This window comes from Dermacoccus sp. NHGro5, from assembly GCF_017565385.1.
Taxonomy (GTDB): Bacteria; Actinomycetota; Actinomycetes; order Actinomycetales; family Dermatophilaceae; genus Dermacoccus; species Dermacoccus nishinomiyaensis.
In genome coordinates, this window is the sequence record NZ_JAGEKQ010000002.1 from 1 (window position 1) to 57,671 (window position 57,671).

General features: G+C 69.1%; 42 protein-coding genes, 2 tRNA genes, 1 pseudogene and 1 riboswitch (1 of these 46 running past the window's edge). Of the genes and pseudogenes, 15 read left to right on the forward strand and 30 right to left on the reverse strand.

Annotated features, from left to right (window positions below):
- Positions 1 to 56 precede the first annotated feature (56 nt).
- The 9 genes from J4Z35_RS00730 to J4Z35_RS00770 all read right to left on the reverse strand — a co-directional run bounded on the left by J4Z35_RS00730 (position 57) and on the right by J4Z35_RS00770 (position 11,937).
- Positions 57 to 308 (reverse strand): hypothetical protein, encoded by a 252-nt coding sequence (locus J4Z35_RS00730; RefSeq protein WP_208065274.1) that lies wholly within the window; start codon positions 306 to 308, stop codon positions 57 to 59.
- Positions 295 to 4,260 carry an AAA domain-containing protein gene (locus J4Z35_RS00735; protein WP_208065275.1) on the reverse strand — a complete coding sequence of 1,322 codons (3,966 nt, stop codon included), beginning with the start codon at positions 4,258 to 4,260 and terminating at the stop codon, positions 295 to 297. Before J4Z35_RS00735 ends, J4Z35_RS00730 begins: the two co-directional genes overlap by 14 nt.
- A gap of 51 nt (positions 4,261 to 4,311) precedes the next feature.
- Entirely contained in the window at positions 4,312 to 5,952 is a 1,641-nt protein-coding gene (locus tag J4Z35_RS00740; RefSeq protein ID WP_208065276.1) for a VWA domain-containing protein, read from the reverse strand.
- Positions 5,953 to 6,139: 187 nt separating this feature from the next.
- Entirely contained in the window at positions 6,140 to 6,682 is a 543-nt protein-coding gene (locus J4Z35_RS00745; RefSeq protein WP_040014758.1) for an isochorismatase family protein, read from the reverse strand.
- Positions 6,679 to 8,241, reverse strand: coding sequence for a cytosine permease (locus tag J4Z35_RS00750; protein WP_006945822.1), 1,563 nt, complete (start codon positions 8,239 to 8,241; stop codon positions 6,679 to 6,681). Before J4Z35_RS00750 ends, J4Z35_RS00745 begins: the two co-directional genes overlap by 4 nt.
- Positions 8,242 to 8,475: 234 nt before the next feature.
- Complete coding sequence (locus J4Z35_RS00755) at positions 8,476 to 9,111, reverse strand: endonuclease (RefSeq protein ID WP_208065277.1); 636 nt, start codon at positions 9,109 to 9,111, stop codon at positions 8,476 to 8,478.
- Positions 9,104 to 10,030 carry an ADP/ATP-dependent (S)-NAD(P)H-hydrate dehydratase gene (locus J4Z35_RS00760; RefSeq protein ID WP_208065278.1) on the reverse strand — a complete coding sequence of 309 codons (927 nt, stop codon included), beginning with the start codon at positions 10,028 to 10,030 and terminating at the stop codon, positions 9,104 to 9,106. Before J4Z35_RS00760 ends, J4Z35_RS00755 begins: the two co-directional genes overlap by 8 nt.
- Positions 10,027 to 10,848 (reverse strand): histidine phosphatase family protein, encoded by an 822-nt coding sequence (locus tag J4Z35_RS00765; protein WP_347813531.1) that lies wholly within the window; start codon positions 10,846 to 10,848, stop codon positions 10,027 to 10,029. The genes J4Z35_RS00760 and J4Z35_RS00765 overlap by 4 nt, the downstream gene beginning before the upstream one ends.
- Before the next feature lie 66 nt (positions 10,849 to 10,914).
- The gene (locus tag J4Z35_RS00770) at positions 10,915 to 11,937 is read right to left on the reverse strand and encodes a glutathione S-transferase C-terminal domain-containing protein (protein WP_208065279.1); all 1,023 of its coding nucleotides are present in this window, start codon (positions 11,935 to 11,937) and stop codon (positions 10,915 to 10,917) included.
- A 269-nt stretch (positions 11,938 to 12,206) separates the two neighbouring features.
- Here J4Z35_RS00770 and J4Z35_RS00775 point away from each other — a divergent pair, with 269 nt between their 5' ends.
- Entirely contained in the window at positions 12,207 to 12,848 is a 642-nt protein-coding gene (locus J4Z35_RS00775; RefSeq protein ID WP_208065280.1) for a DsbA family protein, read from the forward strand.
- Positions 12,849 to 13,006: 158 nt separating this feature from the next.
- Here the strand turns inward: J4Z35_RS00775 and J4Z35_RS00780 are convergent.
- Together J4Z35_RS00780 and J4Z35_RS00785 are read right to left on the reverse strand one after the other, a co-directional pair.
- A tRNA-Ser gene (locus J4Z35_RS00780) sits at positions 13,007 to 13,101 on the reverse strand.
- Between the two features lie 956 nt (positions 13,102 to 14,057).
- Entirely contained in the window at positions 14,058 to 14,897 is an 840-nt protein-coding gene (locus tag J4Z35_RS00785) for a hypothetical protein (RefSeq protein WP_208065281.1), read from the reverse strand.
- A 132-nt stretch (positions 14,898 to 15,029) separates the two neighbouring features.
- On the opposite strand from J4Z35_RS00785, the gene J4Z35_RS00790 reads away from it, so the two are divergent.
- Complete coding sequence (locus J4Z35_RS00790; RefSeq protein ID WP_208065282.1) at positions 15,030 to 15,695, forward strand: recombinase family protein; 666 nt, start codon at positions 15,030 to 15,032, stop codon at positions 15,693 to 15,695.
- 822 nt (positions 15,696 to 16,517) lie between these two features.
- Here J4Z35_RS00790 and J4Z35_RS00795 read toward each other — a convergent pair.
- The 4 genes from J4Z35_RS00795 to J4Z35_RS00810 form a co-directional block, all read right to left on the reverse strand.
- Positions 16,518 to 16,985 carry an Rrf2 family transcriptional regulator gene (locus J4Z35_RS00795; RefSeq protein WP_208065283.1) on the reverse strand — a complete coding sequence of 156 codons (468 nt, stop codon included), beginning with the start codon at positions 16,983 to 16,985 and terminating at the stop codon, positions 16,518 to 16,520.
- Positions 16,986 to 17,051: 66 nt separating this feature from the next.
- On the reverse strand, positions 17,052 to 17,975 hold the full coding sequence (locus J4Z35_RS00800) for a hypothetical protein (protein ID WP_208065284.1): 924 nt from the start codon (positions 17,973 to 17,975) through the stop codon (positions 17,052 to 17,054).
- Position 17,976: 1 nt separating this feature from the next.
- Complete coding sequence (locus tag J4Z35_RS00805; RefSeq protein ID WP_243754749.1) at positions 17,977 to 22,749, reverse strand: type ISP restriction/modification enzyme; 4,773 nt, start codon at positions 22,747 to 22,749, stop codon at positions 17,977 to 17,979.
- A 134-nt stretch (positions 22,750 to 22,883) separates the two neighbouring features.
- Positions 22,884 to 22,959, reverse strand: a tRNA-Arg gene (locus tag J4Z35_RS00810).
- Between the two features lie 85 nt (positions 22,960 to 23,044).
- Between J4Z35_RS00810 and J4Z35_RS00815 the strand changes: the two genes are divergently transcribed.
- Positions 23,045 to 24,214 (forward strand): magnesium and cobalt transport protein CorA, encoded by a 1,170-nt coding sequence (locus tag J4Z35_RS00815; protein WP_074045644.1) that lies wholly within the window; start codon positions 23,045 to 23,047, stop codon positions 24,212 to 24,214.
- Positions 24,215 to 24,309: 95 nt separating this feature from the next.
- On the opposite strand, the gene ald is transcribed toward J4Z35_RS00815, so the two are convergent.
- The gene (gene ald, locus J4Z35_RS00820) at positions 24,310 to 25,428 is read right to left on the reverse strand and encodes an alanine dehydrogenase (protein ID WP_040014149.1); all 1,119 of its coding nucleotides are present in this window, start codon (positions 25,426 to 25,428) and stop codon (positions 24,310 to 24,312) included.
- 320 nt (positions 25,429 to 25,748) lie between these two features.
- On the opposite strand from ald, the pseudogene J4Z35_RS14305 reads away from it, so the two are divergent.
- Together J4Z35_RS14305 and J4Z35_RS00830 are read left to right on the forward strand one after the other, a co-directional pair.
- Positions 25,749 to 25,856 (forward strand): annotated as a pseudogene (locus J4Z35_RS14305) (ABC transporter ATP-binding protein); the annotation flags it as partial.
- Positions 25,857 to 25,947: 91 nt separating this feature from the next.
- On the forward strand, positions 25,948 to 27,189 hold the full coding sequence (locus tag J4Z35_RS00830; protein WP_208065285.1) for an MFS transporter: 1,242 nt from the start codon (positions 25,948 to 25,950) through the stop codon (positions 27,187 to 27,189).
- A 30-nt stretch (positions 27,190 to 27,219) separates the two neighbouring features.
- On the opposite strand, the gene J4Z35_RS00835 is transcribed toward J4Z35_RS00830, so the two are convergent.
- The 6 genes from J4Z35_RS00835 to pdxH form a co-directional block, all read right to left on the reverse strand.
- Positions 27,220 to 27,795 carry a hypothetical protein gene (locus J4Z35_RS00835; RefSeq protein ID WP_208065286.1) on the reverse strand — a complete coding sequence of 192 codons (576 nt, stop codon included), beginning with the start codon at positions 27,793 to 27,795 and terminating at the stop codon, positions 27,220 to 27,222.
- A 632-nt stretch (positions 27,796 to 28,427) separates the two neighbouring features.
- Complete coding sequence (locus J4Z35_RS00840; RefSeq protein WP_208065287.1) at positions 28,428 to 28,958, reverse strand: hypothetical protein; 531 nt, start codon at positions 28,956 to 28,958, stop codon at positions 28,428 to 28,430.
- Positions 28,959 to 29,106: 148 nt separating this feature from the next.
- Positions 29,107 to 30,117: a C40 family peptidase gene (locus J4Z35_RS14660; RefSeq protein WP_279537355.1), complete on the reverse strand. Its 1,011-nt coding sequence runs from the start codon at positions 30,115 to 30,117 to the stop codon at positions 29,107 to 29,109.
- A gap of 3 nt (positions 30,118 to 30,120) precedes the next feature.
- A riboswitch (cyclic di-AMP (ydaO/yuaA leader) is annotated at positions 30,121 to 30,333 on the reverse strand.
- A gap of 185 nt (positions 30,334 to 30,518) precedes the next feature.
- Positions 30,519 to 31,226, reverse strand: a complete 708-nt coding sequence (locus tag J4Z35_RS00850) for a metal-dependent transcriptional regulator (RefSeq protein WP_208065288.1) — start codon at positions 31,224 to 31,226, stop codon at positions 30,519 to 30,521.
- A 408-nt stretch (positions 31,227 to 31,634) separates the two neighbouring features.
- A complete protein-coding gene (locus J4Z35_RS00855) occupies positions 31,635 to 33,236 on the reverse strand; it encodes a serine hydrolase domain-containing protein (RefSeq protein ID WP_208065289.1) in 1,602 nt (533 codons plus the stop codon).
- Positions 33,237 to 33,483: 247 nt separating this feature from the next.
- Positions 33,484 to 34,161 (reverse strand): pyridoxamine 5'-phosphate oxidase, encoded by a 678-nt coding sequence (gene pdxH, locus J4Z35_RS00860; protein WP_038571517.1) that lies wholly within the window; start codon positions 34,159 to 34,161, stop codon positions 33,484 to 33,486.
- Between the two features lie 521 nt (positions 34,162 to 34,682).
- On the opposite strand from pdxH, the gene serC reads away from it, so the two are divergent.
- Positions 34,683 to 35,837 carry a phosphoserine transaminase gene (gene serC, locus J4Z35_RS00865; protein ID WP_006944995.1) on the forward strand — a complete coding sequence of 385 codons (1,155 nt, stop codon included), beginning with the start codon at positions 34,683 to 34,685 and terminating at the stop codon, positions 35,835 to 35,837.
- A gap of 102 nt (positions 35,838 to 35,939) precedes the next feature.
- On the forward strand, positions 35,940 to 38,453 hold the full coding sequence (gene pepN, locus J4Z35_RS00870; protein WP_243754750.1) for an aminopeptidase N: 2,514 nt from the start codon (positions 35,940 to 35,942) through the stop codon (positions 38,451 to 38,453).
- Between the two features lie 107 nt (positions 38,454 to 38,560).
- On the opposite strand, the gene J4Z35_RS00875 is transcribed toward pepN, so the two are convergent.
- Together J4Z35_RS00875 and J4Z35_RS00880 are read right to left on the reverse strand one after the other, a co-directional pair.
- Entirely contained in the window at positions 38,561 to 39,802 is a 1,242-nt protein-coding gene (locus J4Z35_RS00875; protein ID WP_208065292.1) for an MFS transporter, read from the reverse strand.
- A 94-nt stretch (positions 39,803 to 39,896) separates the two neighbouring features.
- Positions 39,897 to 40,574, reverse strand: coding sequence for a hypothetical protein (locus tag J4Z35_RS00880; RefSeq protein ID WP_208065293.1), 678 nt, complete (start codon positions 40,572 to 40,574; stop codon positions 39,897 to 39,899).
- 110 nt (positions 40,575 to 40,684) lie between these two features.
- Between J4Z35_RS00880 and J4Z35_RS00885 the strand changes: the two genes are divergently transcribed.
- The 4 genes from J4Z35_RS00885 to J4Z35_RS00900 all read left to right on the forward strand — a co-directional run bounded on the left by J4Z35_RS00885 (position 40,685) and on the right by J4Z35_RS00900 (position 46,692).
- Positions 40,685 to 41,389, forward strand: coding sequence for a response regulator transcription factor (locus J4Z35_RS00885; RefSeq protein ID WP_040014574.1), 705 nt, complete (start codon positions 40,685 to 40,687; stop codon positions 41,387 to 41,389).
- Between the two features lie 134 nt (positions 41,390 to 41,523).
- Positions 41,524 to 42,960, forward strand: coding sequence for a HAMP domain-containing sensor histidine kinase (locus J4Z35_RS00890; protein WP_144707550.1), 1,437 nt, complete (start codon positions 41,524 to 41,526; stop codon positions 42,958 to 42,960).
- Positions 42,961 to 43,054: 94 nt separating this feature from the next.
- Positions 43,055 to 44,506: a trypsin-like peptidase domain-containing protein gene (locus tag J4Z35_RS00895; protein WP_208065294.1), complete on the forward strand. Its 1,452-nt coding sequence runs from the start codon at positions 43,055 to 43,057 to the stop codon at positions 44,504 to 44,506.
- Positions 44,507 to 44,577: 71 nt separating this feature from the next.
- The gene (locus tag J4Z35_RS00900; RefSeq protein ID WP_208065295.1) at positions 44,578 to 46,692 is read left to right on the forward strand and encodes an AAA family ATPase; all 2,115 of its coding nucleotides are present in this window, start codon (positions 44,578 to 44,580) and stop codon (positions 46,690 to 46,692) included.
- Between the two features lie 12 nt (positions 46,693 to 46,704).
- On the opposite strand, the gene J4Z35_RS00905 is transcribed toward J4Z35_RS00900, so the two are convergent.
- Positions 46,705 to 49,248 (reverse strand): FtsX-like permease family protein, encoded by a 2,544-nt coding sequence (locus J4Z35_RS00905; RefSeq protein WP_083603958.1) that lies wholly within the window; start codon positions 49,246 to 49,248, stop codon positions 46,705 to 46,707.
- A 1-nt stretch (position 49,249) separates the two neighbouring features.
- Positions 49,250 to 49,996: an ABC transporter ATP-binding protein gene (locus J4Z35_RS00910; protein ID WP_083803167.1), complete on the reverse strand. Its 747-nt coding sequence runs from the start codon at positions 49,994 to 49,996 to the stop codon at positions 49,250 to 49,252.
- Between the two features lie 181 nt (positions 49,997 to 50,177).
- Here J4Z35_RS00910 and J4Z35_RS00915 point away from each other — a divergent pair, with 181 nt between their 5' ends.
- Complete coding sequence (locus J4Z35_RS00915; RefSeq protein ID WP_006943722.1) at positions 50,178 to 50,474, forward strand: WXG100 family type VII secretion target; 297 nt, start codon at positions 50,178 to 50,180, stop codon at positions 50,472 to 50,474.
- A 53-nt stretch (positions 50,475 to 50,527) separates the two neighbouring features.
- Here J4Z35_RS00915 and J4Z35_RS00920 read toward each other — a convergent pair whose 3' ends face one another.
- The 4 genes from J4Z35_RS00920 to J4Z35_RS00935 all read right to left on the reverse strand — a co-directional run bounded on the left by J4Z35_RS00920 (position 50,528) and on the right by J4Z35_RS00935 (position 55,914).
- On the reverse strand, positions 50,528 to 52,672 hold the full coding sequence (locus J4Z35_RS00920) for an NADPH-dependent 2,4-dienoyl-CoA reductase (protein ID WP_006943702.1): 2,145 nt from the start codon (positions 52,670 to 52,672) through the stop codon (positions 50,528 to 50,530).
- Complete coding sequence (locus tag J4Z35_RS00925) at positions 52,669 to 53,400, reverse strand: PadR family transcriptional regulator (protein ID WP_074040797.1); 732 nt, start codon at positions 53,398 to 53,400, stop codon at positions 52,669 to 52,671. The genes J4Z35_RS00920 and J4Z35_RS00925 overlap by 4 nt, the downstream gene beginning before the upstream one ends.
- 285 nt (positions 53,401 to 53,685) lie before the next feature.
- Positions 53,686 to 55,323 carry a chaperonin GroEL gene (gene groL / locus J4Z35_RS00930; RefSeq protein WP_006943711.1) on the reverse strand — a complete coding sequence of 546 codons (1,638 nt, stop codon included), beginning with the start codon at positions 55,321 to 55,323 and terminating at the stop codon, positions 53,686 to 53,688.
- Between the two features lie 312 nt (positions 55,324 to 55,635).
- Positions 55,636 to 55,914: a DUF3263 domain-containing protein gene (locus tag J4Z35_RS00935; protein WP_144707555.1), complete on the reverse strand. Its 279-nt coding sequence runs from the start codon at positions 55,912 to 55,914 to the stop codon at positions 55,636 to 55,638.
- 80 nt (positions 55,915 to 55,994) lie between these two features.
- Between J4Z35_RS00935 and J4Z35_RS00940 the strand changes: the two genes are divergently transcribed.
- The 3 genes from J4Z35_RS00940 to modA form a co-directional block, all read left to right on the forward strand.
- Positions 55,995 to 56,669: a uracil-DNA glycosylase gene (locus J4Z35_RS00940; protein WP_131941587.1), complete on the forward strand. Its 675-nt coding sequence runs from the start codon at positions 55,995 to 55,997 to the stop codon at positions 56,667 to 56,669.
- Positions 56,666 to 57,541: an SGNH/GDSL hydrolase family protein gene (locus tag J4Z35_RS00945; RefSeq protein WP_144707556.1), complete on the forward strand. Its 876-nt coding sequence runs from the start codon at positions 56,666 to 56,668 to the stop codon at positions 57,539 to 57,541. The genes J4Z35_RS00940 and J4Z35_RS00945 overlap by 4 nt, the downstream gene beginning before the upstream one ends.
- A 66-nt stretch (positions 57,542 to 57,607) precedes the next feature.
- A protein-coding gene (gene modA / locus J4Z35_RS00950; protein WP_208065296.1) for a molybdate ABC transporter substrate-binding protein crosses the window boundary here: on the forward strand, positions 57,608 to 57,671 show its start. 737 nt of this gene lie beyond the right edge of the window; only the first 64 of its 801 coding nucleotides appear in the window; the start codon lies at positions 57,608 to 57,610; its stop codon lies beyond the right edge, outside the window.

Here is a 57,671-nt window from a genome sequence, read left to right on the forward strand (position 1 = left end):
CCATGGTGTTCACGCCCTTCGTCATGTCCGCTCCGCCATTCCCCCGGAGCCCAGGCTCAACCCCAGTGCGGCGGACGCTGATCGAGGTACCACTGATCCTGAGCGCTGCGCGGCCCCGGCGCGTCGTCGTCACGGCTCCACCAGCGCAACCAGTCGGCGTCAGGCGTGGCCGACGCGGGCGCCGCGGCGCCGTCAGCGGCGACCTCACCGTCGCGGCTCGTGGCAACCCGCGTCTGCCCGTCCACCGTGCGCGTCGCAGGCGCCGACGCCCGGCGCGGACGACGACGACGGGGCTCAGAATCGCTCATCGTTCTCCTCCGCGAGGAGGCGACCCACGAGCGCGACGATGCGGGAGCTATCGCGGGCCGGATCGCGGAACAGGTCGACGGTCCACACGCGATCATGGTGCCAGCCGAGCCGCTCCAGCGCCTCGGGGCGCAGCCGATCACGTTCGCGGACACTGCCCATCGCGGCGTAGGCATCACCGTCGCTCTCGACCGCGAGCAGCATGCGGCCAGGCTCCCTCGGATGCTCGACGGCCAGGTCGACACGCATCCGCGAGTGTCCGTACCCGGTGTGCACGACGAGGCCCTCGGCGCGCAGGCGCCGCGCGAGGTCCTCGACGACGTACGGCACGGGCACGATGACGGCGTCCGCGCCGACGCGGCGCAGCGCCACCGACCCCGACGACGACGTGCGGCGCCGTCGCCCGGCGACGACGGTGACGAGTTCGTCACCGTCGAGCTCCGGCTCGCCCGCGCCGGTGTCGAGGCGCTCATCGCACTCGGCGACGTAGAGCAGGAAGTCGCGCAGGAGCACCGCGCCGCGTGAGCGCAGCGCGGCCGGGTCGACCTCGTCGCCGGTGAACGCGGAGACGACGTCCATGCGTCGGCGCGCGCGGGAGATGGCGACGTTGAGGCGACGCTCACCGCCGACGTGGTTGAGCGCCCCGAACCGGCGCACGAGAGCGCCCGTGGGGTACGGCGCGATGCCGAGGGAGAGGATGACGGCGTCGCGCTCGTCGCCCTGGACGCGTTCGAGGTTCTTGACGAAGAACGGCGCCTCCGGGTGGGCGGCGAGGAACGCGGCGAGCTCGCTGTCGACACGTGCCTGCGCGGTGACGGCGCGTTCGAGGCGGCGAGCATGCGTGAGGCCGAGGGTGATGACGCCCAGCGACTCGTGCGGGCGCTGCGCGGCGTGCTGGCGCACGAGGTCGAGGACGGCCTCGACCTCGGCCTTGCCCTGATCCGGCGCCGCCTCGTCGGGGTACGGTTCGCGCACCTCGACGCGGTGAAGGCGCAGCACGTTCTCGACGTCGGCGCGCGGGAAGGTGATGAGTTCACCCTCGTAGACCGCTTCGTTTGAGAAGGCGATGAGACGCTCGTCGAGAGAGCGGTAGTGCCAGCGCAGGTGGCGCACGGGCAGCAGGCCGGCGAGCACGTCGAGCACGGATTCGCCCGTGTGCGCGGTGTCCTCCCCCGCCGAGGTGCGCTGGAAGAAGCTCGTCGGCGCGAGCTGCTGTGTGTCACCGGCGACGACGACCTGCACGCCACGCGAGATCGCCGAGATCGCCTCGGCGGGCGGGATCTGGCTCGCCTCGTCGAAGATGACGACGTCGAACCAGCGCCCCGGCGGCAGCGTCTGCGCGACGACGAGCGGGCTCATCGCCCAGCACGGCGCGAGCGCCGTCATGAGATCCGGCGCACCGGCGAAGGCCTGACGCAGCGCGTCGGCGCTGCCCGCGTGGTGACCGAAGACGAGAGCCGCCTCCATCGCCTCGACCTGCTCGGGCAGGTGCTGCGCGACGGCGTCGATGCGCCGGTAGGCGCGCTGACGCACGCGGTGTGGTGTCTCGTCGAGATGACGGCGATCAGCTGCTGCGTAGCGCTGCGCGGCGGCGCGCAGGTCGTTGCCGCGGTGCTCCTCGTACGCCGGATCCTGACGGCGCACGCGCTCGAGCACGCTCGTCCACCAGATGAACTCCCACTCGGCGGGCACGGCGTCCTCGTTCACGCCCCGCGCCGCGAAGTCGTCGACGACCGGTCCGAGGCCGAGAGCGCGCAGGCGGTCGATCTGCGAGCCGGAGCGCGCCGCGACCTCGATACGGTCGGCGTCGGCGGCGAGGGTCTGGAGGCGTGCGGCGAGCTCGTCGAGGTCGAGCGTCACGAGGTTCGTCGCACCGCGCGTGCCCTCGAGACGCTGCCCGAGCCAGTCGAGTTCGTCGGTCAGGCGCGTGTGCGCGGCGCGCACCTGCTCCGTCATCGGCGGCACGCAGGGGCGCCCCTGCCCGCCGAACTCACGCCAGCGCGCCTGCTCGTCGGCGGCGCGCTGCAGCATGGCGTGCAGATCCTCGGGCGGACGCCCGGGACGCAGCGTCGCGCGGGCCTCCTTGAGCAGCCGGCGACGCTCCATCGCGCCCACCTGGTGCTCGGCGCCCTTGCGCTCGGTACGCGGCGCGCTCGCGACGACGCCCGCGTCGAGGTCGAGCGCGAACACGTCGGAGGTGAACACGCCGAGGGTCTTCGTCACGTGGCTCATGAGGTCGAGCACGTCCGAGGCCTGCGTCATCGTCGTCGGCACGGGCAACCCGGCCGCGTCCGCGAGGGCCGCGAGCGACGCACGGTGGCGGGCCAGTTCGCCGCCGGCCTCATCGGCCGAGCCGTCGTCGCCCGAGCCTCCGCCAACCGAGCCGTCGTCAACCGAGCCGTCATCGCCGGCCAGTCGCAGCACGAGGTCTCGAGCGCGTTCGCTGTGCTCGCTACCGCGCACGCGCGCGCCGAACCAGGCGTCGGGTTCGCCCTCGCCCTTCCACGCGCGATCCTGCGCGAGTCCGAGCAGCGTGCGTCCGGTCTCGTCGCGCGCCTCGGTGTCGAGACGGTTGAGCGGCTCGCCCTCGAGACGCACGCGTGAGCGCGGCGGGTGCGGCAGGGCGTTGAGTTCGGCGATGCGGCTCTGCGCGTCGTGCGCGCTGACGCCGAACGGGTCGCGCACGCGGTGCAGGGCGCGCACGTGCTCGATCAGGGTGACGCGCTCGGATTCGAGTTCGTCGATGACGCGCGGGTCCGGCCCGTCCGCGCTCGGACCGTCGCCGTGCGGTGAGCGCAGGGCGTCACCGACGTGCGGGGCACCCGCTGCGGGCGCGGTGACGAGGCGTCGCGCGAGGGTGTCGACGAGGTCGGCGGGCGTGCCGGAACCGGCGTGCGCGTCGAGCATGAGGTCGCCGAGGCCAAGCGCCGACAACCGTCCGATGACGGCGTCGATCGCGGCGCGCTTCTCCGCGACGAACAGCGCGCTCTTGCCGTGCGCGGTCAGCGTGGCGACGAGATTTGCGATCGTCTGGCTCTTGCCGGTGCCGGGTGGGCCCATGAGGACGAGGTGCTGGCCACCCATGACGGCGTCGATCGCCGCCTGCTGCGCCGAGTCGGCGTCGAGGACGAGGAACTCCTCGCGCGGATCGGCGTCGAGCCCAGCGGCGGGCGCCTCGGCGCCGACGTCGAAGATCGACGCCTCGTCACCGGCCATCGCGGCGACGACGGGATGCGTGTGCAGGCGCGGCGCCTGCTCTGCGACGTCGCGCACCATCGAAAGCTTCGCGTAGCTGAACGTCGAGACGACGAGGCGCTCGTCGATGCGGAACCCCGGGATCGACGCGCCCGCGCGGCGCATCATCGCGTACGTCGGGGCCGGGTCGAACCCGTGCGGGCCGGCCGACGACGCCGTCACGTACTCGTGGTCGATGTTGATGCCGCGTGAGGCGAAGTAGGTGGACAGCGCCGAGTTGAGTTCGACGGTGCGCGAGACCTCGAGGACGAGATCGTCACCGCCGCGGCCACCGAAGTGGATGTCGCACTGGCGCAACAGGATCGGCGCGGCCGGCACCGCGTCACCGCTCATCTGCCACGTCGCGCGGCCGAGGGCGAGGAAATAGCTGAGGATGCCGCGCTCCTCGAGCAGTTCGCGTGACAGGTCACGGATCGCGAGCGCCTTCTCGTACGCTTCGGCGTACGCGTGCTCCGAACGCACGATCTGCGACAGCAGCACGCTACGTCCCGACAGCAGCTTCGCGACGCCCGCCGGGTGCGCCGTCGTGAGGTCGAGCTCGACGGAGTCGTCGGTGCGCTGCCACAGCAGCGAGTTGCGCCCGCCGAGGTCGACGAGGTGACGCTGCCACACCGCGGCGGCGTCACGCACGGCCTGACGACGGTCCTCGTCCGCCGCGTTCATCGTCTCGTGCGCAGCGTTCACGTGTTCGTTCGTCACCACGGCAGGTTATCGGTGAAACCTGGCGTTCGTCGCCAGGCTCCCCGGCGCTCAGTAGTCGGAGCGGCGCAGGAACGCGTCGACGAACACTCCGGAGATCTGCTCGGGTGTCTTCGTCTGGTAGCTGAGGCCGTCGGTGGCCTTCGCGATGCGCTTGAGCGCGTCGGGGTCGGTACCCGTGCCGAGCGAGATCGTCACGATCTTGACGGGCTTGTCGGCCGAGTACTGCGACTTGAGGCGCGCGAGGAGCTGATCGAGCGAGAGGCCGCCGTTGGGGTCGTCGTTCGTGCCGTCGGTGAGGACGACGACGGAGTTGACGTAGTTCGGGTCGTAGGTGTCGGTGACGCTCTTGTACGCCGCCGCGATCGTGTCGTACAGCGCCGTGTCGCCGTTCTTCGCTGCGAGGCCCGGCAGCGTGTGCGCCTTCGCGATGAGGCCGTTTCGGTAGGTGTCGTCGAGGATCGGCTGCTCACCGTTCGTCAGCGGCAGGTAGTCGACGTGGTTCTTCTGCAGGTCGGAGCTGAACGCCCAGGCCCCGAGGCGCGTGGTCTTCGGCAGCACGTCGAGCGCCGCGGTGGCGGTGCTCTCCATCAACTCGATGCGGCTCTGGCCGCCGTCGATCTTCGTCTGCATCGACCCGGAGACGTCGATGAGGACGAGCATCCGCGCGTCCTTCTTGAGGTTCGTCCAGGCCGTGTCGGCGCTGACGGTCGTCGCCTGCGACGCAGGCGCCATCATCGGCAGCGAGGCCGGTAGGACGCTGCCGCCCGCCGGAGCGTCACTGCCGCCGTTGCGGAAGCCCTGCTCGCTGCGGTAGGTCTTCTCCGCGGGGCTGAGCAACTGCTGCTTCAGCGCATCGAGGGCAGCGCTGTCGGCCTGGGTGCCGCGCACCGGCGTCACCCACTGATACTCGAGTTGTTTCGCGCCGCCCGTCGGCACCATCGGCGTCAGCGGCTTGTCGGGGTGGGCCTTGTTGAACGCGAGCATCTGCTGCTCGCTCACCGGGTAGATGCGCGCGCGGTCGGCGCCCTGCAGCGCGTTGCCGTCCATCGTCGCGGCCGTCGTCAGCGACCGCGACAGGCGCAGCACCGCGCGCATGAGGTCGGAGCGCGCGTCGTTGGCGTTGGCCTGCTGATCTGCGGCGATGACGGCGAGCAGGCTCTCCGTCGCGACATCGGTGTCGATGAAACTGACGGGCAGCTTGTTGTCGAGCACGCTCAACCAGCTGTTCGGCTTCTTCGCCGCGCTGCGCAGGCTCGCGGGCACGCCCATGACGACGGGGCTCGTCGCGATCGTGTCGCCCGTCGTCACCCAGCCGCTGCCGAGCTTCTTCTCGATGAGCTGCGTCCACGCGGGCGAGTCGCTGATCCACACCTGCGGTTCGCTCGGCGAACTCGTGATGATCGACTGGTACGTGTCGCCCGGGTTCTGCGAGCTGACGCTGTACGACGCGCATACGTCACCGCGTGCCTCGACCTGATCCGCGGCGTGACGAACGGCGTCGGCGATCGCCGCGGGAGCCGCGACCTGCACGACCGACTGCGCCGAGCAGTTCGTACGCCCCTCGCCGTGCGCGGCGACCACCTTCGTCGCCCCCGCCCCCGTGACGGCGACGACGCCGGCCAGCCCGGCGAGCGCCATCACCCGACGACGGGTGGGGACGCTGGGCGTGGGCGTGTGATGTTCGGCCATGACCCCCCAATGTACCGGGGAGGTGGTGGCCGAGGCTGCCATCTTCAGCAGTTCGACGCCTGCTGGGCGCGCGTCGTTGCCTGCGAGCTCGAATCCCGCCGCGCGGGGCTGCTGCTCCCATCCGTCGAGCAGTACGCACCCTGTTGACGACACGACGTCAGGTCGAGACGCGTCGTCAGCACACGCTTCAGTGCACCGTGATCTGCGGCGCGAACAGTCGCATGACGTCGAGGGCGCGCTCGTGGTTCGTGACGTCCGAGCCGGCGCAGGCCGAGGCGACGACGTGGACGCGCGCCCCGGCGTCAGCGGCAGCGAGTGCTGTCGCGACGACGCAGCAGTCGGTGGAGACACCCGCGAGCACGAGCGTCGGGGTGTCGCCTGTGAGTCCGCGCACCTGCTCGCCCCACTTGCCGAACGTCGGTTCGTCGACATGGTGGGCGCCCGCCGCGATGTCGGCGATCTCGGGCACGAGGGCGTACATCTCGTCCTCGCCCGGGCGGGCCGCGAACGGCCACGCGGCGTAGTAATCCGCCCACGATCCTCGCGGCGGCAGCTGCGGCACGAAGCGCGTGACGATCGTGCGGCCGGTGTACCGCTCAGCCAATGCATGCATCGGCGTGAGCGCGGCGGAGAACATCGGCGAACCCCACTCGCTCGAGGACGAGGCGAACACGACCTGCGGGTCGATGATGACGAGCCACGCGTCGTCGGTAAGCACATCGGCAATCATGACGTCACCTTCCCGCGCCGGTCGTCCGAGCCCACAACGCCGCGTCGGGCGTCATCGTCGAGTTCCTGACGACGCACCCGCCCACGTCGCAGCAGCAGCGTCGCGACGAACGACAGCACGAGCGCGAGAAGCACGCCGATGTTGGAGTAGGCCCAGTCGCCGCTCCAACCGTCCGTCGTCTCGTGGCCGAGGCCGAGCGGGTCGAGCAGGTAGCCCTGCCAGTTGTTCCACGACGCGTCCGCGGCGAAGCTGTTGACGACGAGCCCCCACCCGATGACGGAGGCGACCGCGAGGACGGCCAGTGACGTCCAGTCGAACGCGCCGTAGCGCCCGCGGGCGTCGAACAGCGCAGCCTCGTCGTAGTCGCGGCGCCGCAGCGCGATGTCGGCGATCATGATGCCCGCCCACGACGCGAGGGGCACGCCGAGGGTGATGAGGAACGACTGGAACGGGCCGAGGAAGTCCTGCGCGAAGAACACGACCCAGATCGTGCCGAGCGTCAGGATCGCGCCGTCGACGAGCGCCGCCGCCGGTCGCGGGATGCGCACGCCGAGGCTGAGCAGCGTCAGGCCCGAGGAGTAGATGCCGAGAACCGCGCCCGACACGAGTGCGAGTACGGCCGCGACGAGGAACGGGATGAGGAACCACGTCGGCAGGATCGTCGCGAGCGTGCCGACGGGGTCGGCGGCGATGCCTTCCTCGAGCTTCGGATTCGATGCGGCGAGCAGCAGACCGTACGTCAGCAGCAGGACGGGCGCGACGGCGCCGCCGAACGTGTTCCAGAAGACGATCGCGCCGCCCGAGGCGTCACGGCGCTGGTAGCGCGACCAGTCGGCGGCGATGTTGATCCAGCCGAGGCCGAACCCCGTCATCACCATGACGAGCGCGCCCGTCACCGCCTGCCATGAACCGGCGGGGACGGCCGTCACCGCGCTCCAGTGCACCTCGTCGAGGGTGAGGGCGACGTAGGCGAGGGTGGCGAGCCCCGTCAGCCAGGTGAGGACGGACTGCAGCTTCATGATGATGTGGTAGCCCGCGACGGAGGCGAGCACGATCATCGCGGCGACGACGACGGCGGCGACTATCTTCGTGGCCGTGCCACCGCCCCAGCCGAGCCGGTCGAAGATCGTGGATGTCGCGAGCACCGCCATGATCGACAGGAACGTCTCCCACCCGATCGACGTCAGCCACGAGATGACGCCCGGCACCTTCTGGCCGCGGACACCGAACGCAGCGCGCGACAGCACCATCGTCGGCGCGCTGCCCCGCTTGCCGGCGACGGCGATGAGTCCGCACAGCAGGAACGACAGGGCGACGCCGACGACGCACACCGCGAGCGCCTGCGCGAAAGAGATGCCGAAGCCGAGGACGAACGAGGCGGTCGCCATGCCGAAGACGCTGACGTTGGCCGCGAACCATGGCCGGAACAGGTCGCGCGGGCGCGCCGTACGCTCCGATTCGTCGATGATCTCGATGCCCGTGGTCTCGACGGAGAGGCGACGGGATGCGGCCGCAGTGGCGGCCTGCCGCGACGCTGCGGCGTCAGCTGGTGTGCTCATGCGCTCATCGTGGCAGGCGGACGACGCACGTGGGGCGTTTCGACCAGCCCTTTTGGTCACCATGACATGACGGGTGCTCGGCCTGGCGCTCGCGCGGCGGGTCGACGGGATGGTCTGGTCGCAAGGCCGCCGACGCTGCGACTGCTGACGGGCGAGGACGATCGTGGTTGTGGCGGGCGCTTGCGCGACCTCGCTGAGGCGATCGAAAGCGACGAGTCGGCCGAGCCCGCGCCCTCAGCCGAGCTCGTCGAGCACACCCGGCTGTCGAGCGACGACGACGAGTGCCGCGGCGAGAGCGGCGCGCTCGTCAGGTGCGACGAGGTCGGCCAGGGCTGCGGCGTCAATGGGTAACCCCGCCAGCCGGGCGCCCTTGACCGTCAGCGTGTCGGCGAAGGGTTCTCTTAGGTGCCACGTCGACTGCACCTCGCGCACGACGATGCCCGCGCCCGTCGGGCCGATGCCGTCGAACTCCTGCAGCAGCTTCACGATCCGTTTCGGGTCGGCGCCCGCTTCGTCGCGCAGACGCCGCAGGTCGTCGTCCCATCGCTCGCGGATCGTCTCGGCGTTCTTGCCGAGACGCGTCGACGTCGAGAAGTCGTAGCGCCGATAGCCGCCGCGGCCGAGGGCGTCGACGCGTTGCTGCCACGACGTCGCACGGGTGCCCGACGGTGTCGTGCAACCGATCGCGAACAGCTCGCGCGCGCTCGCAAGGGCCGCCTCGGCGCGGATGCGAGCCGACAGCAACTGTGCGACGACGAGCAGCTGCCACAGCGCCGCGGGTTCGTCGACGAGTCTCACACCGGCGCGTTCGGCGAACGTCTCACCGTGCGCGGCAACGAGTTTCGCGGCCAGGGCCCGGGCGTCAGTCACCGCGCAGGGTGGCGAGCGCCATCGGCAGGCGGGGCGGGATCTCACCGGCGAGGAAGCCGACGCGCCCGTGTTCGGCCGCGAGCACATCCCCGGCCGCAGCATGAACGTGCTTGCCCCACACGAGGCCCTGCGCGAGCCCAGCGCCGCGGCTGAGCAAGCCCGCGACGGCGCCGGCCATGACGTCGCCACTGCCCGAGGTGCCGAGCCCCGTGTCGCCGGTCGTCATCTGCCACACGGCGCCGTCGGAGACCACCCAGTTCGCGCAGCCGACGGCCGCGTCGTAGCGCGCGGCGGCGTCCGCGGTCGCGTCGAGCACGTCGTCGTCGCCCAACTCGTCGGCCTCGACGAGGTAGGCGAGCTCACCCTGGTTGGGCGTGAGGGCGAGACGTCCGCGCAGCGCGTCGAGGCGCGTCTTGCTCATCTGCGTGAGCACCGTCGCGCCGAAGGCGTCGAGGACGAGGGGCACGTCGTCGCCGAGCGCGTCGATCGTCTCGGCGAGCAGCCGTTCGGCGCCCTCGGGCGAGCTGATGCCCGGTCCGAGCAGGACGGCGTCGGAACGGCCGAGGTCGTGCTCGAGCACCGCCCCCGCGCCGTCACCGGTGACGGCGCCGGCGTCGTCATCGGGCAGGTCGATCGTGCCGCTTTCGGGCACGGCGACGGCGACGTGCGGCGCGATGGACGCTGCGACGGCGAGCGTCAGACGCCCGGATCCGACGCGCAGTGCCGCCTGCCCGGCCAGCATCGCCGCGCCAGGCGTCGATCGATCGCCGCCGATGACGAGGCACTGGCCGCGGCTGTACTTCGTGCCGGTCGGCTCGGGCAGCGGCCAGCTGCGCAGCAGATTGGGCGTCACCGTCGTCGGCGACGTGGCGTCACCGCCGCGTGCGACATCGGGGATCTCGGGGCGCTCGATGCTCATGCGGGCGTCTCATTCTCGCCGGCGTTCGACGCGCTGTCGTCGGACTCGCGCTTCTCGTCGCGCTGCGCCGAACCATGTGCGTCGATGTCGTCGGCCGCGCCCGGTTGATCGGTGACGGCGATGCCCGAGCCGCGCAGGTGTTCGTCGAGGTTGTAGTCGAGCAGGCGCCAGCCGGTCGGCGATTGGTCGTCGCTGACGAGGCGGCAGATCGCTGCGTTGCCCAGTCCGTTCGTGCGGGCACGCTCCATGACGGCGTCCTCGTCCATGCCCTCGGCGACGTAGCAGAACATGAGGTTGACGACGTCGTGCGCCGTGACGAGCACCGTCTTGCCCGCGGCGCGCAGGCGCAGATCGGCCATGACGGCGCGGACGCGGCCGGCGACGTCGGCCCAGGATTCGCCGCCGGAGGGGCGGTAGTAGAACTTGCCAATCCATTCGCGGCGCTTCGCCTCCTCGGGGTAGGCGTCGCGGATGCCGCGCCCGGTGAGCATGTCGGTGACACCCATGTCGCGGTCGCGCAGACGCTCGTCGACGAGGACGGGCAGTTCGAGCGACGCCTCGTTGAGCGCGATCTGGCCCGTCTGACGCGCGCGTCGATACGGGCTCGTCCACGTAACGTCCGGCTGATCGTCGGCGGGCTGTTTCGCGAGCCACGTGCCGACGGCGGCGGCTTGTCGGCGGCCGAGTTCGCTCAGTTCGATGTCGGGGTCGCGCGCGGGCACGTCGATGCGCTCGAGGTCATCGCGCAGCGCCGCCTCCGCTGCGACGTTGCCCTCCGACTGGCCATGACGCACGAGAACGAGAGTTACCTGATCCACACCGTTGACGCTATGCCCTGCCACCGACAACACGCCACTCCCCCGCGCCACCCGTCGGCACGCTCGTCAGTGCACGAGACCGTCGGTCCCGACGAGGGGGTTGGCGCTCGTCGGGACGCGTTCGGCCTCCGGGATCGCGCCGGGCGCAGTGCCGCCACCGAACGGGGTGCCGCCGAGACGCGCTCGATCGTGCGGTTCGGCCCAGACGCTCAGGTCGGGACCGTCGGGGATGATGCCCTTGGGGTTGAGGTCGCGGTGCACGAGGTAGTAGTGCTGCTTGATCTGGGTGAAGTCGATCGTGTCGCCGAATCCGGGCGTCGTGAACAGGTCGCGCGCGTAACCCCACAGGTTCGGCATCTCGGTGAGCTTGCGGCGATTGCACTTGAAGTGACCGTGGTAGACGGCGTCGAATCGCGCGAGCGTCGTGAACAGGCGCACGTCGGATTCGGTGATCGCGTCGCCGACGAGGTAGCGGCGCGTGGCGAGACGCTCCTCGAGCCAGTCGAGGGCGGTGAACAGCCGCTCATAGGCGGCGTCATAGGCCTGCTGATCCCCCGCGAAGCCGCAACGGTAGACGCCGTTGTTCACCTCGGTGTAGACGCGCTGGTTGACGGCTTCCATCTCCTCGCGCAGTTCCTGCGGCCACAGGTCGGGGGCGCCGGCGCGGTGGTGGCGCGTCCACTGCGTCGCGAAGTCCTCGGTGATCTGTGCGAAGTCGTTGGTCACGACCTCGCCGCTGCGCTCGTCGACGATCGCCGGCACCGTGATGCCCCTCGGATAGCCGGGTAAGCGCGCCTCATAGGCGTCCTTGAGGCGCGGGATGCGCAGGACGGGGTCGAGCCCGCCGGGGTCGAGGTCGAACCTCCACGAGTTCTCGTCGTGCGTCGGGCCGCACAACCCCATCGAGATGGCGTCCTCGAGCCCGAGCAGGCGCCGGACGATGATGGCGCGGTTCGCCCACGGGCACGCGCGCGCGGCGACGAGACGGTAGCGCCGCGGCTCCACGGGCCACCGCGCGTCGGGATCGTCGAGGATGCGGTCTTCGATGTACTGCGTGTCGCGGGTGTACGCCTTGCCCTCGCCAGCCATGTCGATCTCCCAGGTCGTCAAATCTCGAACCGCCGTCAGCCCGGGCGGTCACGGCGCCGAGTGGCGCGACGCCTCGTTCAGTATGCGCCGGGGCACGGAGGTGCGGGCGTCACGCCAGGCACGCCGGGGCGCGTCGTGGCGTTCACACGCGCGTCGAGGTCGCACCCGGCCTCGACGCGCAGGCGGGGCGATCCTCATACCTCTGCTCGCGTGAACGCGACGCGTCGTGACGCTCGGCTGACGATGACAGGCCTTGCTACCGTCGTGTCATGGAGCGCATCGAATTCTTCTATGACCCGTGTTGCCCGTTCTGCTGGATCACGAGCCGGTTCCTTCTCGAGGTGAGCGCGGAGCGTGACGTCGATGTCACGTGGCGTCCGTTCAGCTTGGCGATGAAGAACAACGAGCTCGCCGGCGACGATGATGCCGTCAACGAGCACGGCGAGATGCACCGTTCCTCGCATCGCGTGTTGCGCGTCATCACGAAGGCGGCGGAGCAGCACGGCGCGAGTGTCATCGACCTGTACTCGGCCTTCGGACGTCGTTTCCACCTCGATCACGAGGAGTACGACGACGCGATGATCGCCGACGTTCTCGCCGCCGCCGGGCTGCCGGCGGAGCTCGCGAAGGCGGCTGACGACACGGCGCTCGACGAGGGTCTGCAGGCGTCGATCGACTCCGCTGTCGAGGCGGTCGGTGATGACACGGGCGTGCCGACGATCGTCTTCGTCTCCGATGACGGTCAGCGCCGCGGCTTCTACGGCCCGGTGCTGCAGGAGCTGCCGAGCAAGGACGACGCGCTGCGCCTGTGGGATTCGCTCGTCGGCCTCGTCAGCGTCCCTGCGTTCTACGAACTCAAGCGCACGCGCCCGGAGGGCCTGCCCGACACGGCCAGCACGAATGGCCTGTGACGCCCTGAGCCCTGCGGCCCGCCCCACTTGCGCGTCACGTCGCGCGAGTGGGGTGTCCGCGCACCACTCCGTCCCCACGTGCGCGACTCGTCGCACAAGTGGGCGAGCTCAGCGTGGACGATCAAGTGCGTTGCCATGAAAGCGAGCGAGGTGGGGCCTGGTGCTCCCGGGCAGATTCGAACTGCCGACACCCGCTTTAGGAGAACTTGGTCGTCGGCTTCGAAGTAGATGAGACCCGCGCCCCGCTTACAGCATTAGCGTTGCAGTGCAACGCTTTTCGTGCGCTTGATGCCGCGCCCCCCGCACGATGGATCGCCCAACAGCGATGCTAGGAAGCCTCTGATGTGTACTTTTTGTGTACTGGAGTTGCCCGCTGCACCCCCGTCGCAGCTCGCCGCCCGGCCCGAGGGTCGGGCGAATCCCGTAGACACAACACGCCACGACCGTCCCGCCCGTATCGCAGGTCAGGGCCGGTCCTCGCACGCAGAGGACCCTTCGGCGCCGACGCCGCTCGACAAGTCGTACGCGCACGAAGACAATCCGCAGCCCGTCGCCTCGGTCCCGCACCCTTAAAGACTGAATAGGTTTACCCGCGGGTTCAAGACCCGCACCACTACCAACAACGACGAGACGGAATCCTGAGGCTAGGCTCCATGCCTCCTGCACGCCCAGGAGGCATGACCTCTACCGCGGCCCACTCGCACGGCCAGGAGGATCAGGGCCCCCTGCGATTCCAAGCGTCGCAAGCGGAGGCGTCCGCGATCCAGGCTCTTTGCTGCGTGAGGCGTTGAGAGACGCTCACGAGTAGGCGAGCCCGGACCAGAGGCGGTCTAAACGGTCGCCGAGGCGCATGGACGGCCGCCCGCGGCGTCGAACCCCGCAGCCGGAGGTTCGAAACCGTTACTTCCACGGGACCCGGCCCACGAGCTGGAGTGGGCGCGCCCGCCTGAAGCAGCGAGCGAGCGAGGGGAACCGCGGGCAGGCGCGCTAAGGCCAGCCGCTTGACACACGGGGAGCCAGCCAGATATCGTAGAAGGTGTAGCAGCAGCTACAGAGGTGGGCTCTAGGCCTGGCGACTCAAAATCGCACACTTCGCGGAACGATGGGAGTTCCAGGTTCGACTCCTGGCAAAATCGAAAGATTTTGTAGCTTAACGGTAAAGCCCCCGCTTTCTTTAGAAGGGCCGGTGCATACGCACCGGCCCTTCGCCTATATGATGCTTTCAGCCCGCAGGTACGCTTCGATCTCCACGCGTGAGATCGACATGGCACCGTAGTGAATTCGAGCAAAGCCTGTAGCTCTGCGAATCTTTTGCTCAAGGTTTCCCTTTGGCTGCGTTTCAAGCCAATCAGCCACTGCGGTCGAGATCCACCACGACCTCGGAAGTGCCGACTGCAGCAAGTGGTTCGCCTCTTCGGCCAGCCTCTTTGCGATCGCCAGTGTTGCGATCAGTTCAAAAACAGTTAGATTCAGCTTCTGTCCAGACTGGTACCGCCCGATCGGCTCGCCCGTAATGCTTTTCCATTGTTGCTCATCAACGGAGCTGAGGCTCGCACACTTGTTTGCAAGCTGTCCCGAACTAAACCCCCCTTGATGAATCAGGGAGTTGCGAATCAAGCGCAAGTAGTGGAACAAGGAGAGGTTTGTCGGCGAGAACGCACTCGCTGCATGCGCCTCAAGCTCCTCGTGCATGGTGGAACTATTGAGTGCATCTAGCTTGGCAGCTGAAATAAGAGATTGATCCTTAAGTAGGCTACACAGGTCCATCATGTAACCCTCGTGCAGGGAGAGAATGTATGGGATGGCGAGAGATCCGACGTGACTCTCAGCCGATTCTAGGATTAGACGCGCATCATCCGCGCGCAGGTTGAGTCGTTCAATGTGTCTTACGTTAGGAAACAACTCCGCAATCCTGTGCGTGGAGCCACTAGTTAACTGAAGGACATTAGCGGAGAGCTTCGATCCAGCCAAGAGGGCCATCACAGCATCGTTTACTGCGATCCGCTGAGCATCATACTGGCGATAGCGCGGAAATAACACAAGAGACATCCGGAGTTCTCCGTTCGGTGCTCAAAACCACGGTCCGGGCAACCACCCCTGAGTACCTGCCCAGCAAATCGAAGCGCGACCCCTACTGCCCAGCGGAACAGTGCTTTTCAAGAGCCGTCGCACAGGTAGCATATGACACAAACGATTGATTCTGGCGCGACAGAAACTCGACGACCGGCGGGGGCGGGTTCCTGCGGGACGCCGGGGGACACAAACCCCCGCAAAACTGACAGTGCCGGAACCCCCGTTTTTGTCGGGTACGCGCGGCTGTCCACCGCTGAGCAGCTCATCGATCGCCAGATCGATGCTCTACGCGACGCAGGGTGCCAGCGCATCTTCATCGATCATGGGGTCACCGGGGTGCGGATGGACCGCCCCGAGCTGCAAGCCGCTCTCGCGTGGATGCGCCCGGGTGATGTCCTCGCGATCATGAGCCTAGATCGGCTCGGCCGCAACGTCCGAGGCGTCCTCAAACTCGTCGACGACCTCGAGCGGCACGGGATGGGTCTCCGCGTCTTGCAGCTAGGCCTCGACACATCCACGCCGAGTGGAAGGCTGGTGCTGACGGTCCTGCTGGCTGTGGCGCAACTCGAGCGTGACCATCTGTCCGAGCGCACGCGCGACGGGCTCGCCGCCGCGCGGCGGCGCGGTCGGGTCGGCGGACGCCCTCGCGCGCTCTCCGAGAATCAGATCCGTGCTGTTCGCGCGATGCGTAGCGATGGCGCGTCGATTGCGGAATGCGCCGAGGCGTTCGAGGTCTCCACGCGCACCATCACCCGCGTTACTGCCCCACGATGAGACCGTCCGCCAGCCTGGGGCAACCCGAACGCTGTGCACTGGTGACCAACTGACGCAGCTGGCCACCAGTGCGAGAGGGTCATTCGCCACGATGTGAGCGCCTGCAGTCGGGGCACCGGCATCCGTCACGCCACCCCCGCCAAGTCCCGTGCTCGACGGACTCAGACCTCCCGCACATCAGCGCAGCGTCGACAGCGCCCGCGAAGCGAGGATCTTCAAGGCGCCGCTTCGCCAGACCCTGAGACGTCACCCCGGCGACCGCCAGCGCCTCTGAGAACGGCACGCCCGCCGCGAAGACAGCCAGGAGCCGAGGGGCCCGCGTGTCCCAGTAGGCCGATCGCGTGCGGGCGCGACGCTGCCGCGAATCGTCGACATGGGCCTGCCTGCAGGAAGCGCACGTGCATCCGCCGCAGTAGCGGGAGGCCGTTCCATGGCGTGCCGTGCGATAGCCGCGGGCACCGGCCGCCACTGCGACGTTGTGTAATTCCTTGCACGTCCAGGGCCCGGGGCCCACGTGACCCCGGGCAATCCAGAAGGCGAAGGTCATGGGCGTGATGCCGACGCAGCGGGCGGCGCTACGCTGAGAGTGATGGACGGTCGCAGTGCACGGGACGTCAGAGGTGAGCGGGAACACGAGGGGTCCTTACCGTAGTAGGTCGCAGCGCCCGTTGGTGCTGCGACCTACTAGCGCGGCGGATCCGCTACTTCCACTCCCAGGCGCTCCGCGTGATCGACGAAAGCCGTTGGCGTCGAAAGCAATTCAGGAGGGCTCGCGCCCCCTCCCCGCCACAAATCAATGGATAGATGCCATCCATTGAGAGATCACAGGCGATCAAATCGGCGGGTAAAAGCCTCGACGATGTCCGGGCGCCCGCCCAACCGAGGGTCCCGCAGCGACAGGGAAAGGGAAGCGATCGTGTGCCTTCGCAGCGCCCGCCGGGCGTGATCAAGGGAATCGTCGAGGGCGCGGTCGATGAAGCAACTCGTGACGAGGTCGGTGTGGTGATACAGGCCGGGGGCGGGGGCCGCATCGAGCTTCAGGCCAAGGGCCCTCGCGATGGTGAGGAGACTTTGGCCGCCGGAGAGGTCTGCTAGTACGTACCCGCCGCCGTGGCCGCGGGACGACTCCACGATCTCGGCGCGTACTAACGCGGCAAGAATCTTGTGTAGATAGGACTCCGAAATCCCTGCGTAGCGGGCCAGCTGCGCGGCCGTCGCCGGGCGCCCACCCCGCCAGTAGAGTGCGACGCAAACGTGCGCGGCCTCGCTGATGCTTTTGGGGAGGCTCACACGCTGAGGATACGACTCAGGGTGAGGCCTCGCTTGATCGCATAGGCGCTCAGTGGCGCGCCAGTTCTAGCTAGCTGGGGCCGCCCCTTCAGTGGCAGCCAAGAGCTGGGCCCGGAGGGCATGTAAGAGGTCGCCGTTTTGGGTGCGCCAGCACTCCCACCCTGGATAGCTGCCGTGCCCGACGCTCATCGTCGCCGCGGCCGACAATGATGACGCGTGCCGCCCATCCGGCAAACGGAGGCGTCCATCGCGTTCGACCGTCAGCGTAAACGTCTGCCCGCTCTGTGGTCGGTGCCAGGCGAGTGTTTCACCCTCATGCAGCAACCCGGCGTTGAGCAGATCAGCAAGCGTCGCGGGGAAGGAACGCTTTGCTGAGCCACCGTCGTTTCCGGTCTCGGTGGTCCCGACCGATGTAGCGGTGGGTGGGCCAAGCTCCCCGCGACGATCGACGTCGAGGAACTTCTGACCGTCGGCGTCCTGATACATACCGACGCTCAATACGACCAAGGGCACCCCGGCGCCGCGCAGGAACCCGATCGCGGCCTCGGTGCGGCGGTGGAAGGACGCCGCCGCCAGGACGATATGGGGATTAGGTGAGATCGGCACGGGCTGTTCGGTGCCGGTGAACTCCTGCCAGTCCGCCCAGAACTGCTGGGCACCGTTCGTGTACAGCGTCGCAACCTCCTGCAGGTTGCTCTCACGCGCCCACCCCGCGTACTCCAACGCCTGGGACAACAGCTGCCGATCGACGTCACGCTTGACCTCGATGACGACGATCCGACCCGTCTCGTCGAGAGCGAGGATGTCGGGGATACCTCCGTGCGGAAGGTGCGCTTGACGCGCCACGCGAAACAGCGTGCGGCCGAGCATCTCCTCGAGGTTGTCCCACAACAGGTCTTCAACCTCGCGCTCGTACAACCCGTCACCCGCGGCGTACTGCGCGAACGGCACCAAGCCCTGGCCCTCCTGCTCGATACGGAACAGCGCCATCTCACTGCACCTCCCGGATCGCCAGGGACGGGAGGGCGTCGACGATCGTCATCGTCTCAAGACTGACGGTGACGATGCGGGCGAGCAGGTCGATGATGTAGCGCGAGTCACCGACTTCCTTCGACCAGTCGTTCGGGTCGTTGACGATGCCTGAGGCCTTATCCGTTTTGATGTAGTAACGGTCGATGATCCACTCGATCGCCGACCGTGAGCCCAGCATGTAGCGGTACGCCTCCTGCGGGATGCCCGAGAGAGTGATATGGCCGTTGTAGTGGATCGTCGTGCGGTCTTGGCGCTCACCCGCGGCTTTCTGTTCGGGCGACGACTTGCCGAAGCGCATCTTCTTGTCACCCACCGCGTAGAACGCGTACGGATCCTGACCGTCGGCGGGCTGCGCCCCGATGCCCTCGAGCGGGTACGGCTCGACGCTCTCGTATCCGAGGTGCAGTTCTGACAGCTTACGACCCGCAGCGATAAACGGCTGCGCGTCCTCGACGAGTGGGATGCGCGGCAGCATCTTCTTCAAGTCCGCCGCGTATGTCTCGCGGTAGTCGGGCGAGTGCAGCAATCCGTAGACGTAGAAGAAGATGTCGTCCTTCATGATCGACGGTCCGTACGCCGCCTGGAACTTTGCCAACGCTTCATCGGTGATGTTGTCGAGGCGGCGGTCGCGGCCACCCCCGTACTCGGTCTGCGAGGCCTCGATATCCAGCATTGCGGGATCTCTGTGGATAGAGCGCCACCTTCCGAAGCACCGCACGGCGGCCGTTCCTGCCAGGCCAGCATCGAACGCGCTACTCACTGCAAGAGCTAGAAATGGGGGCGCCATTGATCCAGGCATGGGAACCACGAACGCAGGCGACTGCCCCACGGAGAACAACTCCGCAACGAGACCAGGCCTATCCGTCCACCGCAGATCTTCAAGGAATCGGACCTTCTGGAAGGGCCTGTATACAGCTACCGTGGAGGTTGTCTCCGTATCACGCAGACTTTCACCGCGGAGGAGCCGCGCTTCTAGTCCCGAAGACCATTTGATCTCGGTGGGGTCGTCTGTGCGAGCTCCCCCCTGAGCCCTGGTAAAGGCTCGCGTCGCCCTCATGGTGTTTTGCTTCAACGCGGTGTCTCCGAAGTTGTAGACCCACGCGTCACGATTCGTCTTCAGACCAGGGCCTGAGACGGCGAAGATGCCACCATCCAGCGGCAGGTAACGTACGAAGTCCTCTCGACGCTGACTGACCCAATCGCCATGTTCGCTTGGGGTGATCGTCGCCGTCTCGAGCCGAGTGATGTCCACTGCCTCGCTAACCTTGCCGAGTTTCTGCTCGCGGGTGAGGTAGTCGCCGATGTCGGTGTAATGGATCGTCGCGGGACCTGACTTGGCAGGGTCCTTGACGAGGACGGTGATGGCGACGGTTGCGCGGGAGCCAGCATCGAAGATCTTCCCTCCTTCCTTGCGTGACTGCTCACCCGCAGTCCGCTGGTTGCCACGCAGGTTGTAGACGTAGATGTCGCTGAACTCATCGGTGAGGCTCTTGCGCATCCCGTCGGCGGTGTTCGAGTCAAGCCAGCCGCCGTTCGTCACGTACGCGATGATGCCGCGGTCCTTGATCCGCAAGCTCGCCCATTTGATGGCACGGATGTAGGAGTCGTACAGCGAGTTCTTGAGGGTTGCGCTCGACTTGGCCGCGTAGGTGTCGCGGATCGCGGCGTCGAGGTCGGGGTACTTCTCGTTGGCGTTGTTGTCGTTCGCCGAGTCCTGCCCCGACGAGTACGGCGGGTTACCGACGATCACCTGAATGTCGAGCTTCTTGAGCTTCTCCAGGCGCTCATTGTTCTGCACGAACACCTCGGTGTCGAGACGGTCGTCATTCTCCCACGACTGGAACGTGTCGGTGAGGATCAGCCCCTCGAACGGCTCGTAATCCGTCGGCTGCTCCAACGACCCACGCAGATCCTGATACGTCGTCTCGATGTTGACCGCGGCGATGTAGTACGCCAGCAACAGGATCTCGTTGGCGTGCAACTCGCTGGCGTACTTGCGCGCCAGATCATGCGGCTCGATGAGGCCCAGCTGCAGCAGCCGCACGATGAACGTGCCCGTGCCGACGAACCCGTCAAGGATGTGCACGCCCTCATCACTCAGCGTCTGTCCGAAGTGTTCGCGCAGCACGGCGTCGGCCGAGCGCAGGATGAAGTCGACGATCTCGACGGGGGTGTAGACGATGCCGAGCTTGTCGACGGTGCGCTTGAACGCGGTGGCGAAGAACTTGTCGTACAACTCGACGATGATCCGCTGGCGCCCCTCGGCGTTGTCGATGCCCTCCACGCGTGAACGCACCGACTGATAGAAGCCCTCCAGTGATGAGTTCTCCGTGTCGAGGGAGTGCTCGTCGAGCAAGGCGAGCATCTTCTCCATCGCTTGGGCGACGGGGTTGTGCTCGGCGAAGTCATACCCGCCGAACAGGGCCTGGAACACGGGACGGGTGATGAGGTGCTGGGCGAGCATCTCGACGGCGTCCTCACGGCTGATGCCTTCGTTGAGGTTGCCGCGCAACCCGTCGAGGAACCGCTCGAACTCGGCCGTCACCGCAGTGTCGGGGCCAGTGAGGATGCCTTTGATGCGGGCGATGTGCTGCTCGGCGATCTTCGCGACGTCGGCCGCCCAGGACTCCCAGTAACGGCGTTCGCCGACCTTCTGCACGATCTTCGCGTAGATCGCGTCCGGCCACTCACCCCAGATGAGGTCGAGTTCGCCCTGTGTCGTCTCCTCGTCGGGCGTGTGGACGTTGCCGTCACGGTCGATGCCGGCGATGCCGATCTTCTTCGTCGGCTTCTTCTTGTTCAGTTCGATCTGGTTGACGGTCGAGGTGAATCGGTCGTCGTGGGCACGCAGCGCGCGCAGGACCTGCCAGACGGTGGCGTACTTCTTGTTGTCGTTCAGCGCCTGCTCGGGCGGCGTGCCGGCGGGCACCGCGACGGGCAGGATGATGTAGCCGTACTCCTTGCCCGGTGCCTTGCGCATCACACGGCCGACGGACTGCACGACGTCCACCTCGGACGAGCGCGGCGTGAGGAAGAGCACCGCGTCGAGGTTCGGAACGTCCACGCCCTCGCTCAGGCATCGGGCGTTCGTCAGGATGCGGCACGTGTTGTCGGCCGGCTCGGCCTTGAGCCAGTCGAGACGCTCGTTGCGAGCCAGCGCATTGAACGAGCCGTCGACGTGCTTGATCTCGATGCGCAGCGAGGTCGACTGGTCCGAGGTGTCGTCATCAGGCAGATCCACGGCAGCAACGTGCTTGTTGACGACATCAGGGAAGGCCTGAGCGATCGCCTTGGACGTCTTGATGTCCTTCGCGAACGCCACCGCGCGCTTCATCGGCGCGAGGCTCTCCCCCTCGACCGTGTCGAAGTGCTTCGCCAGGCCCTGCCAGCACCCGACCATCCGCGCGGCGTCCCCGAGCTGAATCTCGCCGTCTTGGGCGAGCTCTGCCTGGAAGTTCTTCGTCACGTACTCCTCATCGACGGCGAGGATGAGGACGCGGTAGTCGGTCAGCAGGTTCTTCTCGACGGCCTCACCGAACCCGAGACGGTGCAGCTCGGGCCCGAACTTCGTCTCATCGTCCATCGACGCGAGCTCCGCTGCGCCGTCGAGGGCCTTCTTCTTCGAGTCTTCACCGAAGATGCGCGGCGTGGCCGTCATATAGAGGCGCTTCATGCCCTGGATGACGTCGTTGTTGTGCACGCGTACGAACGCCGACTCGTCCTGCCCCGCGACGCTCACGCCCGTGGTGCGATGGGCTTCGTCGCAGATGATGAGGTCGAACGGGCCGAACCCGCCCTGGGCTTGCGCAGCCGCGACGACGTCGATCGACTGATACGTGGAGAAGATCACCGTCATCGAGTCGCTGCGCTGAGCGGCCTTCGACCAGCGTTCCTGCACGACAGCGTTGTTCGTCGACGCGGGCAGGGCGACATCGACAGCGGAGATGTCCTCGACGGCGTTGGAGCGGCTCGTCGACTTCGGGTCCGAGCAGATCGCGATCATGTCGAGCGGCACCTCAGCGTTCGCAGCCCACTCGCGCACCGTCTGACTCAACAGCGAGATCGACGGCACGAGGAACAACACGCTGCCGCCCGCGCCGACCTGCTGCTCCGCGAGACGCAACGAGGTGAACGTCTTGCCCGTGCCGCACGCCATGATGAGCTTCCCGCGATCATGCGTCGTCAGGCCCTCGATGACCTTGTCGATCGCGGTGCGCTGATGCGGGCGCGGGGTCTTCTTTCCGACCGTCGGCAACGTGTCAGGCGCCGACCAGGTGAACTTGCCCCAGTCGACGTTCGAATTCTGCAGGTCGACGAGGCTGATACGCCGCACCGTCACCGTTTGATCACGGATCGTGTCCTCAGCGTTCTTGCCCCACGGCGCGCCCGTGTCGACGACGATGCGCTGACCGAACTTCGAGGTGCCCGACGCTGACAGGAACGAGTCGATGTCCCCCTTCGACACCGTGTGGCCCTCGGCGTAGAACTTGCACTGGATCGCGACGTTCTCACCCGTCACCCGGTCGACCGCGACGAGGTCGATGCCCGTATCGCTCTTGCCGTCACGGCCTGGCCAGTCCTGCCACAACCACACGTCGGAGAACTGATCGGCGAACAACGGATCTGTCTGCAGGTACGCGGCCATGAGCTGCTCAAACCGCGAACCTTTGTCTCGCTCCGACGTCGCCTTCGCCCGCAGATCATCCAGAACTTCATGCACCGTCACGCTCATGGGGGACAGTGTCTCAGGGGAAGCGGTGGGCGCGGGCGCTGTTTCCCGTCCGAATACGAGCGAAATGGCTGGCTACGAGCGACCTGCCGCTCACTTCCAGCCATTTCGCTCGCATTCACCGTCGAGGCGAGGCGTGGTGCTCCCGGCAGGATTCGAACCTGCGACACCCGCTTTAGGAGAGCGGTGCTCTATCCCCTGAGCTACGAGAGCGTGCGCCGAAGCGCGCCCGTCAGCCTAGCCGATCATCCGGGCGCGCTGGCAGGCCTCTCCCTGGCGCCCGTCCTAAGATCACCCCATGCCCACCTGGCGAAGCCGTTACGTGCCCACCCCGCTCGGGGTCATCCGCGCGACCCCGCCTCCCGCGTCGACGCCGCCCGAGGAGACGTCGTTCGAGCCGCTTCGCGACGAGGACGACCAGCCGCCACCCGAGGCGACGATCGTCAACTCGACGATCTACGCGGGCGAGCAGAAGGTCAGCGACGCCGGGTCGATCGCCGAGGCGTGGCGCGAACTGCACCACCCGTCACACCACGACCACGGCCCGCGCATGGCGTGGATCGGCATGACGCAACCGACGCCGCGTCAACTCCAGCAGGTCGCGCGCATCTTCGACCTGCACCCCCTCGCCGTCGAGGACGCGATCGTCGCGCACCAGCGCCCCAAGCTCGAGCGTTACAACGAGACCCTCTTCGTCGTGCTGCGCCCCGCGACGTACGACGATGCGACGGAGACGGTGAAGTTCGGTGAGATCCACGCCTTCATCGGCCCCGACTTCGTCATCACGGTGCGCCACACGGCGCAGCCGGTCCTCACGCCCGTGCGGAGCCGCTTCGAGAACGACCCCGACCTGCTCGCGCGCGGGCCGCAGGCCGTCCTCTACGGCCTGCTCGACTTCATCGTCGACGGGTACGCGCCCGTCGCCGCCGGCCTCGAGAACGACATCGACGAGATCGAGACGCAGGTCTTCGAAGCCGACCCGACCGTGTCGCGCCGGATCTACGAACTCTCCCAGGAGGTCATGGAACTCCAGCGCGCCGTCAAGCCGCTGCAGACGATGCTGCGTGGCCTCGAAGCCGGCGCCGCCAAGTACGGAACCGACGACGAGATCATCACCGCCCTGCGCGACGTGCGCGACCACGTCACCTCGATCGTCGAACGCAACGACAACTTCCGCCAGTCACTGTCGGAGATCCTGCAGCTCAACGCCATCCTCGTCGCGCAGACGCAGAACGAGGAGATGAAGCGCCTCGCCGAGGTCGCCAACAACCAAGCCGACGAGGTCAAGCGCGCGTCCTCATGGGCCGCCATCCTCTTCGCCCCGACCGTCGTCGCCGGCGCCTACGGCATGAACTTCGACCGCATGCCCGAACTGCACTGGGCGTACGGCTACCCATTCGCGCTGTTTCTCATGGTCGCCGTGTCGTTCTGCATGTGGCTCGTGTTCAAACGCAAGAACTGGCTCTGACGGCGACGCGGCACGGCCCGCTCGGACGTCGCTCGCCCGCGACGCGGTGACCCCGCCACGCCCACGTCCACGCCCACGCCCGCGCCCGAGCAGCCTCACCCCGCGAGCGCCTCCTCGACACTGACGACCGGCCGGTCGGTCGCCTCGGCGACGGCGGCGTTCGTCAGCTGCCCGGCGTGCGTCGTCAGCCCGCGCCCGAGGGCAGCGTCGCCCTGGCATGCGGCGCGCCATCCGTCGTCGGCGATCTGTAGCGCGTGGCGCAGCGTGACGCCCGCAAGCGCATGGGTCGACGTGTGCGCGACGGCGCCCGGCATGTTCGCGACGCAGTAGAAGATGCTGTCGTGCACACCGAACGTCGGGTCGGCGTGCGTCGTCGGGTGCGAATCCTCGAAGCACCCGCCCTGGTCGATGGCGATGTCGACGAGCACCGAGCCCGGCCGCATCCGCGAGACGAGCTCATTGCTCACGAGGGTCGGCGCCTTCGCACCGGGCACGAGCACCGCGCCGATGACGAGATCCGCTCGCAGACAGGCGTGCTCGACCTCGTGCGCGTTGCTCATCACCGTCCGCATCCGCCCACCGGTTGCCGTGTCGATCGCCCGCAGCCGTGCGGCATCGAGATCGAGGACGGTGACGTCGGCGCCCATTCCGAGCGCCACACGAGCCGCGTTGAACCCCGACACGCCGCCGCCGAGCACGACGACATCCGCGGGGCGCACCCCCGGCACGCCGCCCATGAGCACGCCGCGCCCGCCGTACGGCTTCATCAGCGCCTGCGCGCCGACCTGCGGGGCGAGGCGCCCGGCGACCTCTGACATCGGTGCGAGCAAGGGCAGCGACCCGTCGTCGAGGCGCACCGTCTCGTAGGCGATCGAGGTGACACCGCGCTCGAGAAGCTCCCCCGTCAGCGTCGGGTCGGCCGCGAGGTGCAGGTAGGTGAACAGCACCTGGCCCTCGCGCATGCGGTGATATTCCTCGGCGACCGGCTCCTTCACCTTGAGGATGAGATCACTGTCGGCCCACACCTCGTCCGCGTCGTCGACGATGACGGCGCCCGCCGCGCGGTAGTCGTCGTCGGTGAGGCTCGAACCGTCCCCGGCGCCGCGCTGCACCCGCACCTCGTGCCCGTGCAGCACGAACTCGTTGACGCCCGCCGGCGTGCACGCCACCCGGAACTCGTTGTTCTTGACCTCGCTCGGAACACCGACCCGCATGATCTTCTCCTCCGACTCCTTCGACGTGACCGTGATCACTTGCCACGCTAGGAGTTCACCGCGCTACGAGCGAGTAGGGCCGGGCCGAGCGCCGTCAGAGCCGTCACATCCGCCCGCGATCCCACGCGGGCAGGGCTGCGATGAACGCATCGAGGGCATGGATCAGCAGCCGCCCGTCCCCCCGTTCGAGCAGCCACCCACGCCCCATCCGGCCCAGCGAGCGCGCCCGCCATGCAAACACCGGCCATGCAGCTGAGCGAGCTGACGAAGAACCTCGGCAGCCACCGGGCCGTCTACGACCTGACGCTCACCGTGCCGCGGACGCGCTCGGCCTCGACGAGGCCGCCGACAAGATCGTCGCCGACTATTCCGCAGGCATGACGCAGAAGATCGGCCTCGCCTGCGCGCTCATCCACGCCCCGCGCGTCTGGGCGCGCGGCAGCTCGAGCAGACGCTGCCCGAACTGCTCGCGAAGATCAACACCTGAGCCGTGCGACGCCCTGACGGGCGCGTCCAGGCATGCTCGTGATTGCATGGGTACTCACCGGTAACAACGAAGAGGACCGCATGAAGCACTGGATGCGCCCCGCCCTCGCGATGCTCGCCGTCGCCTGGGGCGGCAACGAGTTCACGCCCCTGCTCGTCATGTACCGCACGCAGCATCACCTGCCGCAGGTGACGGTCAACGTGCTGCTCTTCGCGTACGTCCTCGGCATCATCCCCGCGCTGCTCATCGGTGGGCCGCTCTCCGACCGCTACGGCCGGCGGCGCCTGCTCGTCCCCGCGCCGTACATCGCGATGCTCGCGAGCGCCGTCCTCGCGTTCGCCCACGCCAACGTCACCGTGCTGTTCCTCGGGCGCGTGCTGTCGGGCATCGCGCTGGGTCTCGTCATGGCCGTCGGCTCATCGTGGATCAAGGAGCTGTCGAGCCCGCCGCACGACGACGCGCCCGACGGCACCGGCGCCAAGCGTGCGTCGATGTCGCTGACGGCCGGCTTCGGCCTCGGCGCCGCGTTCGCCGGCCCCCTCGCGCAGTGGGCGCCCTACCCCGACGAGCTGTCGTACCTCGTCAACATCGTCGTGACGGCGATCGCGGCCGTGCTCGTCCTGCGCACGCCGGAGACGGTCGACGCGGCGTCGCGCTCGACGTCGTCGTTGCGTGACGATCTGCGCATCCCCGCCGTCGGCCACCGTCGGTTCCTGTTCGTCGTGCTGCCGATCGCCCCGTGGGTCTTCGGCGCCGCCGCATGTGCGTACGCCGTCCTGCCCGCGCTCATGTCGTCGCACGTCTCGTCGGCGCCGATCGCGTTCTCGGCGCTGCTGTGCGTCGTCGGCCTGACGTGCGGCTTCCTCGTCCAGTCTGTCGGGCGCCGCATCGACTCCCCCGGCACCACCCGAGCGGTGCGCGTGGGGCTCGTCGTCCTCGTCGTCGGCATGCTCGCCGGCGCGCTCGCGAGCCGCGAGCTCAACATCGCCACCGCGATCCTCGGCAGCTTCTGCCTGGGCGCCGGCTACGGCCTCGCGATGGTGAGCGGCCTGCTCGAGATCCAACGTATCGCCGGGCCCCGCGACCTCGCCGGGCTGACGGCCGTGTTCTACGGCGTCACCTATCTCGGCTTCGCCGTCCCCGCGATCATGGCGACGCTCGCGCAGGACGCCGGGTTCAGCTACCCCGCGATGTTCGAGTTCGGCGCGATCATGGCCGCGTTGTGCCTCGCCGTCGTCGTCATCGCCGACCGTCGGATGCCTGCGAACGGCTGAACGGCTTGCGGGCGCAGCTCACACGACGATTCACTCGAAGACCGTGAGGAGCACGATCGCGACGACGGCGGCGATGAGGAAGCTGCTGATCGACGAGGCGAGCAACCGCTCCGACGTGCGCTGCGGCACGAGTTCGGGGTGACGCTCGCCGTCGGCCCGGCCCGTGAACGGCGACAGGATGACGGGCGAATCGACTGGAACATAGGCCCGCGCGGCGCCCTCCAACGCGTCGAGGTCGGCGGGCGCGAACATCGAGATGCCGGCGACGAGCAACGGACGATCGCCCCCGTCGAGGAAGACGATGGCGTCCTCGGCCGTCCACCACCGAAAGCGGCGCGGCACGATGCGCGCGGTCTCGTTCCACGCGATGAAGACCTGATCACGCCCACCGGCGAGATACTCGACGCCGTCCTCGTCGACGCGCAGGCGCGTGCGCATGTCACTGAGGAACGAGAAACCGAAATAGGCGACGACGAAGACGACGACCGCGACGATGTTGCCGACCGACGGGCGAATGGCGAGCACGGGCGCCGCCAGGACGGCGAACAGCACGACCTCACAGGCGTGATGGCGCCAGAACGCCCACGGGCTCGCCTCGATGACCACGGGGCCTAGTCAACCAGACCGCGCCCGCGGCGACGAAGCGGGCGCGGGGGGCCGGTCGAGCCCCCAAGACTCCACCGACCCCGCCCATGCATCGCCCAGCCTGCACACCCCTGAGCATCGAGCGCGACGCACGGCTGACCGCCGTTCATTCATACAGACGCCCGACATCCTGAGCCGGTTGCACCTCACCGCAGACTTTTTTTCGACCCGGAGCTCCTGCTCGGGCCCAGGACGCTCGCGCGAGCGCCCGCCATGGGAGACAATCCCAATGACGCGGGGAGGCACCCTGCGACGAGCGAACCAGGGAGCCATCCGACGATGTACCGCCTCACCCCCAGCACCCACGCTTGCCTTCGTGCCGGCTCTCGTGCCGGCGCAGCCGCCCTGCTCGCCGCGGGAGCCATCGTGCTCGGCGCGCCAGCGGCAACCGCCGACCCCACCGCACCGTTGGGCTCGCCGAGCACCGGCGCGGGCGTGAGCAGCGCCGTGTTCCAGAGCGCCACGTGCAGCGCATCGGGCGGATACTCGGCCCTCGTCACCCTGACGAACGCCGCCCCTGAAGCCCAGACGTTCTCATTCACGACCGGCGCCGGAGGCGGCGCGACACCGGCAGCGACGAGTGTCGGCGCCGGTCAGAGCCTCACCGTGCGCGTCAGCACACCCTCGCAGGCCCGTGCCATCTTCGTGACGACGGCCTCCGGCGGCTCCGCCGGCTCGCTGCCCCTCAGCGGCTGCGGTGACGCACCGTCCACATCTTCGACGTTGTCCGCGACCGCTGAGCCGACACGGACACCGCGCCAGAGCACCTCGCCCGCCCCGACGAGCGACGAGCCGATGCTCGCGCCCACGATCTCATCTACGGGCGCATCGAGCCCCGCATCCCCCCTGGCCCCCACGACGCCGATGGCACCGACGACACCGCGCAGCAGTTCGACGAGCGCCACCTCGTCGCCCGAATCGTCTTCGTCTTCGTCCGGGTCGTCTTCGTCTTCGTCGTCGAGTCGTTCCAGTTCGGCGTCGTCGACCAGCACCTCCAGCCCGTCGCTCGCCCCCTCGGACGCGGCATCAGCCGACGAATCCGACTCGAGTTCGACGAGCCCCCTGCTCGTCGCCGGCGGTGTCGGCCTCGCACTGCTCGGCCTGGCGCTCGCCGTCACCGTCATTCGCCGCGACTACCACTGACGCAGGATCGTCACGGCAGACCACCACGACCCCGCTCGAAGCACGCGCCACACGAAGAAGCGCCCTCCCCGTCACGATGACGGGGAGGGCGCTTCTCAGGTGGCCGCGCGGGCCGACCGATCACATCGATCAGAGGCGACCGTAGGTCGAACCCGACAGCACCGGGTACAGGCCGGTGACGGTGCCCGGGTGGCGCGCCTCGTAGACCATGCCGTTGCCGGCGTAGATCGCGACGTGGCCCGGCAGGAAGACGAGGTCGCCGGGGCGCGGGTCGCTGACGGGCGTCGTCATCGCCTTGATGGCGCCCGACTGGTGCGGCAGCTGGATGCCGGCCTTCGCGAAGACCATCGCGACGTAACCGGAGCAGTCGGCACCGGAGGTCGACGATCCGCCGTAGACGTAGGGGATACCCGTCAGGCCCGCGGCGATGGAGACGACTCCGGAGTTCGAACGCGAGGCGGAAGCCGTGTTCGTGGCCTTCTGCGCGCTCGAGGCGTAGGTCGGCGTGGCCGAGTGCGTCGTGGTGGCGTGACGCACCGTCGCGCGGTGCACGGGTGCCTGCTGGTGACGCGGCGTCTGGGCGACCGGGCGAGCCTGGGTGTGCTGCGAAACCGCCTGGCGAGCGTGCGTGCGATGCACGCGCTGGTGCGTCGCGGTGGCGCGCTGGGTGTTCGTCGACTGCGACGCGGCGGGCGCGGTGCGCTTCTTGACGACAATCGAGCGACGCTGCACCGGCTCGGCGATCTTCGCCTTGCGCTCGGCCTTGACGGGCTTCACTGAGGCCGACGTCAGCGCACTGCGGGCCTGCGAGCGCGACACCTGCTTCAGCGCCTGCGACGTCGCGCGCGTCGACTTCTTCGCGGCGGCGGGCTTCGCGGCGGCCTTGGCGGCGGGCTTCGGGGCGGCCTTCGGGGCGACGACGAGCTTCTTGGCCGGCGTGACGGTCTTGAGCTCGAGGGGTGTCGTGGCGGCAGCCGCGGCCTCGTGAACGGCGCCCGACTCAGGGGCCGCACCGGCGCTCTGCGTGATGCCGAGACCAGCGATCAGACCACCGGAGACGGCGACGGTCGTGGTGAGCATGGCCAGGGTGCGCGTCTGCTTCACAGGACGCAGCGGGCCCGGCGTGTTCTTGATGGACAATGTGCAACCTCTCGAACGCCTGTGAGGTGAGCTGTCGGGTTCGGACCTGTTGCTCGGCCCGGCTCTCGGCGCTTCGTGCGTGCGACGCGAGCTTCACCCCGAGTTCTTGATCTGCGCTTCGCGGATCAGGAACGAAGAAGTGGGTCCCCCACCCCTGCCAGGTGGTGTAGCTGACATGACTCGCGCGCCGCAGGCAGGGCTCGGCGTGTCCGGCACGCGAGTGTTCGTTGTCGAACCAGGTAAGACGGTAACGAATCAGTCACGACGACGGTGAATCAGGAACCGGCGAGATTGGCGTCATTCCGGCGTCGAGCACCTGTCTCAGGCCCCGTTCGTCTTGCCACCAGCGGAGGTTCAGATTCCGTTACAGAGTGCGCTCGTGATGAACATCACATGCAACCTCAGGCCTGCTGACCCGTCACGGACACGAATACGTGCGAGGCGACGTCCTCGGGCAGCGACACGGCGTCGTCAGGCCGATCGGCGACGACCGCGTGGACGCGGTCGCCGTCAGCACGCACGTCGAGGGCCACCCCGGGGCTCAGCCCGACGCTCGTCAGCACCGCGAGAGACTCGGCGTCCGCCTGCGCGGGCTCGCCGATGCGGCGCACCACCACGCGCAGCGACTCGCTGCCGGCCACCTCGACGAGCGACTGCACGCCGTCACGGAAACCCTCCGGCGCCTCGCCCCAGCCGAGCTCGTCCAGCCCGGGAATCGGGTTGCCGTACGGGGACAGGCCCTTGTCGACGATGAGCTCGAGGATCTTGCGCTCGACGCGCTCGCTCATGACGTGCTCCCACCGGCACGCCTCGTCGTGGACGTACTCGAGCTCGAGGCCGATGACGTCGACGAGCAACCGCTCCGCGAGGCGATGCTTGCGCATGACGCGAGTCGCGAGCAGGCGCCCCTCGGGTGTCAGTTCGATGCGCCGGGAGTTCGCGACGTGGAGCAGACCGTCGCGCTCCATGCGCGCGACCGTCTGCGACACCGTGGGCCCGGAGTGGCCGAGGCGCTCCGCGATGCGGGCGCGCAACGGGGGGATGCCCTCTTCTTCGAGGTCATAGATGGTGCGCAGATACATCTCGGTGGTGTCGATCAGGTCAGTCACGACGACAAGAGTGCCACCTCCGGCGCCGCCGCGCACGGGTGCTCGCAATACCGGCGTCGGTGGGGCGAGGCTCGGAGCATCAGTCGCGCGAACGGATCGCCTCGAGCGGACCGCCGGAATGAGCAGGACGGGCAGCGCCTCGGAGGTGTTCGTCAGAGCGATGTTCGTCAAAGGAGCGACGTCGGCAGGGGTGAGGCCGGGCGAGCCGCGAAGGCAAGGGGGCCGAAAGAGAAGAACCCGAGGCGCGCGCTCACGAAGAGCGCTGCGGCCTCGGGGTGAAGCGCAGCCGCCAGGGGGGAGGGAGTGCGGCGCGCTTCGTGACGAGACGCTACACCCGCTCCCCCCATCATTGAAAGTTAAATCGGGAAGCCAGGGCTGTGAAGATGCTGTGAGCTTCGCAACGCGCTGTCAGAGCCATTCGCCGAACGCGGCCGGCTCGCGCGTGAAGCGGTATGTGGCCCAGTTGAGTTGGGTGACGGAACCGTCGGCGTCGCGGGTGATGACGAGCCATTCGCCGCGCTCGCGACCCGCGACGGTGCGGTAGCGGTCTTCGTCGACGCGCTCGAAGACGGCCGGCGCCTTCCACTCGGGCAACCCCTCGACGCGAGCCTTGAGCGTGCCGCCCTCGACGACGAACGTGAACTGCGTCCCCTCCGAGAACCACACCCCGAGCAGCGGGACGAGCTCCGGGGGCACGGTGATCCCGGGCGTCCAGGCTGCGGGCAGCTCGGGTTCGCGCTCCTGGACGGCGCTCGCGAGGTCCGTGGCGAGGGCCGCGGGATCGGGGGTGTGCGTCGCGTTCATGAGAGCGACGCCCGTCGTCGCGCTCTCGCGGTGCGTGAAGACGCCGGTGATCGCGCCCGGCCAACCGCCGGTGTGGCCGACCCAGATGCGATCGTCACGGCGCAGCAGCATGAACCCGAGACCCCATGCGGCGCCCCAGCGATCGACGTCGGCGACGATCTGCGGCTGACACATCTCCTCGAGCGTGTCGGCGGAGAGGATCGCGGGGTCGGGGTTCGCGACGAAACCTCCCCAACGCGCCATGTCGCGCACACTCGAGACCATGCCCGCGGCCGGCGCGATGGCGCGCGAGTCGAAGACGGGTTCGTCGACGGGGACGTCGCTGTACGGCGGCACGAAATAGGTGCCCGCAGCATGCGGATCGGTGTCGACGCCGCCCGGGTAGCCGAGAGTTGTCGACGTCATGCCGAGTGGGTCGAGGAGCCGACGCTGCACGCTAGCGAACCAGTCGCCACCGTCGAGACGATTGATCATCTCGCCGAGCAGCGCGTACCCGAGGTTCGAGTAGTGGAAACGCGTGTGAGCGGGCAAGACGCGTTCGCTGTGGGCGAGGCTCGCGAGGAACTCGTCGCGACCCGGCATGACCAGCGTGTCGAACACGTCGCCGACGGCCTCGCGCTGGATGCCGGAGCTGTGCGACATGAACTGACGCGGCGTCATGCGCGCTAGCGGCGAATCGGCGGTAATGGTGTCAATGATGTCGCGGGCCGGAGCGTCGATGTCGAGCTTGCCCTCGTCGCGCAGGGCCATGATCGTCACCGCCACGAACGTCTTCGTGTTCGACGCGATCTGGAAGCGCGTGTTCTCGTCGGGCGCAGTCTGCCCGACGCGCTCCGCGCCGACGTTCTGGCCGAGGTGCGCCGCCCCGAAACCGTTGTGCCACAGCAGCGTCCCGCGTCGCGCCACCCCGGCGGCGAGGCCCGGCACGCGACCCGAGCGCTGAGCGTCGAGGGCGATGCGGTCGAGAGCCGTCGTCGTCTCGCGCGACAACCGCGTCGCCGTCGAGGGTTCGACGCGCCCGTCGACCTGAGAGACGCCGGACGTGGCAGCACGATCAGCCTGCACGTCCCGCGCGGCCGACGTCATCGCGGCAGCGTCAGCCTGGGAGTCGAGCGTCGCGGTAGCTCCTTCGTCCTGCGCGTCGAGTGCTGCCAGGGCACGATCGGTCGACGGGTCGTGGGGTGTCGGCGTGGACGAGTCAGTCATACCTCCACGCTAGGTGGTGACGCCGTCCGCTCCGGTTTTGCGGGCCGGCGAATCAGCGACGGCAGATTCGCGGGCGGCCTCGAGACGCATCACTGCCACGCGTCGCCGCCCCGCCTCGCCATGCCGGCGACGCCCCACTCGTATCCATCGGCGATTTTCGTCCACATTCGCGAATCTCGCCCCATCTGCGAACGGCGTCCACCCCGGCGAATCGCGTCCCCATCTGCGATTTGCACACGTCGACGGCTCAGGGCCAGCGACGTTCGATACGCCAGGCTGACGGGTCGTCGAGGTCGCCGTCGCCGACGCGCACGTAGACGAGGCGGTCGTGCAGACGGGAACGGCGCCCCGCCCAGAACTCGATCTCGTCGCAGTTGATGCGGTAGCCGCCCCAGAAGTCGGGCAGGGGGACGTCGTCGGCGCCGCCCGTGTCGGGGTAACGGGCCGTCATCTCGGCGTTGGCGGTCTCGAGCTCGGCGCGGCTCGTCAGCGGCCGCGACTGCTTCGACACCCACGCCCCGACGCGCGAACCATACGGGCGCGAGTCGAAGTAGGCGCGCACGACGTCACGAGGCAGCTCGACGGCGCTACCGGTGAAGCGGATCGCGCGAAACATCAGCGGCCACGTGAGCGCCCCGGCGATCTGGTCGTTCTCGGCGATGTCACGGCCCTTGGCCGATTCGAGGTTCGTGTAGAAACCGGGGCCGTCGGCCCCGAGGTAGCGCATGAGGACGGTCCGCACGTGCGGCGCGCCGGCGGCGTCGGCCGTCGCGATGCTGATGGCCTCTGGCTCGGGCACGTCGCCTTGGGCATTCTGGCGTTCGCGTGCCTCGCGCACCCATGCCTCGATCAGCTCGAGCGGCGCCGCGGGCAACTGCGACTCGTCGAGACCTTCACCGTCGTAATCCATGCGCACCTCGGTCATGCCCCCATCTTGCCCGCCCGGGCCGCTGCGCAGGGCGCCGGGGCGCAATCTGCGTCGGGACGAGCGGACAGGCCCGGTTCCGGAGGCACTCAGCGACGATTCTCGCCGCCTCCGCCGTGACGGTTCTCGCGGCTGCCCGGCTTGGCGCTTGGTTGGCGGTCACACTGACGTTTTCTGCCGGGCACGTCGGGCAGGTGATGACCTGACGGGTCACAACCTGACGGAGCGTGGGCGCTCGGTCTGCGCACCTCGGGACGAGGGCGCGTATCGCCTTTGACACCCTCCCGACGCGTCGACGGGCGCCGCCACCGGTCGCGCACTGGCCCGTCATGATCAACACGCCCGGCCAGCCTGTCTGGTCAGGACGAGCACCAGCGGGTGCGCAACCCCGCGCCCGCGCGGGACGGCCCCGTCGACTCGCCATTTCGGCCGCGCCCAGCCCACGACCCGCCCTGCGGAAAAGGTACCCGCCATGCGAAACGGGCGGCGCGGGCTGCAGCGCCCGTCCTAGAGTCGACAACGTGACTGACGCGAAGAGCAATGACGCGAAGAGCCCCGCCATCGTCATCCCCGACGCTCTCAAGCCGAGCGACGGACGCTTCGGTGCCGGCCCGAGCAAGATCCGCCCCGACGCACTCGCAGCGCTCGCCGCTGCAGGCGAGGGTGCAACTCCGCTGCTCGGCACGTCACACCGTCAGGCGCCGGTGAAGAACCTCGTACGCGAGGTGCAAGAGGGCCTCGCGCAGATGTACGACCTGCCTGACGGCTACGAGACGGTGATGGGTCTCGGCGGGTCGAACGCGTTCTGGGACGTGGCCGCGTTCAGCCTGATCGAACACCGCCAGCAGAACCTCGTCTTCGGCGAGTTCACCGCCAAGTTCGCGACGTCCGCGACGGCGCCGTTCCTCGAGGCGCCCGACATTGTCGAAGCCCCGGCGGGCAGCGTCGCCGAGGCGCAGCCGAAGCCCGGCATCGACACTTACGCGTGGGCGCACAACGAGACGTCGACAGGCGCGATGGCGCCCGTCACGCGCCCGGCAAACACCGACGACGACACGCTCGTCCTCATCGACGGCACGTCCGCCGCGGGCGGCCTGCCCGTCGACCTGACCGAGTGCGACGTCTACTACTTCGCGCCGCAGAAATCGTTCGCGAGCGACGGGGGCCTGTGGTTCGCGTTCATGTCCCCCGCCGCGATCGAGCGGGTCGCGCGCATCAAGGCGTCGGGCCGCTGGATCCCACCGTTCCTCGACCTCGACGCCGCCATCACGAACAGCCGTCAGGCGCAGACGTACAACACGCCGGCGCTCGCGACGTACGTCCTCATGAAGGCGCAACTCGACTGGTTCAACGCGAACGGCGGCCTCGACTTCGCCGTCGAACGTACCCGCGCCTCATCGAAGGCCCTCTACACGTGGGCGGACGCGCACCCGCACGCGACACCGTTCGTCACTGACCCGGCGCACCGCTCCCTCGTCGTCGGCACGATCGACTTCGACGACGCCATCGACGCGGCGGCGATCGCGGCGACGCTGCGCGCCAACGGCATCGTCGACGTCGAGCCCTACCGGAAGCTGGGACGCAATCAGCTGCGCGTCGGCATGTACCCTGCCGTGGAACCCACCGATGTGGCGGCGCTCACCCACTGCATCGACCACGTCATCGAACGGCTCTGACGCCACCGTCACCTCAGGCCGCTCCAACGAAAGGCCCACCGCGTGCCCCTCGCTCACAACCTCACTCGCGAAACCGCCCAGCACCGTTCTCGCACAGTGACATTGAGCGACCAATCCATTCACCTGGATCTGACGGGCGCGCCGACGGAGGCCGCGACGTTCACCTCGACGTCGACACTGCGCCTCACCTGCACCGAAGGTGCGGTGTCGATCGACCTCGTCGCCGATGCCGCCCCATGCGTTCTGCTCGACGGCGTCGAACTCGACGCGAACGCCACGAGCTTCGAGGATTCTCTCGTCACCGTCCGCGGCCTGACGCCGGGGCGCGAGCACGTCGTCACCGTCATCGCCGAGTGCCACTACAGCCACACCGGCGAAGGCCTGCACCGCTTCCGCGACCCGCAGGACGGCGAGACGTACCTGTTCACCCACTTCGAACCGACCGACGCCCGCCGCGTCTTCGCCTGCTTCGACCAGCCCGACCTCAAGACACACTTCGCGATCAGCGTCACCGCCCCGTCGCACTGGCTCGTGCGCAGCAACGGCGCACCCGAGAGCGCCGAACCGGCCGCCGCGAGCGACGAGACGCACGGCAACACCACCACCGACCTCACCCTCACGACGTTCACCCCGACGATGCCGCAGTCGACGTACATCGTCTGCGTCATCGCGGGCCCATACGCGCTGGTCGAGGACGAGGCGGCGCTGAGCGACGGACGCCGCGTGCCGCTGTCGATCATGTGCCGCCCGGCGATGCGCGCGAGCCTGCCCAGCGCGGACATGCTGCGCTGGACGAAGGCCGGGCTGCCGTGGTGCGAGCGCAAGTTCGGCTGCAGCTACCCCTGGGGCACCTACGACCAGATCTTCGTGCCCGAGTACAACATCGGCGCGATGGAGAACCCGGGCCTCGTCACGTTCAACGAGAACTACCTCAAGCGCGGCGACGCGACCCGCAGCGAACGCGAAGCGCTCGCCACGACGCTGCTGCACGAGATGGCGCACATGTGGTTCGGCGACCTCGTCACGATGCCGTGGTGGGACGACCTGTGGCTCAAGGAATCGTTCGCCGACTTCATCGGCGCGCAGGCCGCGTCCGAAGTCACCGAGTTCGACGACGCGTGGGCCACGTTCGGGCTGGGCCGCAAGGCGTGGGCGTACTCCGCCGACCAGCTGCCGACGACGCACCCCATCGTCGCCGACATCCCCGACGTCGAAGCCGCGCGCGCCAACTTCGACGGCATCACCTACGCGAAGGGCGCCTCCGTGCTGCGCCAGCTCGTCGCGTACGCCGGTGAGGACGCGTTCTACGAGGGCGCGGCGCTGTACTTCGAACGTCACGCCTTCACGAACGCGACCCTCGACGACTTCCTCGACGCCCTCGGCGAGGCGAGCGGACGCGACATGACGGCGTGGGCGCAGGCCTGGCTGCAGACGTCGGGCCCCGACACGCTCGAGGTGGCCAGCGGCGTCATCACGCGCCGCGGCGACCGCACGCGCCCGCACCGCTTCCACACCACCGCATTCGACGTCGAGGCGCCCGACGCCTCCGAAGCCGCCGCCTGGCACGCCACCGGCGACGCGTGGCTCGACCTCGAAGGCGAGAGCGACACGCTCGAGCTGCCGGGCGAACTGCGCGGCGCGGTCGTCCTCGTCGACGACGAGGACTGGACGTACGCGAAGATCGCGCCGAGCACCGAGACGCTCGAGCTGTTCGCGACGCAGCTCTGCCACCTCGCCTCGGCGACGCATCGCGCCACGGCGTGGGGGCAGCTGTGGCAGGCCACGCGTGATGCGCGCCTGCCCGCCGAGACGTTCGTGCGCGCCGCGCTGACCCAGCTCGCGGACGAACCGTCGGCGACGATCGTCGACGGCGCGGGACGGTTCGCGATCGCCGCGATCACGTCCTACCTGCCCGACGCCGCCTCGCGCGCCGACTGGGCGCAGGCGTTCTGGCGTGTCGCGATCGACCGGGCCGACGCGTCGACGGGCACCGATCTTCCGGGCGTGTGGCGCCGACTGGCCCTCCTCGTCGCGGCCCTTGCCCCGAGCGTCGACGATGAACTGCGCGCCCTGCTCGACGCGCACACCCCGTTCGAGCCCGGCCAGGACGAGCGTTGGAGCGTCCTCACCTCACTCGCGGCGCACACCCGTGACGACGACGCCCGTCGCGACGTCGACGCCCGCCTCGCAGATGAACGCACGCGCGACACGACGCAGCGCGGTGCAGCCCAGGCGCTCGGCGCGACGGCAGCTCTCGGCCTCGACGACACCAAGCAGGCCGCGTGGCAGCGCGTCGACGACGCGTCGCTGACGAACGAGCAGGTCGCCGCGCTCGTCGCCGGGTTCACCCACCCCGCGAGCGTCGAGCTGGCCGGCGCGTACGCCGACAGCTACCTCGATCACCTCGAGACGTGGTGGCGCGAGCGCAGCCAGGTCATCGCCTCACGCCTCGTGCGCGGCCTGTTCGACACCCAGCCGAACACCGAAGCCGCAGAAGCCTGGCTCGCCTCGCATCCCGACGCGCCGGGGGCACTGCGTCGGATCGTCGTCGAGGAGGTCGACCAGCTGCAGCGTCGCCGCCGCGCGCAGGCCGTCAGCGACGGCTCGCGCCCCTGAGCCACATACCCGAAGGGCCGGGCCTCAGTTCGCGAGCTGCGCCACGAGCGGCACGAGCACGAACGCGGCGAGGGCGATGATGACGATGAGTCGGCGGGTCTTCGGGGTCATGTCGCCGATTCTCTCACCGCGAGATGGGTGGGCCGCATCGCGATGACGTCGCGCGCCGCGTAGTGCCGCACCCGCATCAGGGCGAGGCCGGCGACGAGCGTCGCGACGCCGACCGCGACGCTGCCGACCGCGATCGTCGCGCGGGCGCCGAAGGTGTTGCCGATCCACCCGATGAGCGGCGCGCCGACGGGCGTGCCGCCCATGAGGATCGCCATGTAGAGCGCCATGACGCGCCCGCGCAGCTGCGGGTCGACGGAGAGCTGGACGCTCGCGTTCGCCGTCGTCAACGCCGTCAGCGCACACAACCCGACGGGCACGAGGAACGCGCCGAACAGCCACACATTCGGCGCCATCGCGGCGAGTGCGGAGAACACCGTGAACCCGGCGAGCGCCGCGAGCAGCAGCCGCAGTGACGGCGACTTGCGCCGGGCCGCGAGCAGCGCCGCGGCCAGCGACCCCACCGCCATCACCGACGAGATGATGCCGTAGGCGCGCGCGTCGGCGTGGAAGACGCTCGTCGCCATGAGCGCCGTCGTGATCTGGAAGTTCATGCCGAACGTGCCGAGCACGAACACGAGACCCATGATGAGCTGCAGGTCGCGCCGCCGACTCACGTAGGCGAAACCTTCGCGCACCCCGCCGCGGCCACGCCGTCGGGGCGCCGGCCGTAGTTCGCGCGGATTCATCGCGAGCAGCGCGGCGAGGACGGCGACGAACGACGCCGCGTTGAGCACCATCGCCCAGCCTGTGCCGATGCCCGCGATGAGCAGACCCGCGACGCCGGGGCCGATGAGGCGCGCCGCGTTGAACGACGCCGAGTTGAGACCGACGGCGTTCGTCAGGTGCCCCTCGGGCACGAGTTCGGAGACGAACGCCTGACGCGTCGGGTTGTCGAGGGCCGTCGCGATGCCCTGCACGAGGGCGATGCCGAAGACGCTCGCGAGCGTCGCCGAGCCCGTCAGCAGCAGCCCCGCGAGCACGAGCGACGTCACCGCGAGCGCGCTCTGGCTCAGCATGAGCAGACGCCGCTTGGGGTAGGCGTCCGCGAGGGATCCGGCGAACGGGGCGAGAAGGACGACGGGCGCGAACTGCGTCGCGGTGATCGCGCCGAGCGCGGCGGCGTCGTGGTGCGTCAATTCGGTGAGGACGACCCAGTCCTGCGTCACGCGCCCGATCCACGTGCCGACGTTCGACACGAGCGCGCCGCTCGCGTAGAGGCGATAGTTGTGGATGGACAACGAGGCGAAGGTGGGGCTCGTGGTGACTCCTCAGGACGACATGGCTGACGGCAGCCTCGTCAACACCTGCCCCGTCCGGAATATTCCTGTTCGATCATTCCTCGGCGTCGGTCGCGCGGCCGTCGAGCACGTCCTCCTCGCGCACGCCGTTCTCGAGCACGTCATCCCTGAGCCGCAGCCCGTACGTCGCGAGCGAGAGGTCGGCGAGCTTGCGCGTCGCCTCGGGGTCGTCGTCCTGCCAGGCGCGGGCGACGTCGTCGTCGATGGCGGCGAGCGCACGGGGCGAGGCGCTCGTCAGCGCTTCGAGCGCGAGCAACCGGCGTCCGCCCGGCATGGAACGCAGGCGGGCGAGGCGCCCCGCGGTGACGGCGTAGCGCAGGCGCGTCAGCAGCCACGGCACGAGCGCGAGGACGATCGGCAGCGCCGCCGTCAGCACCCCGAGCAGGACGGCGAAGCGGCCCAGCCCCGTCGCGAGGTCGTGCCCCGAGCCGGCCATGTCCGTCGCCGTGCCGGCGGCCTTGTCGAACGGGGTGCGCACCTCGGAACCGACGAACGGGACCTTCGCGACGGCATTCGCCGCGTCCGTCATGTCGAGCGCCAGGCTGGAGCTGCCGTGCTCGAGCTTCTGCGCGCCGCTCTGCGCCACGAGCGCCCGGTCGTGGACGACGGTGCCCGCCCAGATCGCGAGGACGCACCACAGCGCGAGGGCCACGTCGGCCACGATCTGACGGGTGCGGCGCGAACCGCGATCGGCGTAGAACTTGAGCCCCATGACGTGTCTTCTCTCCATCAGGATCGGGTGCGTGCCGCTGCGTGCCGTCCCATCGTAGGGGTCACCTTCTCCAGCCGACTTCCAGCGAACGTCCAGTCGGGCGGGCGAGAATGACAGGCATGAGCACGCCCGAAGCACGCATCCTCATCGTCGAGGACGACACCAACATCCGCGAACTGCTCGCCACGAGCATGAAGTTCGCCGGTTTCGACGTCTCCGTCGCCGGCACCGGCAGCGAAGGGCTCGCCCTCGCCGCGACGCAGGAGTTCGACCTCGCCGTGCTCGACGTCATGCTTCCCGACATGGACGGCTTCGCCGTCACGAGCCGCCTGCGCGAGGGCGGACGCGAACTGCCGATCGTCTTCCTCACCGCCCGCGACTCCGTCGACGACACCGTCAAGGGCCTCACCGTCGGCGGCGACGACTACATCACGAAACCGTTCAGCCTCGAAGAGGTCGTCGCGCGCATCCGGGCGGTCCTTCGCCGCACGAAGGCCGACGACTCGGACGGCCCCACCGTCACCGTCGGCGACCTCGAGCTCGACGACGACAGCCACGAGGTGCGCCGCGCGGGCCGCGTCATCGACGTCTCCCCCACCGAGTTCAAGCTGCTGCGCTACCTCATGCTCAACGCCGGTCGCGTCGTGAGCAAGGCCCAGATACTCGACCACGTGTGGGACTACGACTTCCGCGGTGAGGCCGGCATCGTCGAGTCGTACATCTCCTACCTGCGCCGCAAGATCGACGTCGACGGTCTCGAACCGCTCATCCACACCAAGCGCGGCGTCGGATACGTGTTGCGCGAACCGCGCTGACGCAGGCGATCCCCCTGGTCTCCCCCGACGGCTACACGCTGCGCCAGCAGTACCTGCGACTGCGGCGCGGCGTCCACCGCTGGCCGCTGCGCGCCCGCATCGTCGCCGTCCTCGCCGGCCTGCTCGGCGCAGCGATGTTCGTCGTCGGCACTGCCGGGTCCTGGCAGCTGCAGAGCTACCTCGTCCAACGCGAGGACGCCGACCTCGTCGCCGCCGCGCCCACCCTCGTCGCCTCGACGATCCAGCAACAGGCCGAGCACGCGCGCGTGACGAGCGCCGTGCCCGTCAACGTGTACGCCGTCCGCATCGTCGGCGCGCAGGAGACGAACGACTTCGTCCCCGCCACGGGGCCCCGCCCCGACTTCCCAGACGTGACGAAGGCCAGCGCCATCGCGCACGGCGGGCACCCCTACACCGTCCACTCGCAGGGCGAGAGCACCGTGTCGTGGCGCGTCGTCGAAGGCATCGACGAGACCACCGACGAGCCGTACGCCGTCGCCGTCAGCATGGCGAACGTCGACACCGTCGTGCGACGCATGCAGGTGCTCACCATCGGCGTCAGCGCGATCGCGCTGCTGTTCGCGACGCTCGCGGCGCTGTGGGCGGTGCGGCGGGCGATGCGGCCACTGCGAGCCATCGAGGACACCGCAGCCGCCATCGCCGCGGGCGACCTGACACGCCGCGTCCCCAACCCCGACTCCGCCGACGAGATGGAGAGCCTCGCGCGCTCGCTCAACGTCATGCTCAGCCAGGTCGAACGCTCGATGGAGATCAAGGACCGCAGCGAGGAGAGCATGCGCTCCTTCGTCGCAGACGCCTCGCACGAGCTGCGCACTCCCCTCGCCACCGTCCGCGGCTACGCCGAGCTGTACCGTCAGGGCGCGGTGAGCGACCCCGACGACGTCGCCGCCGGCTTCCGCCGCATCGAGGACGAGGCGAAACGCATGAGCGCCATGGTCGACGACCTGCTCCTGCTCTCTCGCCTCGAGACGGAGCAGCGCGCCGCGACGATCGGGGCCACCGCGCCCGGCACGCCGCGACGCCATCACGACGTCGACCTCACCGTCATCGCCGCGGACGCCGTGAGCGACGCAGAGGCCCGCGGGGACGGCGAGCGCCGCTTCGCACTGCACGGGCTCGGCGGCGGCCTGGGCCCCGTCATCATCAGCGCAGACGAGCAGCGCCTGCGCCAGGTGATGACGAACCTCGTGAGCAACGCCGAACGCTACGCTCCGGGCACCGAACCCATCGAGGTCGGCGTCGGTGCGGTCGACGGGCGCGCCGTCGTCGAGGTCGCCGACCACGGCCCCGGCATCCCCGCCGACATGCGTGGCCGCATCTTCGAACGCTTCTACCGTGCCGACGTCGCCCGCAACCGCGCGAGCGGCAGCACCGGCCTCGGCCTGTCGATCGTCGCCGCGATCGTCGCCGCCCACGACGGTGAGGTGAGCGTGCGCGAAACCCCCGGCGGGGGCGCGACGTTCGTCGTCAGCCTGCCGCTTGCCGCGCCGGATTCACAGGCGCAGCACAGCTCGCATCACGTTGCCGACGAGACTGATGACGTGGAATAGCCTCGACTGACTACTCTCGTGACCCGAGAGGCCCCCTCAGCGCATCGGCCGACGCAGCCCGCGTCAGCGCCGATCCGAGACCAGGAGCAGTGCCATGACCGAGACGCCCGACAGCGCCCCGAACCCCGACGAGCGACCGGACGGCGCCCGCCGTCACCAGCTGCCGGGCCAGGCTCCATGCCCTGACGACACGCAGGTGATCCGCTCCGAACCGGCCCGCCTCGACGCCCCACCCGCCGGGGGGATGCCAGCGCCCGCCCCCGCGCCGACGTCCGGGCCTCAGCCCGGGTACCAGCCGAAGCCCGGGTACCAGCCGCAGCCCGGGTATCAGCAGCCGTGGGCTCAGCCGGGATACGAGCAGCCGGGAGCGGCGTACGGCGTCGGCTCGCAGCCTGCCGGTGGCGGGCGTTCGGGACGCGGCGGGCGCGGCCTCGCGCAGATCGGTGCGGCCTCGCTCCTCGCGGCGGCCTTCGCGTCCGCCGGGACGTACGCCGTCGTCCAGCGCGACGACACCGGCGCCGTCTCGGGCGGCGGCAACTCGACGGTCATCAAGGCCGACCCGGCCGACTTCGCCGACGCCGGCGCGATCAACTGGTCGGCGACGGCCGCGAAGGTCAACCCGAGCGTCGTCTCGATCGACGTCAGCTCCGGCTCCAGCGGCGGCGAGGGCTCCGGCGTCGTGCTCGACAAGAGCGGCAACATCGTGACGAACAACCACGTCGTCAGCGGCGCCGGGTCGAACGCGACCGTCACCGTCACGCTCAACAACAACCGCACCTACCCAGCGAGCGTCGTCGGCACCGACCCGTCCACCGACCTCGCCGTCATCCGCATCAAGGACGTCCCGGACCTGCACCCCGTCGAGATGGCCGACGACAGCAAGCTCGTCGTCGGTCAGCCCGTCATGGCTGTCGGCAACCCCCTCGGCCTCGCAGGCACCGTGACGACGGGCATCGTCTCCGCCCTCGACCGGCCGGTGACGACGAGCGAGAGCGACTCCGACAGCTCCTCGACGTCGACCTCGACCGTCGTGACGAACGCGATCCAGACGAGCGCCGCGATCAACCCGGGCAACTCGGGTGGCGCGCTCGTCAACGGCAGCGGCAAGCTGATCGGCATCAACTCCTCGATCGCGTCGCTGTCGAACGGCGCCTCGGGCGGCCAGAGCGGCAACATCGGCATCGGCTTCGCCATCCCGAGCAACGTCGTGAAGAACATCTCGGGCCAGCTCATCGCCAAGGGCAAGGCCGAGCACGCGCTGCTCGGCATCGGCACGTCGCCGACGGAGGTCAAGAGCGGCAACGCGACGCTGACGGCGGCGAAGGTCGCGTCCGTCGCCCCCGGCAGCGGCGCCGCCAAGGCGGGGCTGCGCAAGGACGACGCGATCACCGCGATCGACGGCGAACCCGTCACCTCGCCCAACGCGCTCGTCGGTCAGGTGCGCTCGCGTACCGTCGGCAGCGCCGTCAAGCTGACGATCATCCGCGACGGTCGCCAGCAGGAGGTCTCGGTGACGCTGGGAGCTCAGTCCGACGTCAAGAATTGAGCGCTCCCCGCAACGGGTGCCAGGCGTAGAGTGAGGGATTCTGCCTCCACTGCCCCCGAAGGTGGTTCGCCATGCCCGCTCCCGTGCTCGAGCCTGCGCTCGACCCCGTCCTCGACCACGAACGCGCGCACCTCGCCGCCGCACGCGCCCAACTCGCGCGCATGCGCGATTCGGCCGCCTCGCTCGACGCGTCGCGGGCCAGCGACGCCGTCAGCAGCGAGGCGCTCGGGGCGACGCTCGCCCGCCGCGTCGCGGCGCTGACCGACGACCCGTCGACGACGCTCTTCTTCGGCCGCATCGACTGGCGCGACCCGGCCGCGGGTGACGCCGCGCGCCTCGAGGAGCTCTACGTCGGGCGCCGCCACGTCTCCGACGAGGCAGGCGACCCGCTCGTCATCGACTGGCGGGCGCCCGTGTCGACGGCGTTCTACCGCGCCTCCCCTGCCGAACCGATGGGCGTGTCGCTGCGGCGGCGCTTCGGCGTCGAACGCGGCGAGCTGACGGCGTACGAGGACGAGTGTCTCGATGCTCCTGGGGGCACCGACGAGGCGGGCGCCGACGACCGGGCGGGCAGCGACATCCTCGCCGCCGAGATCGAACGCCCCCGCTCGGGCCCGATGCGCGACATCGTCTCGACGATCCAGCCCGAGCAGGACGCGCTCGTGCGCGCCGACGTCGCGACCACCGTCTGCATCCAGGGCGCGCCCGGCACCGGCAAGACCGCTGTCGGCCTGCACCGCGCGGCGTGGCTGCTGTACTCGTTCCGTGCCCGCCTCGATCGCGCCGGCGTCCTCGTCGTCGGCCCCAACGCGGCGTTCCTCGACCACATCTCCGCGGTGCTGCCGTCGCTCGGCGAGGCGCGCGTCGCGCACGCGACGATCGAGACGCTCCTCGACGGCAGCTACCGCGACGACACCCCGAAGAACCGACGCTGGCTCGTGCGCGGCGCGGACGAGGCGCAGGTCGCCGTCCTCAAGGGCGATGCGCGGTGGGCCGGCATCATCCACCGCGCGGTGTGGGCCCACGTCGGGCACCCCGACGAGGCGCTCGTCGTCCCCCGTGGCGCGCGACGCTGGCGGGTGCCCGCGTACGAGGTGGCCGAGATCGTCGCCGAACTCCGTTCGCGCGGCGTGCGATACGAGGCCGCGCGGGCGATGATGGCGCAGCGCCTCGCGCACAGCGTCATGCTGCAGCTCGAGGCCGCGGGCGACTCCCCCGACGATCGCGTCCAGGATTCCATCGCCCGCAGCGCGCCGGTGAAGGCGTACGTCAAGGCCCTGTGGCCGCAGCTCGACGCCGCCGGCGTCGTCCACCGCCTCCTGTCGGACGCCGACTTCCTGCACGAGTGCGCCGACGGCGACCTCGACCCGCACGAGGAAGCGAGCGCGGTGTGGGAGAAGCCGCCGCGCACCAAGGGGTCCGCCAAGTGGTCGCCGGCCGACCTCGCGCTGCTCGACGAGGCCGCCGACTGCATCGAACGCACGACCAGCCTCGGGCACGTCATCGTCGACGAGGCGCAGGACCTGTCGGCGATGCAGCTGCGCGGCGTCGGGCGCCGCTGCTCGACGGGCTCGGCGACGGTGCTCGGTGACGTCGCGCAGGCGACGACGCCGTGGGCACCGGGGTCATGGACTGCGACGATGACACACCTCGGCAAGAGCGACTTCCACCTCGAGGAGCTGCTGCAGGGCTTTCGCGTGCCCGCTGCCGTCATCGAATACGCCGCGCAGCTGCTGCCCGTCATCGCGCCCGGCCTCGCCGCACCGCAGTCCGTGCGCAGCAACCGCGGCGAACTCGACCTCGTCGAGACTGGCCCCGACGCGCTCGCGGCCGCCGTCACGGATGCGGTGCGCCATGCGACGACGACGCCCGGGTCGGTCGGCGTCATCGCCGTCCCCGGCGCGCTCGACGACATCGCGGAGGCACTGACACACGCCGGCATCGGCTTCGGGCGCCTCGGCGCGGATCACGGTGACGACGCCGACCATCAGATCGAGCTCGTGCCCGCGCAGGTCGCCAAGGGCCTCGAGTTCGACCGTGTCATCGTCGTCGAACCCGCCGACATCGCGGACGCCGAACCCGATGAGGCGACCGGCCTGCGGCGTCTCTACGTCGTGCTGACGCGCGCCGTCAGCGCCCTGAGTGTCGTCCACGCGCGCCCGATCCCGGCGCCGCTGACGTCGTGAGAGCGCACCCGATCACGGCGCGCTGATCGCGGCGAGAACGTTGAGTTTCGCGGCGCGCCGTGCCGGCCACCAGGCGGCGAGGACGCCGACGAGGGCAGCGAGCAGGAGGAAGAGCGCGAGCCGCAGCCACGGGATGACGAGCACGTCGACGCCCGAGTTCGCCTGCGTGCGCTGGAACAACACCCCGAAGATCGTGCCGAGCACGACACCGATGACGGCGCCGACGAGCGAGATCGTCACCGCCTCGAGGCGCACCATGGAGCGCAACTGCGAGCGGGCGAGGCCGACGGCGCGCAGCAGGCCGATCTCGCGGGTGCGTTCGATGACGGACAACGCGAGCGTGTTGATGATGCCGAGCACCGCGATGACGATGGCGAGACCGAGCAGGCCGTAGATGAGCACCAGCATCGTGTCGATCGGGGCTCGCTGCTCGGCGGCGTAGCCGGCCTGATCCTTGACCGTGACGGTCGGCAGATCGGCGACGACCGAGTCGAGCCCCTTCTTGACGTTCGCCGCATCCGCGCCGGGTCGGCGCAGCACGTAGAGGGTGTTGTCCTTCGTCGAGCCGCCCACCGTCTCGAACGTCGGCATGCTGACGACGTAGTCCGCCGCGCGCGGGCTCGCGTCACGGTCGAAGATGCCGATGACGGTGAGGCGCTTGACGTTCGCCCTGCCGATCGTCAGGCGCGTCACGTCTCCGACCGTGATGCCGTACGCCTTCGCCTTCTCCGACGAGATGAGCACGGAGCGATCGTCGAGGGCGTCCTTGCCGGAGTCGAGTTCGACGGGTGCGACCTGACGGAACGTGGCGGCGTCGACGCCTTCGATCGTCGCGGGCGCATCGTTGAACGTGCCGTCACCGAGACGCAGGCGCGAGACGGTCTGTACGCCGTCGACGCTGCGCATCCGCGTCGCGATGGAGGCGGAGATCGGCTCGGAGAACTGCCCGCTGACGACGTAGTCGCCGCGGAAGTTCTTCGCGATGAGCGCATCGACGCTGCCCGAGGCGGACGCGCCGAACACCGTCATCATCGACACGAGCGCCATGCCGATCATGAGGGCCGACGCGGTCGCCGCGGTGCGGCGCGGGTTGCGCAGGCTGTTCTCGGCCGCGAGCTGTGCGACGATTCCCGAGCGCGGGCGCGCCACGGCGGCGATCGCACGCACGACGGGACGCGCGAGCACCGGCGTCGCCGAGATCGTGCCGAACAGCATGAGCACCATGCCTGCGACGAACACCCAGATCGAGGTGTCGGCCGCGAGCTTCCAGGCGGCCAGGGCTGCACCGACGACGAAGACGAGGGCGCCGACGACGGCGCGGCGGCGCACCGTCTGCTCGGGTTCGACCTGGTCGTCGCGCATCGCCGCGATCGGTGAGATGCGCGAGGCTCGCCGCGCCGGCAGCCAGGCGGCGAGCGCCGTCACGCCGAGCCCGACGAGCAGCGACACCGCCACTGTGCGCGGTTCGAGGACGAGCCCACCGGTGTCGATGTCGGCGCCCAGCGCTGAGAGCAGCGCCGAGATGCCCTTCGCAAGCAGCACGCCGACCCCGATGCCGACGAGTGAACCCACGAGGCCGACGACGAGCGCTTCGACGAGCACGCTGGCGAGGACCTGGCGTGACGACGCGCCGAGTGCCCGCAGGAGCGCGAGTTCGCGGCTGCGTTGCGCGACGAGGATGCCGAAGGTGTTGACGATGAGGAACGAGCCGACGAGCAGCGCGACGCCCGCGAACACGAGCAGGAACGTCGTGATGAACGACAGCGCCTTCTTGATGCCGCTCGCGGCCTCGTCGGAGGCCTGCTTGCCGGTGACCGCCTCGAAACCCTTCGGCACGAACGGTTTGATCTGCTCGACGACGGTGCTCTGCGACACCCCGGGGCGCGCCTGGACCCACAACGAGGTGTAGGCGTCCTTGCCGTCGAGGAACAACTGCTGCGCAGTCTTCGTGTCGACGACCGCGAGCGTCGAGCCCACCATCGAGCCGTTCGCGTAGCTCGCGTACCCGACGAGCCGGCCGGACCAGCGCGGCGTCTGGCCCGAAGTCAGGATGCTGACGGTGTCGCCCAGGTGGTAGCCGCCGCGTTCGGCTGTCTTCGCATCGAGCGCGATCTCCCTCGCCGACGTCGGTGCCCGCCCCTGCGTGATGTGCAGCCCGGGCACGCCGTCGGCGGCGCGTGCGTCGTGGTAGTTCACCCCGAACGCGGGCGCCCCCTGGCCGCCGATGACCTTGCCGTTCTTCGCGAGGACGGTGGCGCTCATCGACGAGACGACGCCGTCGACCTGCGCGACGCCCTTGGCCGAGCGCGCCTTGGCGAGGACGTCGGGGCCGATCGTGCGCGTGTCGCCGCCGCGCGAGTGCTGCGAGGCGTCCTGGGTGGCACGCACGGTGGCGTCGCCGACGGTGCCGTTCATGATGCCGCTGAACGCGCGGTTGAGGGAGTCGGTGAACATGAGCGAGCCGGCGACGAACGCGACGCCGAGCACGATCGCGAACGTGCTCATGAGCAGGCGCAGCTTGCGCGCCCAGACGGCCTTGAGCGAGGTGGTGAGCACGTCAGCGCCTCGCGGCGGCGTCGAACGCCTTCATGCGATCGAGGACGCGCTCGGACGTCGGCTCACGCATCTCGTCGACGACGCGTCCGTCCGCGAGGAAGACGACGCGGTCGGTGAAGCCCGCGGCGACGGGGTCGTGCGTCACCATGACGATGGTCTGGCCGAGTCGGTCGACGCTGCGGCGCAGGAACGACAGCACCTCTTCGCCCGAGCGGGAGTCGAGGTTGCCGGTCGGTTCGTCCGCGAAGATGATGTCGGGCTGCGTGACGAGCGCCCGCGCGCACGCGACGCGCTGCTGCTGGCCGCCGGACAGCTGGCTCGGACGGTGCCCGAGCCGTTCGCGCAGGCCGACGGCGTCGATGACGTCGTCGAACAGCTCTTGATCGACCTTTCTGCCCGCGATCGAGGCGGGCAGCATGATGTTCTCGCGCGCCGTCAGCGTCGGCACGAGGTTGAACGATTGGAAGATGAAGCCGATGTGGTCGCGCCGCAGGCGCGTGAGGCGCTTGTCGTCGAGGGAGCTGACCTCGATGTCACCGATGAAAACCCGCCCCGACGACGGCGTCTCCAGCGCCGCGAGGCAGTGCATGAGCGTCGACTTGCCCGAGCCGCTCGGGCCCATGACGGCGGTGAACTCCCCTTCGAACAGCTCGAGGCTCACCCCGTCGAGGGCGAGCACCCGTGCGTCACCCTCGCCGTAGGCCATCGTCAGGCCGTCGGCCTCGGCTGCCACCACACGCTTCGTCATGATGCCAAGGTAGCTGTCCACTCCGACAACCGTCCCCCGGGCCGCGAGACAGGCTCGTTCATCCACAGCTGTGACGGCTGCGTGGCTCTGTGGACGGCCCGAAGCACGGGTGGGCGCCGTCGGCCTACCGTCGGAGGCAAGCGCCACGGGAGCAGCCCGCGCGCCCCACGAAAGGCACATCATGGCATCGCAGTACACCGTCGACTCCGACGCGATCTCCGCTCACGGCACCGACACCGCGACGCTCGTCACCGACCTCGAGACGTCGCTGACGAACCTCAACACGAAGCTGACGACGCTGCAGACGCAGTGGAAGGGTTCGGCGCAGACGAACTTCACCTCGCTCATGACGACGTGGAACACCGACATGAACAAGCTGAAGTCGACGCTCGACACGATCAGCTCGACGCTGCACCTCACGAGCAGCGAGTACTCGACGGCGGAGGACAACAACGTGCGCCGTTGGGTCACCGCCTGAGCGCGGCACCTCCCGGCCGTCGGGCCCGACGACGTGTCGGGCCCGACGGTTCGTCACAGCGCCGCGGCAAGCTCCGTGGCCTGCTTGATGGCGCGCTTCGCGTCGAGCTCTGCGGCGACGTCGGCGCCGCCGATGACGGTGACCTTCGCCGGGTCGAGACCGAACGTATCGGCCACCGACTCCTGACCTGCGCAGATGACGACGGTGTCGACGTCGAGCACGCGCTTGGTCGGCTCCTGGCCCTCGAACTTCGCCTTCGCCTCGGCGGGGACGCTCGCGTACTTCGCGTCGAGGGCCTTGAGCTGCGGCACCATCGTCAGGGGCAGGCCCGTCTTCTTCGACGCCTTCGTCAGCGGCCCGACGGCGCGCGGCGGTGCGGGCGTGATCGTCAGGTGCAGGCCGGCGTCGTCGACCTTGTCGTAGGTGGCGCCGCCGATGAACTCGACCTTCGAGTCCTTGAGCGTCTGACGGTGCACCCAGCCGCTCGTCTTGCCCAGGCCCTTGCCGAGCGCGGTGTGCTTGCGCTGCACGAGGTAGACCTGGCGGCGCGGCCTCTCCGTGACCTTCTCGACGATGTTGCCGGGCACGTTCTCCGACTCGGTGACGCCCCAGCGCTCCATCCAGTGCTTGAGGTTCTCGTGCGGCTCGTGCAGCAGGTACTCGCTGACGTCGAAGCCGATGCCACCGGCACCGACGACGGCGACGCGCTCACCGGCGACCTTCTCACCGCGCAACAACTCGTCGTACATGACGACCTTCGCGTGGTCAATGCCCTCGATGGCGGGGCGACGCGGCGTCACGCCCGTGGCGAGGACGACGTGGTCGTAACCGTCGAGCGTTTCGGCGTCGGCGCGTGTCGAGAGGCGGACGTCCACCTTCAACTCGTCCAGCCGCGTCATGAAGTAGCGCAGCGTCTCGGCGAACTCCTCCTTGCCGGGGATGTTCATCGCGAGACGGAACTGACCGCCGAGGTGGTCGCGTGCCTCGAAGAGGGTGACGTCGTGGCCGCGCTCGGCGAGGTTCGTCGCGGCGGCAAGCCCGGCGGGGCCCGCGCCGACGACGGCGACGCGCTTGGCGCGCGGCTTCGGCACGGGCAGCAGGACGAGCTCGCCCTCGCGTCCGGCCTGCGGGTTGACGAGGCAGCTCACCTTCTTGCCGCTGAACGTGTGGTCGAGGCACGCCTGGTTGCACGCGATGCACGTGTTGATCAGGTCGGCGCGGCCCGCCTGCGCCTTCTTGACGAAGTCGGGGTCCGCGAGCAGCGGACGCGCCATCGAGACCATGTCCGCGAGACCGTCCGCGATGATCTGCTCGCCCACCTCGGGGGTGTTGATGCGGTTGCTCGCGATGACGGGGATGTCGACCTCGGCGCGCAGCTTGCCCGTCGCCCACGCGAACGCGGCGCGCGGCACCGACGTCACGATCGTCGGGATGCGCGCCTCGTGCCAGCCGATGCCGGAGTTGAACATCGACACGTCACCCTGCAGGTGCTGCGCGAGCGTCGCGATCTCCTCGAACGTCTGGGAGTTGTCGACGAGGTCGGCCACGGAGATGCGGTACAGGACGAGGAAGTCGTCGCCGGCGGCATCGCGGACGGCGCGCGCGATCTCGCGCGGCAGCGTCATGCGCTTCTCGGCGGAGCCACCGAAACGGTCGGTCCGGTCGTTCGTGCGGGCGGCGAGGAACTGGTTGATGAGGTAGCCCTCGGAGCCCATGATCTCGACGCCGTCGTAGCCGGCCTCCTTCGCGAGGCGCGCCGAGTTCGCGTAGTCGCGGATCGTCTTCTCGACGTCCTTCGTGCTCATCGCGCGCGTGCCGAACGGCGTGATCGGCGACTTCTTGTTCGACGCGCTCTTGCTCCAGGGCGTGTAGCCGTAGCGGCCCGCGTGCAGGATCTGCATGACGATGCGCCCGTCGTGCTCGTGGACGGCGTCGGTGACGAGCTTGTGCCGCCCGAGCTGCCGCTTCGCCGTCAGCATTGAACCCATCGGCCCGAGCTGGCCGGTGATGTTAGGCGCGAAACCACCCGTCACCATGAGCGCGACGCCGCCCTCCGCACGTGCCGCGAAGTAGCGCGCGAGCTGCGGGAAGTCCTTAGCCTTGTCCTCGAAGCCGGTGTGCATCGAGCCCATCATGACGCGGTTCTTCAGCGTGATGCCGCCGACGTCGAGGGGGCTGAGCAGGTGCTCGTAACTCATCGTGTTCTCCCGGGTGCTGGGGTGCGTTCGTTGTCGTGCGGTCTGTCTTTCACGCCATGCGGTCTGTCGTCCACGGCGACGCTCGCCGCGAGGTTCCCGTCGACGTCCACGTTCAGGTTTCCGTCCTCATCACCGTCCTCACCCCTGCGTGCAGGGGCACCCGGATGCACTTGCACGCAGGGGGTGGGCAGCGTCTCGCCGCTCAGCAGCGCCACCATCTCGTCGCACCACTCGAGCATGGCGCGTTCGGTGCGGATTCCCCCGCGCAGGACGGCGTAGGTCGGACGCTCCTCGTCGCTGAGGGATGACGGATCGGGGTAGTGCCTCGCGCAGTTGGCCTCGAAGTAGGCGAGCTGGGCGGCGTGCTCGTCGCGATGACGGCGGATGTCGGCGACGACGGCGTCTGCGTCGCCGAAGCGCATGCCGCGCACCTTGACGGCGAACTCGGAGCGCAGCGTCTCGCTCGGGGTGGGTGTGCGCGTCCACGCGAGTAGTTCCGCACGACCGGCCGGGGCGATCGTGTAGACGCGACGGTCGGGGCGACCCTCGCCCGCCTCGGTGCGGACCTCGACGAGGCCTGCGTCCGCCATCTTGGCGAGGACGCGGTAGATCTGCTGGTGCGTCGCGCTCCAGAAGAACCCGAGCGAACGGTCGAAGCGCCGCGTCAGGTCATACCCGCTCGCCTCGCGCTCGGCGAGGGACACGAGCAACGCATGCTGCAACGACATGCACTTAGTTTCATATGCGCAGATGCGCATGTCAACCGCCTCGATGTTGCCCCGCGATTCGAGGCGCGGCGCCCCGAATCCCGGGCAACATCGCGAGAGGAAGTGCTCCCTGGACGACAAAAGGCTGACGCCCGCCCGAGCATTCACTCAGGCGGGCGTCAGCCCGTGGAGGCGCGCTTTCTCAGAAGCCCATGCTCTCTCGGGCTTCTTCCTCACACTCCGCTCCGGCCGGCCCCCGTCCTCGCATTCGCTCGGGGGGCGCCAGCCGTGGCGTACGTGCTTTTGTCAGAAGCCCATACCGCCCATGCCACCGTCCATGCCCGCCGCAGCGTCAGCGCCGGCGTTCTTCTCCGGCTTGTCAGCGATGACGGCCTCGGTCGTGAGGAACAGCGCCGCGATGGACGCAGCGTTCTCCAGCGCCGAACGCGTCACCTTCGCCGGGTCGATAATGCCCGAGGCGATCATGTCGACGTACTCACCGCTCGCAGCGTTCAGACCCTGACCGGCGGGAAGCGAGCGCACCTTCTCGACGATGACGCCCGGCTCGAGGCCCGCGTTCGTCGAGATCTGCTTGAGCGGAGCCTCGGCAGCGACGCGAACGATGTTCGCACCCGTCGCCTCGTCGCCCTCGAGAGCGGAGAAGGCCGACTCGGCGTCCTTCGTCGCCTGGATGAGCGCGACGCCACCACCGGCAACGATGCCCTCCTCGACGGCTGCCTTCGCGTTGCGCACAGCGTCCTCGATGCGGTGCTTGCGCTCCTTGAGCTCGACCTCCGTCGCGGCACCCGCCTTGATGACGGCGACGCCGCCGGCGAGCTTCGCGAGGCGCTCCTGCAGCTTCTCGCGGTCGTAGTCGGAGTCGGAGTTCTCGATCTCGGCGCGGATCTGCGCCACGCGGCCCTTGATCTGCTCGTCGTCGCCAGCACCTTCGACGATCGTCGTCTCATCCTTCGTCACGACGATCTTGCGGGCGCGGCCGAGCATGTCGAGCTCGGTCGACTCGAGCTTGAGGCCGACCTCCTCGGAGACGACCTGGCCGCCCGTGAGGATAGCGATGTCACCGAGCATCGCCTTGCGGCGGTCGCCGAAGCCGGGAGCCTTGACGGCGACGGCCTTGAACGTGCCGCGGATCTTGTTGACGACGAGCGTCGACAGGGCCTCGCCCTCGACGTCCTCGGCGATGATCGCGAGGGGCTTGCCGGACTGCATGACCTTCTCCAGGACGGGCAGCAGGTCCTTGATGTTCGAGATCTTCGAGTTGACGATGAGGATGTACGGGTCGTCGAGGACGGCCTCCATGCGCTCGGTGTCGGTGACGAAGTAGCCCGAGATGTAGCCCTTGTCGAAGCGCATGCCCTCGGTCAGCTCGAGGTCGAGGCCGAACGTGTTCGACTCCTCGACCGTGATGACGCCTTCCTTGCCGACCTTGTCCATCGCCTCGGCGATGAGCTCACCGATCTGCGGGTCAGCGGCGGAGATGGACGCGGTCGCAGCGATCTGCTCCTTCGTCTCGATCTCCTGGGCGTGCTCGAGCAGCTGCTTGCTGACGGCGTCGACGGCCGTCTGGATGCCGCGCTTCAGCGCCATCGGGTTCGCGCCGGCCGCGACGTTGCGCAGACCCTCGCGCACCATCGCCTGGGCGAGGACGGTGGCCGTCGTCGTGCCGTCACCGGCGACGTCGTCGGTCTTCTTCGCAACTTCCTTGACGAGCTCGGCGCCGATCTTCTCGTACGGGTCCTCCAGCTCGATCTCCTTGGCGATCGAGACACCGTCGTTGGTGATCGTGGGGGCGCCCCACTTCTTCTCCAGCACGACGTTGCGGCCCTTGGGGCCGAGGGTCACCTTCACGGCGTCGGCGAGCGTGTTCATGCCGCGCTCGAGGCCGCGACGGGCCTCCTCGTCGAAAGCAATGGTCTTGGCCATGGCTGTGGTTCCTCCACGTGACGTTCGGATCGACCACATCAGCGCCCGCGACGGACGGACCCGATCACGCGCCGGTCATGTCGGCGCGCCCCGAACCCTCACTGCTGCAGTCAGGCTTTTGTCACTCTCACGATCAGAGTGCTAACCCCATGATTAGCACTCGCCCCCACCGAGTGCAAACCCTCCGCGCACGCACCCGCGTGTTGTTCGCTCATAGCGGCACCCCGACGTCTGTCGTGCGGCTGCCAAGATGGGCTGCGGCGCCACGAGAGCGGCGACATGCGGGGACGTGGCGGCGCGCTGAGCCGCGGTTCAGACGGTGCGTCGACGCCCCGCGCGGCGTCGCTGGATCCGCTTGACGAGCAACGGATCCGCGGCGAGCGCCGCCTCGGTGTCGGCGAGCTTGTTGAGCTGCTGGTAGTACTGCGTGCTCGTCAGCCCGAAGCGCTCCTTGATCGCCGATTCCTTGGCGCCGGGCAGCTTCCACCACTCGCGTTCGAAGGCGAGCATCGCACGGTCGCGCTCGCTCAGCCCGGGCGCGTCGGCGTCACCGGGCACGTGGGCACCCGCGGGGGTCTCGATCATGGCCATCCGCTCAGGATACGAGGCCGCCCGGCCCGTTCCAACCGCGCTCGGGGCGGGTTGTCAGACCCGCGCGATAGGTTGGACACATGCCTCGTCCGTACGACGAACTCGTCCACCCGAGCTGGGTCGAACCCCTCGCGCCCGCCGCCGAGCACATCGCCGCCGCGGGGGCGTTCCTGCGTGACGAGGTGGCCGCGGGGCGCGGCTACCTGCCTGCGGGCGACGCCGTGCTGCGCGCGTTCACGCAGCCGTTCGACGAGGTGCGCGTCCTCGTCGTCGGCCAGGACCCGTACCCCACGCCCGGGCACCCGATCGGCCTGAGCTTCGCCGTCGCACCCGACGTGCGGCCCATCCCCCGCAGCCTCGCGAACATCTACACCGAACTGCACGACGACCTCGATATCACCCCACCCGAGCACGGTGACCTGTCGGCGTGGACCGATCAGGGGGTGCTGCTGCTCAACCGCGTCCTGACGGTGCAGCCCGGCAAGCCGGCGAGCCATCGCGGCAAGGGCTGGGAGCACGTCACCGCGACCGCGATCAACGCGCTCGTCGAGCGCGAGCAGCCCCTCGTCGCCATCCTGTGGGGGCGCGACGCGCGCTCACTCGCGCCGCATCTCGGCGACACGCCGACCGTCGAGTCGGCCCACCCCTCACCGTTGTCGGCCCGCAGCGGCTTCTTCGGCAGCAAGCCGTTCAGCCGCACCAACGCCCTGCTCGAAGAACTCGGCACGCACACGATCGATTGGCGCATCCCGTGACAGACACGACCCCCGACACCCATACCTCCGACGAGGCGCCCGCGGCCCGCAGCGGCCACGAGCGGACGTGGCGGCGCTATGTCGCCATCGGTGACTCCTTCACCGAGGGCATGAGCGACCCCGACCCGCGTCAGGACGACGCCTACCTCGGCTGGGCCGACCGGCTCGCCGTCGACCTCGCTCAGGTCGCCGACGGCGCTGGGCACGGATTCGAGTACGCGAACCTCGCGATCCGGGGCAAGCTGCTCGCCGACGTCGTCGGCCCGCAGCTCGACGCCGCGCTCGCGATGCAGCCCAACCTCGTCAGCGTGGTCGGCGGCGGCAACGACATCATGCGCCCGAACGTCGACCTCGACGACGTCGCCGACCAGCTCGAGGCCGCCGTCGTCCGCCTCAAGGACGCCGGGGCCGACGTCATGCTCGCGACGATGGTCAACCCCACGGGTTCGAAGATCATGACCCGCTTGCGACCGCGCATCAGCTGGCACATCGCGAACCTGTGGGGCATCGCGCAGCGGCACGACTGCTACGTGCTCGACGTGTGGGGCATGCGTGCACTGCGGGACATGCGCATGTGGGGTGCCGACCGCCTGCACCTTTCCCCCGAGGGCCACCGCCGTGTCGCGCAGCAGGCGGCGTGGACGCTGGGCCTGCCGACCGAGGGCGACTGGCTCGACCTGCTCCCGCCGCTCGAACCGAAGCCCGCCCGTCAGCGCCTGGCAGAGAACGCCGAGTGGTCGAAGGAATACTTCGGCCCGTGGATCGAACGCCGCCTGCGCGGCACGAGCTCGGGTGACGGGCGTGAGGCGAAACGCCCCCACCCCATGCCGATCGACCCGAGCGTCGCCGCCGAGCTGTTCCGACGGGCCTGACCACCCCGGCGTCCTCGCCCCGAGAACCGATCCGATCAGCCCACCGAGAGACAGAAGGCCACGAGGATGAATCGTTCCCTCACGACGGCGACCGCCGCCACCGCATCCGCCGCCGTGCTGGGTCTGTCCG

What these genes read in the sequence shown, in the direction of transcription:
- J4Z35_RS00730 (WP_208065274.1), bottom strand. Translation starts at nt 308, where the DNA reads ATGAGCGATTCTGAGCCCCGTCGTCGTCGTCCGCGCCGGGCGTCGGCG.
- J4Z35_RS00740 (WP_208065276.1), bottom strand. Translation starts at nt 5,952, where the DNA reads ATGGCCGAACATCACACGCCCACGCCCAGCGTCCCCACCCGTCGTCGG.
- J4Z35_RS00745 (WP_040014758.1), bottom strand. Translation starts at nt 6,682, where the DNA reads ATGATTGCCGATGTGCTTACCGACGACGCGTGGCTCGTCATCATCGAC.
- J4Z35_RS00750 (WP_006945822.1), bottom strand. Translation starts at nt 8,241, where the DNA reads ATGAGCACACCAGCTGACGCCGCAGCGTCGCGGCAGGCCGCCACTGCG.
- J4Z35_RS00760 (WP_208065278.1), bottom strand. Translation starts at nt 10,030, where the DNA reads ATGAGCATCGAGCGCCCCGAGATCCCCGATGTCGCACGCGGCGGTGAC.
- J4Z35_RS00770 (WP_208065279.1), bottom strand. Translation starts at nt 11,937, where the DNA reads ATGGCTGGCGAGGGCAAGGCGTACACCCGCGACACGCAGTACATCGAA.
- J4Z35_RS00775 (WP_208065280.1), top strand. Translation starts at nt 12,207, where the DNA reads ATGGAGCGCATCGAATTCTTCTATGACCCGTGTTGCCCGTTCTGCTGG.
- J4Z35_RS00785 (WP_208065281.1), bottom strand. Translation starts at nt 14,897, where the DNA reads ATGTCTCTTGTGTTATTTCCGCGCTATCGCCAGTATGATGCTCAGCGG.
- J4Z35_RS00790 (WP_208065282.1), top strand. Translation starts at nt 15,030, where the DNA reads ATGACACAAACGATTGATTCTGGCGCGACAGAAACTCGACGACCGGCG.
- J4Z35_RS00800 (WP_208065284.1), bottom strand. Translation starts at nt 17,975, where the DNA reads ATGGCGCTGTTCCGTATCGAGCAGGAGGGCCAGGGCTTGGTGCCGTTC.
- J4Z35_RS00805 (WP_243754749.1), bottom strand. Translation starts at nt 22,749, where the DNA reads ATGAGCGTGACGGTGCATGAAGTTCTGGATGATCTGCGGGCGAAGGCG.
- J4Z35_RS00815 (WP_074045644.1), top strand. Translation starts at nt 23,045, where the DNA reads ATGCCCACCTGGCGAAGCCGTTACGTGCCCACCCCGCTCGGGGTCATC.
- ald (WP_040014149.1), bottom strand. Translation starts at nt 25,428, where the DNA reads ATGCGGGTCGGTGTTCCGAGCGAGGTCAAGAACAACGAGTTCCGGGTG.
- J4Z35_RS00830 (WP_208065285.1), top strand. Translation starts at nt 25,948, where the DNA reads ATGCTCGTGATTGCATGGGTACTCACCGGTAACAACGAAGAGGACCGC.
- J4Z35_RS00840 (WP_208065287.1), bottom strand. Translation starts at nt 28,958, where the DNA reads ATGACGGTGACGGCGAGCGCCAGGCCGAGCAGTGCGAGGCCGACACCG.
- J4Z35_RS00855 (WP_208065289.1), bottom strand. Translation starts at nt 33,236, where the DNA reads ATGACTGACTCGTCCACGCCGACACCCCACGACCCGTCGACCGATCGT.
- pdxH (WP_038571517.1), bottom strand. Translation starts at nt 34,161, where the DNA reads ATGACCGAGGTGCGCATGGATTACGACGGTGAAGGTCTCGACGAGTCG.
- J4Z35_RS00880 (WP_208065293.1), bottom strand. Translation starts at nt 40,574, where the DNA reads ATGGGGCTCAAGTTCTACGCCGATCGCGGTTCGCGCCGCACCCGTCAG.
- J4Z35_RS00885 (WP_040014574.1), top strand. Translation starts at nt 40,685, where the DNA reads ATGACAGGCATGAGCACGCCCGAAGCACGCATCCTCATCGTCGAGGAC.
- J4Z35_RS00890 (WP_144707550.1), top strand. Translation starts at nt 41,524, where the DNA reads ATGTTCGTCGTCGGCACTGCCGGGTCCTGGCAGCTGCAGAGCTACCTC.
- J4Z35_RS00895 (WP_208065294.1), top strand. Translation starts at nt 43,055, where the DNA reads ATGACCGAGACGCCCGACAGCGCCCCGAACCCCGACGAGCGACCGGAC.
- J4Z35_RS00900 (WP_208065295.1), top strand. Translation starts at nt 44,578, where the DNA reads ATGCCCGCTCCCGTGCTCGAGCCTGCGCTCGACCCCGTCCTCGACCAC.
- J4Z35_RS00910 (WP_083803167.1), bottom strand. Translation starts at nt 49,996, where the DNA reads ATGACGAAGCGTGTGGTGGCAGCCGAGGCCGACGGCCTGACGATGGCC.
- J4Z35_RS00915 (WP_006943722.1), top strand. Translation starts at nt 50,178, where the DNA reads ATGGCATCGCAGTACACCGTCGACTCCGACGCGATCTCCGCTCACGGC.
- J4Z35_RS00920 (WP_006943702.1), bottom strand. Translation starts at nt 52,672, where the DNA reads ATGAGTTACGAGCACCTGCTCAGCCCCCTCGACGTCGGCGGCATCACG.
- J4Z35_RS00925 (WP_074040797.1), bottom strand. Translation starts at nt 53,400, where the DNA reads ATGTCGTTGCAGCATGCGTTGCTCGTGTCCCTCGCCGAGCGCGAGGCG.
- groL (WP_006943711.1), bottom strand. Translation starts at nt 55,323, where the DNA reads ATGGCCAAGACCATTGCTTTCGACGAGGAGGCCCGTCGCGGCCTCGAG.
- J4Z35_RS00935 (WP_144707555.1), bottom strand. Translation starts at nt 55,914, where the DNA reads ATGGCCATGATCGAGACCCCCGCGGGTGCCCACGTGCCCGGTGACGCC.
- J4Z35_RS00940 (WP_131941587.1), top strand. Translation starts at nt 55,995, where the DNA reads ATGCCTCGTCCGTACGACGAACTCGTCCACCCGAGCTGGGTCGAACCC.